Raw genomic sequence first — 55265 nt, 5'->3', positions numbered from 1 at the left:
CGATTTCGCCGCCTCCGCGATGCCGGTCATCGCGTTGGTCAGCCCGCAGCCCTGATGCACCGAGACCACGCCGGCCCGGCCGCTGACCCGGGCGTAGGCGTCGGCGGCGGTCGCCGCGCCCGCCTCGTGCCGGGTGGCGACGAACCTGGCGCCGTGCGCGACCAGCGCGTTCGTGACGTGGAAGTTCCCGCTGCCGACCACCCCGAAGACGTGGTCGGCACCGAGCGCGGCCAGGGTGGCGCCGACCAGCTCCGCGACGTTCGTCGCCGTCAACGCTCGACCAGGGCCAGCACCCGCGCCGGGCTGCCGGAGCCGCCGACGATCGGCAGCGGCGCGGCCACCACGACCGCGCCGGTCGGCGGCAGCTCCCGCAGGTTCCGCAGCTGCGTGAGCCCGTACTTGTCCGCACCGAGCAGGTAGGAGTGGCACGGGAACGCCGGGTCGAAGGAGTGCGCGGCGCCCGCGTCGGTGCCGACCGTCTCCACCCCGAGGCCGATCACCGGCGCCTCCTCGGCCAGCCACTTCGCCGCCTCGGCCGAGACGCCCGGGGTGTGCGGGCCGGTCTCGTCCGCGTTGAGGAACGCCGCCTGGTCCTGCGCCCGGGCGTCCCAGCCGGTCCGCAGCAGCAGCCAGCCGCCCGCGGGCAGCGGCCCGTGCGCCTGCTCCCACTCGCGGATGTGCTCGACCTCCAGCAGGAAGTCCGGGTCGGCGGCGGCGCGGTCGGTCACGTCGATGACGGCGGCCGGTGCGATCAGCCGCCGCAGCGGCACCTGCGACACGTCGTCGCCGTCCCGGCCGGTCACCCAGTGCACCGGCGCATCGAAGTGGGTGCCGGTGTGCTCGCCGGTGTGAATGTTGTTCCAGTACCAGCCGGGACCCCGGTCGTCGTACCGGCTGATCTCCTCGAGGCCGAAGTTGATCGTGTTGGCGAACGGCGGGGGCAGCTGGAGGATCGGCGTTTCGCTGGACAGCGGCGCGGTCAGTTCGACGACCTCGATCGCGCCGTCACCGATTCCGGCGACCAGGGCCTGCAGGATGCTCATGCCGCCGTAGCGTAAAGCAGATCACTCCGGGACGGCGGTCTCCCGCCTGCGCGACAACACCATCTCCAACCACGACACCGACGTCATCGCGACCACGGCCACCACGAGACTGACCCACAGGTCCAGCCGGACCGAGAAACTCAGCACGGCCAGGAACAGCAGGACGACGAAGTACGCAATCCGCCCCGGCATCGTCACGTGGCCAGCCTAGGCCCTGTTTCGTAGAGGGGGCAGGAGCGAGGCGAGGTCCAGGTGTCGTCTGGCCGCACGTCGCGAACACCCAGATACAACCCCGGTATCTGGGCGCCCGCGCCGCACACCCAGACGGCGGCTGGGCCACGCCGCAGCCCAGCCATCCTCTACGAAACAGGGCCTAGTTATCCGGTGCCACTCACGGCAGCAACGCCGCGACGTCCGGTTGTTCCTTCAGCAGCCCGTCCGCCACCGCCAGCTGCCCGAGCGTCTCGATCGACGCCTGGTTCACCTCGGCCGGCCACCGGGGCAGGATCAGCGCGTCCCGTGTCTCCGGCGGGATCTTGGTGTATGTGCCGAGCGACTCGCGCACCTCGTCGGGCTGCCCGTCCGCGTAGGCCAGCGATTCCTTCATCGCCTCGGTGAACCGGGTGACCAGGTCGGGATCGCCGGTCAGCAGCTGCTGCGAGGTGAAGTACATCGCGACGGTCAGGTTCGGCGCCGCGTCCACGTACGGCGAGGCGATCCGGCGGGCGCCGGCCGCGATCGCGGTCTGCTGGAACGGCTCGACGACGAAGATCGCGTCCACCCGGCCGGCCTCCAGCGCCGGCACCTGGTCGGGGAACGGCAGCTCGGTGAACTTGACCGCGGCCGCGTCACCGCCGTCCTTCTTCACCGAGGCCTTCACCGTCGTCTCGACGATGTTCTTCAGCGTGTTCGCCGCCACTGTCCGGCCGGCCAGGTCCTTCGGCGACTTGATCGGGCTGTCCGCCTTGACGTACAGCGCGCCGAAGTCGGCGCCGTCCACCCCGGTCGAGTTGTTGCCGTTGACCACGGCCTTGATCGGCACTTTCTGCCCCTGCGCCAGCATCAGCGAGATCGCGTTGCTGAATCCGAACTGGAACTGCCCGCTCAGCACGCCCGGCACGATGGCCGCGCCACCCTGCGCGGTGGTGAGCGTCAGATCGATCCCACGATTACGGAAGAAACCCTTCGCCTGACCAAGATAGATCGGGGCGACGTCGACGATGGCGATGACGCCGACGTTCACCCTGTCGAGCTGCCCGGATGCGCCGGGCGCGGGGTCGTCCGCGCCGTCGTCCCCGCAGGCGGCCAGCACCAGCACGGCCGCGGCGAGCGCCGCCACGATGGATCGTCGTCGCATCGAAACCCCATCCATCAAGATCGATTCACAGTCTCCCCCGAAACCTAAGTACGCGAGCTGTCCACGGTCAACCCCGCGTCGTGCTCGTAGAGCCAGCCGAGCGCGTTGAACGACCACGCCTGCGACCCGGCCGCCATCTGCGCGTCGCGTTCCCGCTGCGCAGGCCCGTCCGGCAGGTGGAACCGGGTCTTGTTGCCCGCCGACATCTCCTGCAGCCGGGCGGTACGCGGCAGGCGTACCTCCTCGTAACGGCGCAGCGCCGCAACCGGCGGCAGCTGCCCCAGCACCGCGCTCAGCGCCGCCCCGTCCTCGACCGCCTGCGCCGCGCCCTGCGCCATGAACGGCAGCATCGCGTGCGCCGCGTCGCCGAGCAGCGTCACCCGCCCCGCCGACCAGCGCGGCAGCGGCGGCCGGTCGAACAACGCCCAGGTGTACGTCTCGTCCGCCGCCCCGATGATCTCCCGTACCTGCGGATGCCAGTCCGCATAGGCGGCCACCGCGTCCCCGACCTCACCGCGATCGGTCCACGACTCCCGGGTCCACCGGTCCCGCTGGATCACCGCGACGAAGTTGACCAGCCGCCGCCCCCTGATGAAGTAGTGCACGAAATGCCGCCCCGGCCCCAGCCAGATCTGCGCGGTCACCTCCAGCCCGAGATGCTCCAGCCGCTCCGCCGGCACCACGCCGCGATAGGCGACACACCCGGTGAACCGCGCCTGATCCGCCCCGAACACCGCCTGCCGCACCGCCGAATGGATGCCGTCCGCACCGACCAGCACATCGGCCCGCACCCGCTGCCCACCCGCGAACCGGGCCTCCACCCACTCCGCGTCCTGCTCGATCCCGACCAGGCGATGTCCGAGATGGATCCGCTCCGGCGGCAGCGCCGCGACCAGCGCCCCGAGCAGATCAGCCCGGTGCATCTGGTAGTGCGGGAACCCGTACGTCGCCTCCAAGGCCTCCGCCAGCGGCGCCCGCAACAGCGTCCGCCCGTCGTCCCACCTGCGCTGATGCCACGCGAGCGACTTGACCCCGGTCGCCGCGAGCGGCTCTGCCAGCCCCAGCCGGTGCAGGATCCGCGACGCGTTCGGGCTGACCTGCACGCCCGCGCCCACCTCGGAGAGCCGCGCCGCCTGCTCGAAGACGCGCACCTCGAAACCCGCGCGAAGCAGGCACAGCGCGGCACTGAGACCGCCGATTCCCGCACCGATCACCGCGACCTCGGTCATGGCCCGATGCTGCCCGCCGCGCCGCCGGCTCGCTGCCGGGTCTTTGACACCCCGCAGGCAGAGGTACGAGCAATGCCGCCGTTTGCCTGATTCGGGCCCCGCGCGGGCGTCACCGCGGGCACGATCAGGACAATGGGGGTACGAACTATGAAAGCAATGTCCGGCCTGCTCGCCGAGGCAGCGACCGTTGCAGCCGTGACCGGCCGAGCTCAGGCTGTTCGAGCCGCAGTCGTCCGAGCCGTGGCTGTCCGGGCGGTGGCCGTCGCGGGAGTTCTGGCCGGTGCCGTCGCCGGTGCGACGGCGGGTGCACCGGCGCAGGCCGCTGACACGTGCAGCGCGCCGCAGCGTGTCGAATACGAGACGCCGGGCTTCAACACGGTTCTCCAGGTGCGGCTCTGCATCTCGCACGGTTCACCGTCCCGCAGCGCGTACGCCCACGTCGCTTGGATCGACGGCGGCGACAGCGCCGTCGACGGCAACCGTAAGTTCGATCAGCTCGACGTCCACTACGCGCTCCGCAAGGACGGCCTGCCCGAGGCCGACGAGGTCTGCGACCTGGCAGCTCAGGTCAACACCACCGAGAGCGGCACTTTCACCTGCAGTCGCACCGCCTCCCGCCTGTCCCGGCAGACAGGCGGCTGGAGCGCGGGCGGCCACATCTCTTACAACCTGGACCGCGACGGCGTCGGCAGCCTCCGCACCGGCCTGCACAGTTCTCCAGTGGTCCCCACCTGACCACCCCTGCCCACGCACCCATTCCGCGTGGGGCTGACGAACATTCCGATGCCACAGCGCTGGTCAGGTGGGGCGTCCGCGGCGGGCCGGAAGATCGGCCAGCAGGGCGTCAAGCGTGTCGGCATCGGCCCAGCCGTTGACGGAGACGGTGCCGGAGGCAGAGACCAGCACCTCCAGGCGGTCCGGATCGACGGCCACGTCGTAGGGACCCGCGGCGATGCGATCGCTCAAGTGGAGGAATCGCTGATTCGTCGAACCCACCCACGGCCGCTCATGGTCGAGAAGGTCCTGACGGTACGGCCCGGCCACCAGCAGATCGGTGCCGTCGAGCAGAGCAGCGATGTCGTCCCGGCCGGAGTCGGCAAGGTGCCGCAGATGCTCGTACTCGTAGCCGGTGAACGTCATCACCGAAAGTCCGGCCCGCCGCACCCCGGCGGCCACCGCGGCGAGGCCGGCCGCCTGCTCGAAGGGTTCACCTCCGAGCAGGGTCAGACCCGGAGTGCCGCCGGCCAGCACACGGTCGACCAACTCCGCGGGCGGGAGCAGGGTGCCACCACGCACGCCGAACAGGTGTGGGTTGAAGCAGCCCGCACACCGGATCGTGCAGCCCTGCACCCAGACGGCGGTCCGTTCGCCCGGCCCCTCAGCGGTCGTCCGCTCCAGGAACCGAGCCACCCGCACAGCCCCCGGCTCACCCCGGGGAATCGCAGCCCCGCGCAGCCCGGCCCGCAGCGGCCCATCAGCCGGCACCATCTCCAGACGCGGCATCGCTCCGCCACCAGGCACCACTTCAACAGCGGACGCCGCTCCACCAGCCGGCACCGCTCCGACGGCCGGCACCGCTCCGACGGCCGGCACCGCTCCGACGGCCGCACCGCCCGCCGGCGGCGGCCCTCCGGTCGGCGCCGCGCCGTCCGGTGGGGACGGGTCACGCGACAGCGCCGAGCCATCGGGTGGAAGCGGCTCAGACATCGACTATCCGGCCGAAGGGTGAGGGCTCGCCCGCGTCGGGTGGTGGCGGCGGCTCGCACGTCAGCCGATCGCGAACCGCGACGAACTCGTGCGGCGCGAGTCCGGCCACCGCGGCGACCTCGCTCAGACCGTGGAATCCACTTCGGGAATGCCGGGCCGCCACGATCCGGGCGGCTCGTTCCGGGCCGAGGCCGGGGACCGCGGCCAGTTCCTGCTCCGTGGCGGTGTTGACGTCGATCAGGCCGGAAGTCGACGCCGCAGCGGAAGGCTGGGGCGACGGCAACGGCGACGGTGTCCAGGTGGAGGCCCGCTCCGGAAACGGGTCCGGCGCCGGAACCGGAGGCGGCGAAGGCGGCCCCACCGGTGATGCGGATGCTGCACCAGGCCCGGACGAGTGGTCGGCAGGGCTGGGCGCGGGACCTCCAAAGGCCGGGTCGTAAGCGGGGCTCGGCGGCGGACCATCAAAGGTGCGGCTCGGCTGCGGACCATCAGCGGTGGAGCCGGGCGCAACACCGCCGTAGAACTGGTGTGGAGGCGGGACCACGTCCTGCAGCTGGGGCGGCAGCGGCGTGGCGACGGGAGCCGCCGGGCCGGTCCAGGGCACCGGCTGACCCTGCGAATACCAGGGCACGTGGGCGGCACGCCAGCGCAGCCACGAGCCGTTGATGATGAAGGCGTGGACCACGCTGATCGGCCACAGCAGGAACATGATCGTGTAGCAGATGTTCTGCAGGGCGGAGCCCTCCGCGCCCTCCGCGCCGAAGAAGAAGCAGACGTTGGTCACGACGCTGTAGAGCACCCCGGCGATCGCCCAGGCGGGACGGCGGGCGCGCACGCCGACATAGAGGAAGCCGGTCGCGGACAGGCACCCGAAAGGCAGCAGAGGGGCGACCAGCCACGCGCTGTGAGCCACACGCCATGACAACCGCGCGGGACCGGTCGGTGTGGACTGGAGGCCCGCCTGCGAGTGCGGCGGCTGAGGGTAGGGCGGCTGGCCGCCGGGCGGCACCGGGCTGGGAAACGGGGGCAGCGCCTGCTCCGGCGCCAGGTAGGCCTGGCCGTGCGCCTGATAGCCCTGCACCGGCGGCCGGCCGCCCTGCTGCACCGGCGGCTGATAGTTGTGCGTGGGCGGCTGATAACCCTTGCCGGGCGGGTGATCGTGCCCCGGCGTCGGCTGGCCGTGACCCGACGGGTGACCGTGACCCGGCGGCGGGTAGGCCGGCTCGGTGCGGTGGCCGGCCGGGTCAGGCGGGGTCCACGTCACGATTCACGTCCTGTTCCCGCGCGCGCTGGACCTCACGTGTGTAGTCGGCGGTGTAGGCGCTGTCGTGCACCCGGCCGTCGATGAGGTCCTCCAGCACCGCGATGTAATCAAGGCAGCGCTCGCCGGCGATGTCGACGGTCTCCGCACGCACCTGGCCGTCGGCGCCGACGGTCACCACGATCCGGGGCCTGTCGGTCATGCCCGCTCCCGCTCCACCTCGAAGACCAGGCGCACGGCGGCGTCCTGCTCGACCGACTCGGACTCCAGCCGCAGCCCGGCGGCGGGCGCCTGGGTGCGCAGCCGCTCCAGGACGGCCTGCTGGACCCGTCGCCCGTAGGCCTCGTCGACCGTGGTCATCAACTGCACGGCACCGGCCTGGTCGGCGCCGGTGACGTGCGCGGCCCAGATGCCGTCGGCGTCGCGGGTGAAGGTCGCGGCGGCCTCCGCCCAGGTCGCGGTCAACGAGTCGCCGCCGGCGGAGCCCGCGGCGGGGCCCGTGGTGACGGCTGCGCCGGTGTCGGCCAGGGCGGCCTGGAGCAGGGTCACATCACGCATCCGGGTCTGCACCTGACAGATCTGCCGGCCGTCGGCCTTGCGGGCCGCCACGGCCTGGACGGTGGCCGCCCCGGCCATCGCCAACGGCACCAGCAACAGTGAAACGCTCATCCCCACACCCCGCTCGCTCGCAGTGGCCACACCTTATCGGGAGGGTGCGACAACGGGGGTGCGAGAACCGGGCCGGCGAGCGACCCCGGTGGCCGGCCCGATCCCCCGCCCGGCACAACCGGGTGGGCCGAGCGACCCCGGTGGCCGGCCCGATCCCCTCGAACGGCGCCTACGCGCCCCCGGGCCGGTTGGTCAGGTCCCAGTCGTCGGTGGCGCGAGCCGACACGGCCCGGTTCCGGGCCCACCCCCGCAGGGCGTCGAGCCGCTCAGCCTGCGTCACGCTGAGCGGCACGATGCTCATCACCGCCCGGACCAGGTCGTCGCGCCGCAGCGGCCGGCGTTCCGAGAAGGCGTCGAACAGGCCGGCGACGACGGCCTGCTCGATCTCGGCACCGGAGTACCCCTCGGTCAGACCGGCCAGCTCGGTGAACAGCTCCTCGCTCACCGGGAGCTCCCCCGCGGCGAGGCGGTGCCGCATCGCGCGGCCGAGGTGTACCCGCCACACCGCGATCCGCTCGGAGCGGCTCGGCAGGTCGACGAAGAACGTCTCGTCGAAGCGGCCCTTGCGCAGGAACTCCGGTGGCAGGCCGTCGAAGTCGTTGGCGGTGGCGATGACGAACACCGGGCTGCGCTTCTCCTGCATCCAGGTGAGGAAGGTGCCGAAGACGCGCGCGCCGGTGCCGGAGTCGCCCGCCGCGCCACCGGCGAACCCCTTCTCGATCTCGTCGACCCAGAGCACGCACGGGGCGACGGCCTCGGCGGTGCGCAGCGCGGTGCGCATGTTGTGCTCGCTGGAGCCGACGAGCCCGGCGAAGACCCGCCCGACGTCGAGTCGCAGCAACGGCAGGTTCCACGCGCTGGACACCGCCTTGGCGGTGAGCGACTTGCCGCAGCCGGGCACGCCGGTGATCAGCACCCCGCGCGGTGCGGGCAGGCCGTACTCGGCGGCCTCGTCGAGCCACGCGCCGTTGCGCTTGACCAGCCAGGCCTTGAGGTTCTCCAGGCCACCGACATCGTCGAGCACGGTGTCGCCGGCCAGAAATTCCAGAACACCTGACTTGCGTACGGTCTGGCGCTTCTCGTCGTGGACGATCTCCAGGTCGGCCAGGTCCAGCACGGCGTCGTTGACCATCGCCCGGGCGTACGCGTTCTCCGCCTCCTGCATGGTCAGGCCGGCCGCCGCGGTGGCGAACCGTTCCCGCCCGGCCTCGTCGAGCGCCACCCGCAGGCGCCCGGAGGCGGTGTTGCCGCGGACCATGGCGTCGAGCAGGCCGCGCAGTTCGAGCGGCCCGGGCAGCGGGAAGTCGACGACCGTGACGTCCTTGGTGAGTTCGGCCGGCAGGTCCAGCACCGGGGAGAGCAGCACCAGGGTCCGCGGGCTGCGACCGGCCCGGAACGCCTGGACGATGTCGCGGATCAGCCGGACCACTTCGGCGTTCTGCGCGAAGAGCGGGTGCAGGTCGCGGAAGACGAAGACGGCCGGCTCGTCGATGCGCTGCACCGCCTTGAGCGCGTCGGTGGCCCGCTGCGCACCGGCGCGCACGCCGCCGTCGGGCTGGATCAGGCCGCCGGTCAGCGTCCACGACCAGACGGCGCGCGGCACCCGGACGGCGGCGGCGTCGCCGGCGATGCCCACGAGGTGGTGCATGGCCCGCTGTTCCTCGTAGGTCTCCAGGTAGAGCACGGGGAACCGGGCCTTCAACAGCTGCGCGAACGTCTCCGCGAACGACCTCTCCACCCGCGCATGGTACGGGCCGGGCGGTGGTCAGCGCTGTTCCCCCGGGTCCGGGCCACGCGGTTCCGCGGTGGGGAGATTTGTGGCCGCTGGTGTCACCGTGGACCCGGCACGCCTGCGCCGCGGTATGCCACCCGGCGGCGTCCCGGTCTTGCCGATCACCCGGTCGGTGCCGGCCTTGAGCCACTGCAGCGCCTCGCGTACCTGGTCCTCGATCCGGTAGGCGGAGATGGCGCCCGAGTCGACGAGCCGGCTGACGAAGTCGATGGTTTCCTTGCGGTGGGTCGCCGCCTCGGCACGAATGGCGTCCATCACCGCCGACGCCTCGTCCGGGTTCTGCGCGACCTGCAGCACGAAGGTGTCGATCTCGCCGCTTTCGATGATCGTCCGGTAGAACCTGATCCGGGCGGCCGTCAGCTCCTGCTTCACGGTCTCCTTGTCGGCCCGCAGGGCGACCCGCGCGGTGAGCAGGACGCCGTAGGCGACTCCGGGGAGGTGCTCCGCCTCGGCAGCCGCGTCGGTGAGGGCGTCGCTCTCCAGGAAGACCCGGGCCTTCGCCGAACGCATCTGCAGGTGGCTGTTCAGCTCTGCCTCGGCGGCGGCCGGGTCGCCGATCGGGTACTGATTGGAGACGCACCGCAGCTCATGAATGATTGACAGGGTGAGGTCAGCAGCGGGATCCGCGACGTTCTGGCGCACCGCCTCGACCGGGCGAATCACCTGCCAGTTGAGCAGGACGTCCGCGCTGAACTCGAACTTGTTGCCGAGGCTGGGCAGCTTCGCGGCCACCGCCCTGCGGTGCCGGCCCGTGTCGACCAGGTACATAGTCTGGGCCGACGACCAGAACAACTCGCCGTAGGTCGGCTGACGGCCGGCGGCGAAGTACAACAGATCACCCGTCCGGGTGGCGAAAACGAGCGCCGTCGCGGCGCGGGCGCGCGGCCGGTTTCGCAACAGATACCAGCGGCTCACCGGGTACTCCCACCACAGGCGACGCGACCACGCGGGCCGGGCCGGCTTGGCCGGGCGGGTTCGCGCCTCCGCGCTGTCGCGCCCGTTCTGCTGCACGGACGAGGCCTTGTTCTTCGGTTGATCGTCTCGGTCGGGCCGGGAATCGGACGGCTGCATGCCGGCGCTCCTTCTCTCAGATCCGGTTGATGGCCTTCTCGATCCGGTCCGCGGTCCCTGGGTCGAGCGGATCGACCCACTCGACGCGCATACCGCGGACGAGGTAGGAGAGCCGCTCGCGGGCGTGGACCGAGTCGACGAGCAACGGCAGGAAGGCCTCCAGGGCGGACAGGCACGCCGGATCCCTCTCCGCCACCCGGATCCAGCGCTTCAGCAGCCAGAGGGCCGTGATCTCGGACGGGCTGCCGAGCAAGGTCTGCCACACCATGTCGGCCAGGTCCTCGGCCAGGTCCGGTTCCTGCTCGATCAGGGTGAGGATCAGCGGCCAGCGTCCCTGCGCCTCGGGGACACCGCTGCCGACCGGGGTCCAGACGTTGTAGGAGCGCACCCACATTATTTGAAGCACGCACCACAGGGCCAGGTCACGCAACCCGTACCGCGGCTCGTCGAGCCAGGCCCGCAGATGGGTGAGCACCGGGCGGACGGCCCCGTTCGTGAACAGCAGGGCGACGCTCCATCTAGCAACCTGGGCGAGTTCGTCCGAGTCGCCGCCACGCTCGCCGTGTGCGGCCGCCCAGGTGCCGACGATGCGGAGGTTGTCGAGGGTTTCATCGACGGGGAGCAGCCGCAGTTCCCGGCTCTGCGCCAGAGCCGCCGTCCAGCGGAGGCGGTCGTTGTCGCCGCGCACCCATCGACGGAGCTGCGCCACCACAGCCGGGCGGATCCGCTCGTCGCTCGCCGCCAGGGCCAGCACCAAGGCTCCGGCCATCCGGTCGTTCCGGTCGGTGGCGTCCGCCCAGGGCAGCACCAGCTTCCGCAGCACGTACCCGTAGTCGAGCGGGCAGAGCACGCCCAGAGCCTGGGAGGCGCGCACCCAGACGACGGTGCGCAGATCCTCGGCCAGCTCCTTCAACCAGGCGATCAGGGCCGGGCGGTGGTGGTGCTGGTGTTTCCACAGGTACGTCAAGATCGCGTACGGGTATCTGTCATCCTCGAACAGCACGTGGGGCGACGGCACCCCGACGCCGTCCACCAGGGTCACGCCCTCCACCTGACGGCATCGCAACTCCGCGAGCAGGCTGCCACGGTCGGCGGCGAAGGTCGGTCGCCGACGCTGACGGAGCGAGGAGGTGGCCTCGAGAAGCTGATCGGCGAGTTTGTCCGCGGCCTCCACCACCACGTCGTACGGCGCGTCGCTGTAAACCGCGAGGGCGATGCGAAGGCTGCTGATCCGCACCTCGCGTTCATAGGTGGTGCCGGGACCGGCGTCCGGGACGCGAAGACAGGTGAACCATTTCACCACCTGCCGTTCGATCACCTGCCCGGCGCGCAGCAGCACCTCGTCGTAGGTGATCTTGTCTCGACCGTGTGACGCCAGCGCCTCGGCGAGTTCCACCGCTTCCGAGGTGTACGGCTTCGGTCCGAGCGTCCGCAGGATCTCCGGCTGCTCCGCCAGGCCCTGAATCCGGGCGATGAGCTCCGGGTCGCCGGTGTCGCGCAGCGCCTCCCGGATGTGGGCGGCGATCGTCTGCCGGATGTCGGGCGGTGTGTGGTCGCGGGCGTAACCGCCCAGGGTGTCGGACCGGAGTGGGTCCAGCTCGACGATCACGACGCAGTAGGCGCTCTTGTCGCGCAGTATGGTGGCGAGCCGGTCCAGGTGCATCTCGCGGAGAGCCTCGCCATCGGCCTCCATGAGGTATCCCCAGGAATTCTTGATGTCGCCCTCGCTGACCTGCTCCACTGTCCGGTCGTCGGGGAGCCGCGCGACTTGACCATCGACGACGGCGTCCAGCAGGTGCAGGCCGGTGGTCGAGCACCCCGCACCCGGCCGCCCACGCAGCACGATGACGTGCAGGTCGCTGAGAAGGTTCAGCAACTCGTCGTACTCGTCCACCCGGACGTACGTGGCGCGGGTCCACGCCATGACGCCGTCCCGGACCGGTCCAGCGCCGAGGCGACCGCCGCCGGTCGGGAAGTTGTTGACGATGCGGGTGCCGATCTGCAGGTCGGCGATGCGGCTACCGTCGACGAAGGCGGTGTTCCCCACGCCGAGGTACCGGAGACCGGTCTGGTACATCTCGTTCTGGTCGAGCAACGGATTCTCGCCGAGCGAAGCGGTGGCGTCGCCGGTGGGACGGTCCGCGGACGAGGGCTCGGGGGCACCCGGCGGGCCGCTCGCGGGTGCCGGCTCCGCGGCGGCGGGTCCCGGGCCGGCAGCGACCGGCTCTTCACCGGCGGTCATCGGCCGTCCGATCCGAAGGAGGGGCCGATGTGCATGTCGCGGTGCGTGGTGTTCTTGAAAGTGGTGACGTAAGAGTCGCCCTGCTGCTGGGGCGTCTTCGCTTTCTCCTTCGTCTTCTTCCTCGCCTCGGGTGCGACCGGCTGCCGCCGCGCCGGGGGCGTGCTGTAGCCGGGCACGTAGAGCCATGCCGTCCGGTTCGTCTCCTTGACGCGGACAGTGACCTGCGTGAACTGCTCCGGAAAGAGATAGGGGCCGCCGTGCCGGACGACCGAGTCGAAGATCGGCTCGGAGACCAGGACGGCGAGCCGGGCCCTCGGCGCGGCCGCCAGCACCTCGCGCGCCGCCTCGGCGTCGGCCAGCCGGCAGGGCAGCTCCACGTCTGACCCGGCGATGCCCCAGGCGTCCCGGTGCACCTCACCACCGTGGATGCCCATCCGCAGCCGGATACCGGACCGATCACCGCCCAGCGCCTGGAACAGTCCTTCCACTCCCCGGCCCACCAGCCGGGCCTTCGGGACGTCGGCGGTGAGCGTCCCGAGAACGCCGTCGCCACGGTCCTCGAGCCGGACACCCTCCGTGATGCCGGCGACGGCCAGCGCCTCATCGAGCACCGACCGCAGTGCCGCGCGCATCCGAAGTTTCCCCGGGTTGGGAAGCGATCCGGAATTCTGCACATCGATCATGAAAGTGGTGTGATGAACAGCTTCGTCGTCCATGTCACCTCGCCCTGTCGTGCGGTCTTCACGACGGTTCCACACCACTGTCCCGGCCGATGTGAACCCGTTTACAGTTGGCCGATCGACTTCAGCAGTTCGCGATCGGCGATCACTATCCGGCGCGGTTTCGTGATCACAATTTCTTGCTCCCGGAGAACGCGGAGCGCTTTCGCCGCCCCCTCGCGGGTGGCGCCGATCAAGGCGGCCAGGTCATGCTGCGGCAACGGGATGTCGATCTCCGTGCCCTCAGGGCACGACCGGCCGGCCTGGTCAGCCAGTTCGATGAGCGTCTGCGCGACCCGCTGCAGCAGCGACGCCGAAGCCAGCACGCTCCGCTGCGAGTCGGAGTCCCGCAGCCGGCCGGTGATCGAGCGCATGATCACCTGGACCATCCGCGGCCGCCTGGCCAGGATCTCGTTGAACCGGTCGACCGGCACCAGCACCACCGAGGTCCGGACCAGTGCGGTCACCCCCGCACCGTGGCAGCCGCCGTCGACCGCCGAGAGCTCACCAAGCATGTCACCGGGCCCCCGCAGGGCGAGCACCAGCCGGCTGCCTTCCTTCGACATGACGGCGACCATCACCCGGCCAGTGCGCAGGATCATCACGAACTTGGCGGTCTCGCCCTCGGACATCAGCACGTCACCGGCAGCGTAGACCCGTGCCGCTCCGGCTTCGAGAAGCGCGGCGGCATCGTTGGGTTCCAGCAGTTCCAGAACCGGGCGATCCCGGCCGAGCAGACTCATATCCTGGGTCCGTCCGAACATTGGGTAATGGGGATACGTCACCCTACTCGGGCGCCGGCGAACTCCTCCATAGCCTTCTCGGACTGTCCGATGTGCAATTGATCAGATCACACTGATTCCCACCAGGGCCGCCGCGCCGACCGCGCAGATCACGGCGGCACGGATCAATCGAAATTTCGCCATCGCGATCTGACTGCTGGCACAGAGCTGAGTGACCGTGCCGATCAGGTCACCGGGCGCGGCGGCCTCGATCCGCTCCAGCACCCGGGCGGGCTGCCCGAGCCGGACCACATGCCCGAAGTAGGTGATCGCCCCGGCCGGCTCGCCGCCGCGCAGCCGCGGCGCGATGGCACCCGCCAGGCAGAGCAGCGCGATCGCCCACACCGCGGCGCCGGCCCACCAGAGCCGGTCACTCGCCTCTGAACCGGACGTCAGCAGCAACACCGCGAAGCCGCCGCCACCGATGGCCTGCAGGCAGCTCATCGCCTTGGCGTCGGCGCGTCTGACCTCCTCGCGGGTTTCGGTAAGAAGCTTTTCAGCCAGTTCCAGTGCCCTGTCAACCGACATGCTCGCCTCCGTGTCCGGCTCCTGAAGTCAGAATTGCCCAGACACGGAGGATCGGCTGTGGACGTGTTCACAGCCGATGCCGGAGAGCCCGCCGACGCGGTGCTCGCCGAGGATGCCGCCGTGTTCCACGCGCGGGAACCGTACGGTGTTGTCGCCGGTGTCCACCAGAAGGTCCGCGACGGTGCCGACCTCGTCGCCGTCGATGACGGTGCGGCCCCTGATGTCCTGACTGGGTCCTTCCATCATCTGGCCGGTCTCGCTGAGCGGCGCGAGCGTGCCGGCTGGTTTCGTCATGACCGCCACCTCCTCACCGTCCGGCCAACCCGGGCCGGCGTAGATCATGCCCCGGCGACGCCAACGGGAATTTCCCGCCAGTGTTTCTTGCGCGTTAATCGACACGGCTCTATCGTCATCACGAGGAAAGCGCTTTCCTGCTGGTAGCGAAGGAAGCGGCCTGGGGCTGCCGCGCGCCCATCGCTGGTTCGAAGCACGAGAACCCACAACGAACCATGACGAGAACAAGTGAGGCGAGATGAGACGATCAGTCGCGCTGCGACTCTCGGCGGCACTGGGCACGGCCGCCACGGCCGGCGTCATCGCGATTGCCCTGCCGTCACCCCAGGCATCGGCGGCAGTGGGCAGTGCCACCGGTTTCGCGACACAGAACGGCGGCACGAGGGGCGGCGCCGGCGGAGCGACCGTCCAGGCCAGCACCGGCACCCAGATCCACGCGGCGCTGTGCAACCGGGCCAGCAGCAGCACCCCGATCACCATTCAGGTGTCCGGCACGATCAACCACGGCAACACCACGAAGGTCTCCGGCGAGAGCTGCAACACCGCGGCCGGGGTGATCGAGCTCAAGGACATCAGCAACGTCACGATCCTGGGCGTCGGCAGTGGGGCGACGTTCGACCAGATCGGCATCCACATCCGCAACTCCAGCAACATCATCATCCAGAACGTCACCGTGCGGAACGTGAAGAAGTCGGGCTCGCCGACGTCCAACGGGGGCGACGCGATCGGCATGGAGAGCACGGTCCGCAACGTCTGGGTGGACCACGTCACGCTGGAGGCGTCCGGCGGCGAGTCGGAGGGCTTCGACGGCCTGTTCGACATGAAGGACGACGTCGAGTACGTGACGCTGTCGTACGCGATTCTGCGCAACTCCGGCCGCGGCGGCCTGATCGGGTCGAGCGAGAGCGACACCGGCAACAACTTCATCACGTTCCACCACAACAAGTACGAGAACATCGACTCTCGTACGCCGCTGCTGCGCGGCGGTGTGGCGCACATGTACAACAACCACTACTTCCAGCTCAACGAGTCGGGCATCAACTCGCGGGCCGGCGCGCGGGCCAAGGTGGACAACAACTACTTCCAGAACTCGAAGGACGTGCTCGGCACGTTCTACACCGACCAGGCCGGGACGTGGCAAACCAGCGGGAACATCCTGGACAACGTGACGTGGTCGGCGAAGAGCAGCGACCACAACCCGGCCGGCCCGAGCATGCCGTCGACCACGACGGTGAGCGTGCCGTACCCGTTCACGCTGGACAGCGCCTCCTGCGTGCCGAACATCGTGAGCCAGACCGCCGGTGCGAACAAGGGGATCAGGACGTCGACCGGTAGCTGCTCGGTGACCTCGTCGCCGTCCCAGCCGCCGACCTCGCCGTCCCAGCCGCCGACCTCGCCCTCGCAGCCGCCCACCTCGCCGTCCCAGCCGCCCACCTCGCCCTCGCAGCCGCCGTCCGGGACGAACCTGAGCATCGGTGCGGGCGCCGACGGGTCCAGCAAGGCCGGCGGGACCAGTTACGGCAATGTGGTCGACGGCAACCTGAGCACGTACTGGTCGCCGAACGGTGCCACCGGCGACATCAACGTCAAGTGGGGCTCGGCCCGGACCGTCTCGAGGATCAACATCCGTGAGGCGTCCGGCGCGACCGGCGTGATCGGCAACTGGCAGGTGCTCAACGGCAGCACGGTGCTCGCCTCGGGCACCGGTGCGAAGGTCATCAGCTTCACGCCGACCTCGCTTTCCAAGGTCACCTTCCGGATCACCAGCGCATCGGGGACGCCGCGGGTGGCCGAGTTCGAGACGTACGCATCCTGACCGCCGTCTCCTGACCACCTGCTCCGTGCCCTCCCGCCGTCGTGGCGGGAGGGCACAACCATGGGGAAGTCGAATAGCCGTCGCCCGTGCCGGCGCCGGCCTGTTGCTGCCGGTCCACGTCTCCCCTGATCCGGGGCCGAGCCACAATGAAGAACGTGTCTGACATCGGTGCGATGTCGGCCTCGCTCTCGCCGGGCACCGGCGATGCTGCTCTCCACGCCGGACCCGCGCGTGGCCCGGCTGCTGCGCCGGAGCCCGGCTGGCCCCGGTCTCGCGTAACCGGCACCGGGCCGGGCCTCCCTGTGCAGAATGGGAGCGGGCCGTTTCACCGGAGGGAACCACGATGACGGGGCCGTTCACGGTCCGCAAGCACGCCGAGGGCGGCGGAGTTCTACGCCTGGCGGTGCACGGAGAAGTCGACAGCGACACCAGCGCCGCGCTCAGTCTGATCATCGCGAACGCGGCCGGGCAGCCCGGCGCCGAGGTGCTGCTGATCGACCTCGACGGGGTCACCTTCCTCGCCGCGGCCGGCATCCGCAGCCTGCTGGAGGGCCGGACAGCGGCGTTGCGCAGCGGATGCTCCTATCTCGTGGTGAACGCTCAGGGCGTCGTCGCCGAGACCCTGAGCGCGGCGGGGGTCACCGCGCCGGTGGCCGCGCTCCCCGCACACCCGGCCGCGCGGCACAGCCTCTTGGCCACGCCGCATTGACCGGGCGTGGTGATAGGAATAGGTCATGGCCGTCACCGAGATCGATCTGGTCCATCTGCGCCGCTGTGTCGAGCTGGCGCGGGAGGCCCTCTCCGTAGGTGACGAGCCGTTCGGTTCGGTGCTGGTGGCCGGTGACGGCGAGGTGCTGTTCGCCGACCGCAACCGGGTGAAGGACGGCGACGAGACCCGGCATCCGGAATTCGCGATCTCCCGATGGGCGGTCTCGCATCTGAGCCCGGCGGAACGTTCCCGCGCGACGGTCTACACCTCCGGCGAGCACTGCCCGATGTGCGCGGCAAGTCATGGGTGGGTCGGCCTGGGCCGCATCGTCTATGCGGTGTCGAGCGCGCAGCTGGGCGCGTGGCTGGCCGAGTGGGGGGTTCCGGCCGGGCCGGTGGCGCCGCTGCCGATCAGCGTGGTGGTGCCGAACGCCGTGGTGGACGGCCCGGCCGCCGCGCTGGAGAGCGAGATGCGCGAGCTGCATCGGGCCCGCTTCAGCTGAGCCGCGCCCGGCGAGGGCGGTGTTCTCCGGCAGGCTGCCCGGCGACGATCTCCAGGACGGTCGTGACCAGGCGGTCCCGCTCGGTGGCGTCGCGCAGCACCCGTTCGAGCCGGTCGTCGTACGCGCGCCCCGCCGGTGTCGACAGGTCCCCACCGAAGACAGCGTCCAAAACGGTGGTGACGACGGTGCGGGCGGGCTCGCCCCGGGCCAGCCGGGTCTGGATGAGCCGCATCGCGCCGTGGGCCAGCGCGGTGAGGAGGCGATCCGTCTCGGTCGGGGCGTCGGCCGGCACGACGGGTGCCGCCGCCTCCCGGCCGTCGAGGTGCGGTGTGCCCACCACCGGCGCCTGTTTGTGGCCGAGCGGGCCCTCGACGTACCGGGCGTACCAGTTCGGCCGGCTGCTCATCGCGGCCAGCACGGCGCGGATGTCCGCCTGGACCTGCGGTTCGCCGTACCCCGCCCAGTCGCCGTGCCGTTCGCAGTGCCGGACCACCCAGGTCTCCGTCGGCCACAGCTCCAGCCCGGCCGTGCTCGGGGTGCCCACCCACACCAGCATCTGGGTGGCCAGGTCGAGCAGCCACGGGTCGTTGCCGAGCCGTTCGGCCAGCCAGCCGGGCACCCGCGGGCGTTGCAGGGCGCCGTGCTCGCCGCGGCGCCGCCGGTGCCCGTCGATGGTGGCCGGCATGAGCCGGCTGCTGACCCAGCCTTCCAAATTCTCGATGGGTGCGCCGGCTCGGCGGGCGACGTCGTCGATCACCGCCTCGACGTCGTTCTCGAACCGGTCCAGGCAGTCCGCGGCGAGGTGGCGCACCGACGCCGCACAGCCGCGGTGCCCGCGCCTCATCTCGATCCCGCGGGTGAGCCGCTGGTACACCACCGGCCAGACGATCGCGTACGTCGCACCGGTCAGGCGCAGCCGGTCCGGGCCGGAGGCGCCGGTGATCGTGGTGGCCAGCAGTCCCCGGCGGGCCAGGTCCCGGACCTCGTCGACGCCGTCGGTGGTGATCGATCCCAGCACCGCGCCTCCTCACATCGGCCCCGGACGAAGCACATCGCCCCGAACGAAGCACATCGCCCCAACGAAGTCGATCCACCTTGACGCACCGGCGCCGGTGCTGGGAACCGCCGGTCAGGCACGGTCTGAGCGCCTCAGGGAGCAGGTCGCAGCGACATGGTCCACAGCGGAAGGTCGTTAGGCCGACGGGAGCAGTCGAACGCTCTAGCTCGAACGGGTGAGGGCGTCAGCCGCGGCTGAGCTGGTCGCCCGCGGGCTCGGCGGCCGGGGAACGCCAACGGATCGCGAGGGCGCACGGGACGGTCAGCCAGGCGGTGACCACGACCGCGGCCAGTCCCCAGGTCAGGGTGGTGGCATCGGCGAGGAAGCCGATCACCGGCGGGCCGGCCAGCAGGCCGGTGGTGCTCATCGACGCGGCCGCGGTCAGCGCCGCCGAGCCGTGCCGGGCGGCGGCAACGTACAGGCAGGGGCTGACGGCGGCCATGCCGAGGCCGACGCAGGCGAAGCCGGCCAGCGCCGGGTAGGCGCCGCCGGCCAGCAGGCCCCCGGCAAGGCCGGCGCCGGCGAGGGCGCTGCCGGCCAGCACCACGGTGCGGTCGCCCCACCGGTCGCGCCAGCCGTCGGCGAACAGGCGGGCGAGCAGCATCATGCCGGAGGTGACCGCGATGCCCAGCGGCAGCAGGTGGTCGGCGGCGTGAGCGACCTCCTGGAGGTAGAGCGCCGACCAGTCGGTCACCGCGCCCTCGGTGACGGTGGCCAGCAGCATGGCCGGGCCGAGCCAGAGCACGGCGCCGGTGGGGCGGGGCCATCCGCGGCCGGCCGGCTTCGGCGCCGACGGCAGATCCTCGCGCAGCAGCGCGGGACGGGCCGCCAGCACCGCGGCGAGCAGCACGGCGCCGGCAACGGTGAAGTGCACCGTGACTGAACCGGTGAGCGGGGAGAGCGCGGAGGCCAGCAGGGCGGCGCTGAAGATGCCGCCGCTGAACGTGGCGTGCAGCCTGGCCATCGTGGTCCGGCCGGACCGGCTCTCCAGGGCCGCGCCCTGCGCGTTCATGGCGACGTTGAGGCAGCCCACCGCGATGCCGTCGACCAGCAGCACGGCGAGCATCGCCGGGTAGTTCGGGGCGGCGGCGAGGCCGGCCAGCGCCGCGATCAGGACCAGCACCGCGGCCGGGGCGAGGCGCCGGGAGCCGAGCCCGGCCATCAGCCCGGGGACCAGCGGGGCCGACACGAGGGCGCCGGCCCCGGCGGCGAGCAGCAGCACGCCGACCTCGGCCGCGGACAGGTCCAGGCGGTCGGTGAGGGCGGGGATGCGCGCCGCCCACGTGGAGTACTGGAAACCGAGCGCGCCGAACAGGGCGGCGATCGACAGCTGCGAGCGGCGGAACGAGATCACTGCGCGGTCTCCCGGGACATGTAGACGGCCCGCGGCCCGTAACAGGCGGGCGGGGTGACCCCCGGGTGCGGGCGGAACCCACGGGCCGCCCAGAAGCCCGCCGTGCCGCCGACCGAGACGAGCGATATCTGGTCGTACCCCAGCGATCTCGCCGTCTCGGTGAGGTGCCGCACCAGCCGTCTCCCCCACCCCCGGCCGCGCAGCTCCGGGTCGATCACGATGTCGTGCAGGTGCAGGTTGGTGGAGCGGTGCGTCCCGGTCTCCGGCCGCGAGAGATCAGGAAAAACCTGGCGGGGGTACGGGAGAGCGAGCACGTACCCACCGATGCGGCCGTCCAGGTCGAGCACGAACGAGGTGGCCGGATGGGCCCGGGACCGGAGCGCCTCCACGCCCTCCGCCAGGCCACCGGGCCCGTAGGTGCCGGCTTCCAGCAGACCGATCGCGGGCCAGTCGGGTGCCTCGACGGGGCGCAGCAGGGCGGTCCGGACGTCGAGCCGGTCAGACATGCGGCAGCGGGGTCTCGCGGGCGGCCGCCACCAGGCCGGCCCACGCGTCGATCAGCACCGCGTGGTCCTCGATGTCGCGCCGGGCCTCGAGAAGCAGCTCGTCGCGCCGTTCCCGGATCAGGTCGGCGACGCCGGTGAACCGCCCGCCGAGCCGCCGGTACGCCTTCTCCATCCGGTCCACCTGGGCCTCGTTGGCCTCGCGCGGCTGCCAGGTGCTCGCGCGCACGATCGCGGCGATGTCGGCCGGATCGGCGGTGGTCATCCGCTGGTAGATGAAGTGGAAGTAGTACATCGACAGGATGAACTTGGCGAACCGCATCTGGTACGCCAGGAAGCCCGCGTCGCTCTTGCGCTCGGCGGTGTGGAAGTTGACGATGTGCCGGTTGTGCAGCAGGCCGGGCAGACCGGCCTTGTCGGCCACGTGGATGAGGAAGTAATCGCTGCCGATCGTGTCGGTGGCCGGCGGCAGCGGCACCCGCTCGTGCAGCCCGTGGAAGCTGATGTTGTGCATGTCGACGCGCATCGGGTCGACCACCGACAGCACGGTGTGGTCGCCGTCGAACGGCGCGCTGCCGGTGAACGACTCCTCGACGAGCGCGCGTTTCTCGTCCTCGGTGCTGCCCGGCGCGGCCCAGAGGCTGACCAGGTCGTGATAGCCGTCGTGGCCGCGGACGTCCTCGATGTCGACCGACATGTCGCCGACGAACGACGCGCCGGCCATCGCGACGGTCAGGTCGCGGCGGTCCGCGGGGAGCCGGTCCTCGGTGGCCACGACGTCGCGGGCGGGCCGGCCGAGCGCGGACAGCTCGGCATGGATCGGAAACACTTTCTCCTCGGCGTACGTCTGGAAGTAGAGGTCGGAGTCGCGCCGGTGCACCGACTCGCAGCCCAGGGCGGCCGCGATCAGGAAGGCCCGGTTGGTGCAGGCGCCGTACGACAGCCGGCCCGGCAGCAGCAGGTCGAGCAGCAGGCCGGGCTCGGCGGGGGCGGCCCGGTCGACGACCCGGCGGAGGAATTCGCGCTGGGCCGGCTCGTCGAGGTGCCGGACACCGGGGACCGGGGCCAGGACCTTGGCGTGCGTGTCGAAGTCGGCCGAGGAGTCCAGGACCAGCAGCCGCACCTCGGCGCCGAAGTGCCGGGCGGCGTACTCCGCTTCGGCGACCACTTCGGTCAGCGTGGCGGCGCACTCCCGGTTGGTCGGCACCACCAGGCAGATCCGCCGACCCTCGATCGAGGCCTTCACGTCGTTTCCACTCCCGGCGAGGATCCGGTGACAACGGGTATTCATCGTCACCAATCGGACAGACCGCGAGGAAACCTAATAGGTCAACTGTGCTGTCACAACCCCAAATCCGGACGAGAGCCGGAAATCGCTGGTGGCCGCCGGTTCCGGAACTGATCGGTCTCGGACAGCTCGGCTAGGACAGTGTGTGAAGTTCGGGTCCGATACGGACCCGAACTTCACACGCACTGACTGTCAGAAGCGCCCGCCGCCGCCGCGCCGTGCCCGGGAGCCGCTGCCGCCGAAGCCACCGCCCGTGAAGCCGCCGCCGCCGAAGCCGCCGCCGCGGCCGCCGCCGTAACCACCTCCGCCGTAGCCGCTCCCCCAGCCGCCGCCGGACCGCATGCCACCGGCCAGGATGCCGCCGAGGACCGCGCCGGCGAACGAACCCGCGTCGATGCCGCCGGAACCGGCCGAGCTCCAGGCCCGCACGTCGGCCTGCGCGGCGTGCCCGGCGGCGGCCGCGAACTGCCGCGCCTGCTCGGCCTCGCGCAGCGCGGTGACCGGGTCGGCGGTTGCCGCCTGCTCGGCCAGCGCCAGGTGCCGGTGCGCCTCGGACAACCGGGACCGGGCGTCCGGGCCGACCGCCCCGCGGCGCGTCGCGATGAAGTCACCGGTCGCGGTGATCTCGGCCCGCGCCACCGGCAGGGTCTGCGCCAGCAGGGCCCGTGCGTGCGCGTCGCGTTCGGCCTGGTCCTGGACCTCCGCGAGCGCGCTGTCGAGGGCCGCGTCGGCAGCCTGGAGCCGCGCGACGACCGCGACCGGGTCGGGCCGGGGTGTGCCCAGAGCCGCTCGGGCCTCGGCGATCGCCTGCTCCCCGGCGGTGACCGCGGCGGCGAGCCCGGCCGGCGGCGTCACGTCCGCGCTCAGGGCCGCCCGGCCGGCGGTCAGCTCGCCGGTCACCTCGGTCAGCAGCGCGTCCGCGGCGGTCCGCGCGGCCGGCAGGTCGGTGGCCGCCTGATCGATCGCCGCGATCAACTGGCCGGCCTGGTCGACGGCCTGCTCGGCGCCGCGGACGGCCAGCGCTGCCTGGGCGCGGCCGGCCGGCGCGGCCTGGGCGGGGCCGGAAGGGGCCGCCTGCGCGGGGCCGGTGTCGCCCCCGGTCAGCGCCGCTCGCGCCCGGCCGACGGCGTCCGCGGCGAAGGCGAGCCGCTCCCGGGCCTGATCCACGTTGCCGGCGACCGCGGTGACCGTGGCGCCGCTGTACCGGGTGAGCAGCTCCTCGACGCGGGCCGCCGCCGCGGGCAGAGCCGACTCCAGGGTGGTGCGCTGCCGGTCCAGTCCGTCGGCGACCTCGGCGGCCCGGCCCTCCAGGTCCCGCAGCCGGTCGAACGCCTCGGACTCGGCGTCCAGCCGGGCGTCCGCGCCCCGGCACAACTCGATGATCCGGGCGAGCGTGCGCCGCCGGGTGGCCTCGTCCGGCTCGGGCACCTCTTCCAGGGTCATCCGCAGCCGGAACGCCTCGGCGACGTCGGCACGCGCGGAGGCGAGAGCGGCCTGGAACGGGGTGGTCGTCTCGGCGCCGTACTGCGCGGTCGCCAGATCGACTTCACGTTCGCCGGCCCGTAGGTCGTCGTCGAGCTCCAGCAGCAGGGTGTTGGCCTCGCCGGTCAGGTCCTCCAGCGGCGGTTCCGCCCGGACAGGCGCCTGCTCCGTGGTCTCCTTGCGCCGCCGTCGGCGCAGCACCACCCAGGCCAGGGCGGCCACCAGCACCAGGCCGAGCACCAGCACCGCGCCGCCGAGCCCGCCGCCACCCCCACCGAGCCCGCCGCCACCGCCACCGGCGGCCTCCTGATAGCCGCGCGCCGCGCCGACCACGGCGCCCGGCCAGTCCCCGCGCGCGAGGGCGGGCTCGATGTCGCTTGCGGCGACGTCGGTCAGCTCGCGGTCGCTGAACCGGGAGTCGCCGGGGAACGAATAGGCGTACGCCCGATCGGTTGTCGCTACCGCCAGCAGCGCGTCCCGGTCGCCCAGATCGCTGAGCCGGGCCGTCTCGTCGGTCCACTGCTGGGCCGGGATCCCGTCGAAGGAGCGCACGAAGACCACGAACAGCTGCATGCCGGTCTCGGTCTGCAACTCACGCAGCGCGGTGTCCACCTCGGTCCGGTCGCCCAGCGCGCCCGCCTCGTCGGTTATCTGGGTGGCGAGCCGGGCCGGCTCGTCGGCCCGGGCGGCACCCGGCAGGGCGAGCAGGCCGGCCAGCAGGAGCAGGAGTGGCGCCGCCACGGTTCGCACAGTCACTGATCCAACGTAGTCAGCCCACGTCGAGAGCGCCGAGTGAATCGATCGGCCCGGACACCCGGCCGGTGTACTCGCAGTTCCCACAGGTGAACATCGTCTCGGCACTGCGCCCGCAGCCGAGGTGCCCGCAGGCTCCACACCGCACATAGGCGTCACCGCCGCACCCGGGACAGCCCCGATATTCCGGCGCGAACCCGAAGCGGCCGGCCACCGGGAACCCGCCGCCTGCGCCACCCGCTTCCTCCGGCGGGCCCACCGTGGCCAGCTGCCACTCCTCTCCGGACAGCCGGAACGTGGCCACCCTGGCCTGCCGGTCACGCGAGCAGTACATCCACACCCAGGCGGTCCTGGCACGATCGGTCATGGATAGACCTTGACAGGTGTCACTGTGCGGCCGGACCGTAAGGCGGTGAGTTCCTGGCTACGCAGGCGCGATCACAACGTCTTCGTCAACGCGTTCGTCCTCCTGACCTGCGGACTGATCACCGGCATCGTCGTGGCCGCGGCCGCCTTCCCCTATCTGGCCATGTCCGGTCTGGCCGCGAGGGCCGGGGAGCAGGCGTTCGCGAGCCTGCCCAGCGAGCTCAAGGCGTTCAAGTCGCCGCAGGTCTCCCGGGTCTACGCGGCCGACAACAAGACCCAGATCACCCAGTTCCACGACGAGTTCCGCAGCGACGTCCCGCTCAAGCAGATCTCGCAGCCGATGCGCGCCGCGATGGTCGCGACCGAGGACCAGGACTTCTACAACCACCACGGCGTCGACCTCAAGGGCGTGGCGCGGGCGCTGGTGAACAACAAGAACGGTGGCCCGAAACAGGGCGCCTCGACGATCACCATGCAGTGGGTGCGGATGTCGCTGGCGTACTCCGCGACCAGCCCGCAGGACGTCATCGAGGCCACCCAGGACACCCCGCGCCGCAAGATCACTGAGATGAAGTACGCGATCGAGCTCGAGAAGCAGATGGGCAAGGACCAGATCCTGGAGCGCTATCTGAACATCGTGCCGTTCGGCAAGCAGACCTACGGGGTCTTCGCCGCCAGCCGGGTCTACTTCAACAAGCAGCCCAAGGACCTGACGATCGGCGAGGCCGCCCTGCTGGCCGGGATCGTGCGCGCGCCGTCCGGTTACGACCCGACCACCCCGGACGGGTACGAGCGGATCAAGGAGCGGCGCGACACCTACGTCATCCCGGCCATGGTGGAGACGGGGGCGATCACGCCGGCCGAGGCCGCCGCGGCGATCAAGGAGCCGATCCCGCGCAAGGTCCGGCCGGTCAGCAACGGGTGCGTCGCGGTGCCGAAGAACAACTGGGGCTTCTTCTGCGACTACTTCTACCGGTGGTGGATGGGCCGGCAGGAGTTCGGCCCGACACCGTACGACCGGGAGCGCCGGCTCAAGAGCGGCGGCTACCGGATCACCACGACGCTCGACGTCAAGGCGCAGAACAAGGCCCGCGGCCGGATCGGCGATCTGATCTCGGAGAAGAACAAGAACGCGCTGCTGGTGGCCGCGGTCCAGCCCGGCACCGGCAAGGTGCGGCTGCTCGCCGCCAACCGCAAATACAAACTGGACAATCCGGCCGACCCGGCGAACCCGCTCTCCTCCGATCCGAAGAAGGCGCGCAAGGGTGTTCGCGGTTCGTACCCGAACACGACGAACCCGCTGCTCACCGGCGGTGGCGACATCACCGGTTACCAGGCCGGCTCGGTGATGAAGATCTTCACGATCGTGGCGGCGCTGGAACGGGACTTCCCGCTCGCCTACACGATCAAGACGGACAGCCCGTACCGGTCGAAGTACATCGTCCAGCGCAGCAGCGACTCCGCCTGCCCCGGCACGCACTTCTGGTGCCCGCAGAACTCCGGCGGCGGCGGCAAGGGCGTCTTCGACATGTGGACCGGCCTCGGCTCTTCGATCAACACGTACTTCGTGCCGCTCGAGGAACGCGTCGGGGCGGAGAACGTGGTCGGGGTCGCGAAACGCTTCGGTATCCAGTTCCGGGAGCCGGACGACGCCAAGCTCGCCTCGCCGGGGTACTCGCACCAGTGGGGCGCGTTCACCCTCGGCGTGTCCGCGACCACCCCGCTCGACATGGCCAACGCCTATGCCACGCTCGCTGCCGACGGCATGTACTGCGAGCCCACGCCGATCGAGCAGATCGCCACCCGCGACGGCGAGAAGCTCGACGTCGGCGGGACCCGCTGCAACCGGGCCACCAGCGCGAGCGTGGCCCGCGCCGCGATCGACGCGGCCCGCTGCCCGGTGGGTGACTCGGCCCGGCTCGGCCGGTGCGAGGGCGCCACCGCCCGCGCCACCCGCGCGGTGGTCGGCCATCCGGTGTTCGGCAAGACCGGCACCACCGACCGGGACCGGACAGCCTCGCTGATCGCCGGCACCACCTCGCTGGTGGTGGCCGGCTACCTGGTGAACCCCGACTACCAGGCACACCGCGACCGGCTGCGCCACGACCAGGTCAACCCGGCCGTCTACCACACCCTCGCCGATTACATGAAGGGCAAGGAGCGGGTGCAGTTCCCCCGGCCGTCGGACCGGAAGATCGCGTACGGCGACCAGCGGTCCATCCCCGACGTCGAGTGCGAACCGCTGGACACCGCCCGCAGCCGGGTGGCGCGCGCCGGTTTCGACGTGTCGATCGGCCGTGAGGTCGACTCGGACTGCCCGGCCGGCACCGCGGCCGGCACGAACCCGAGCGGCCGGACCGTCAAGGACGGCGTGGTGATCATCGAGGTCAGCAAAGGCAAGCCGGACGAACCGCCGGCGCGGCCGACACCGCCGCCGATCATCACGCCGACCGAGCCACCCCGGTGATGTCCGCCCTGCACGAAGCGGTCACCGACGTCTACGGGGATCTGCGGCTGGCGCCGGTGCTGTGGCGGCTGCTCCGGCACACCGGCCGGCTGACCGGTTCGGAGGCCGGCAGCGTGTCGCTGATCGACGCCGGTCGCGGCTGTTACGTCAAGGCCGCCGAGTACGGCGCGCACTGCCAGCTCGGCCGGGCGTTCCCGCTGGACGAGGGCGCCACCGGGCGTGCGTTCGGCAGCCGCCGGCCCGTGGTGATCCCCGATTACGGCCGGATCCGGGCCGGCCATCTCGCCGCCGCGCATCCGGCCGGCCGTCGCCCCGCCGCCGCGGTGCCGATCTGGTGGCGCGGGGACGTGATCGCCGTCAACGTCGTCTTCGCGCCCTCGATGGAGGCCCTGTCCCCGGGCGGCGTCGACGACCTGGAGGCGCTCTCCCAATCGGTCGCCGCGGCGATAGTCAAGGCCGGCGGCATGGTGGCCGTGCCCGGCCCGAGCCCGGTGCCGTTCACCCCGCGCGAGGCCGAGGTGCTGGAGTTGCTGCGCCGCGGCCTGACCTATCACGGGATCGCCGGGCGGCTCGGCCTGTCGGCGAAGACCGTGGAGAAGCACGTCGGCGCGATCCTGCGCAAGACCGGGGCCACCAACCGGACGGCGGCGGTCGTCACCGCCCTGGACAACGGCTGGGTGGGGAGTTTCCCCCATACCGCGGGGCGTGCGCGTGGGTCTTGACTGGCGTCATGCCCGTCGTCGCCCTGAAGGACATCCTCGACCGTGCCCTCGCCGAGCGGTACGGGGTGGCGGCGTTCAACGTCGTCAATGACCTGACCACCGAGGCCGTGCTGGCGGCCGCGGTCGAGGAGCACGCCCCGGTGATCCTGCAGACCTCGGTGAAGACCGTCCGGATGTACGGCCGGGCGCAGCTGTTCGCCGTCGTCCGCGCCTTCGCCGACCGGGCGCCCGTCCCGGTGACCCTGCACCTGGATCACTGCCCGGACCGCTCGGTCATCTCCGACTGCCTCCGCGGCGGCTGGAACTCGGTGCTGTTCGACGCGCACGAGCTCGACGTCGCCGAGAACCTGCGCCAGACCATCGAGGTGGTCGCCGAGGCCCGCCGCGCCGGCGCCCACGTCGAGGGCGAGATCGAGGGCATTCAGGGCGTCGAGGACGACATCGGCAACGACTACGCCCCGATGGTGCAGAGCCTGGAGGTGGCGGCCGACTTCATCAAGCGCACCGGCGTCGACTGCTTCGCCCCGGCCATCGGCAACGCGCACGGCCGCTATCAGCGGGCCCCGGTCCTGAACGCGCGCCGGGTCAGCGACCTGGTCGCCGCCACCGGCGTCCCGATGGCCCTGCACGGCGGCACCGGACTCGCCGACGAGCAGTTCACCGATCTGATCGCCCGCGGCTGCGCCAAGGTCAACATCTCCACCGCGCTGAAGGAGTCCTATCTCGGCGCGAGTCGCGCGTTCCTCTCCGCGAACGGCACCTCGGACCCGCCGTCGCTGTTCCGGCACCAGCGGGCGGCGGTCGTCGAGATGGCGCGCCGGCACATCCGCCTGTTCGGCGGCTCGGGACGTGCCTGGTGACCGCGCTCGTGTTCGACTGCGACGGCGTGCTCGCCGACACCGAACGGCACGGCCACCTGCCGGCGTTCAACGCCACGTTCCAGCAGTTCGGGCTCCCGGTCCGGTGGAGCGAGGACGATTACGCGCGGCTGCTGCGGATCGGCGGCGGCAAGGAGCGGATGGCGTCGCTGTTCGCCGATCCCGCTGTCGCGGCGGCGGCCGGTGACGCCGACCGTACCGATCTGCTGCGGACCTGGCACCACGCGAAGACCGCCGCGTTCACCAGGCTGGTCAGCGAGGGCCGGCTTCCGGCCCGGCCGGGCGTCGCCCGGATCATCCAGGCGGCACGCGAGGCGGGATGGACTGTCGCGGTCAGTTCCACGTCCCAGGAAGCTTCGGTACGCGCTGTGCTCGTCAACGCCGTCGGCGGTGCGGCCGCCGACGGCATCCCGGTGTTCGCCGGCGACATCGTGCCGGCCAAGAAACCCGACCCGGCGATCTATCAGCTGACCGTCGACCGGCTCGGTCTCGACCCCGCCGACACGCTGGTGGTGGAGGACTCCCGCAACGGTCTGCTCGCCGCCACCGGCGCCGGGCTCGGCTGCCTGATCACCGTCAACGGCTACACCCGCGACGAGGACTTCGGCGAGGCGCTGCTGGTCGTCTCCGAACTCGGCGACCCGGACCGCCCACCGATCGAGGTGCTGGCCGACCGCGGCGGGGTGCGCCCGGGACCGTTCCTGACCCTCGACGACCTGCGAGCCTGCCTGGAGGCGCGGCGATGACCGGCACCGCGCTGGCGAACACCGAGCTGGTGGTCCGCACGATCGCCGAGACGGCGATCGAGAACGAGAAGTACTTCGGCGACCTCGACGCCGTGGTCGGCGACGGCGACCTCGGTTATTCGCTGGCCCGCGGCTTCGAGAAGCTGCTGGACGGCTGGGACGGCATCGACCGCACCGACGCCGGGACGTTCCTCAAACGCAGCGGCATGATCATCGCGTCCCGGGTCGGCGGCACGTCCGGCCCGCTGTGGGGCACGGCGTTCCTGCGCGCCGGAGCCACCGCCGGCGACGCCGCGGACCTCTCCGGCGACCGGGTGGTGGCGATGCTGCGCGCGGCGATCGAGGGCATCAAGGCGCGCGGCCGTTCGGACGTCGGCGACAAGACGCTGCTGGACGCGCTGGTGCCGATGACCGACTGCCTGGAACGGGAGTTCGCCGACGGCGCGGACGGCGAGAAGGCCCTGCGGGCGGCCGCCGTGGTCACCCGCCAGGCGGCCGAGGCGACCCGCGGCATGCTCGCCAGGCGCGGACGGGCGTCCTACACGGGCGAACGCAGCAGGGATTCGGCGGACGCCGGCGCGGTCGCCGTGGCGGTCATCGTCGAGCGGATCAGTGCGGTTCTGAGAGGGGCTCCGTCATGAAGAAGTTCATCAACGACCCGAAGAACTACGTGGCCGAGATGCTGGAGGGCGTCGCGCTGGCCAACCCCGGCAAGCTGAAGTACATCCCCGCCCACAACCTGATCATGCGAGCCGACGCGCCCCGCGACAACAAGGTCTCGATCGTCCAGGGTTCCGGCTCCGGGCACGAGCCGGCCCACGTGATGGCCGTCGGCCGCGGCATGCTCGACGCCGCGTGCCCGGGTGACGTGTTCGCCGCGCCGCCGATGGACTACGTCTACGAGACCGCGAGGCTGCTCAACTCGCCGAAGGGCGTCCTGCTGCTGGTCAACAACTACACCGGCGACCGGATGGCGTTCGACATGGGCAAGGAGATGGCCGAGGCGGACGGCATCCGCGCCGAGATCCTCACCATCGACGACGACGTAGCGGTCCGGGACTCGACGTACACGGTCGGCCGGCGCGGCGTGGCCGGCAACTTCTTCGTCATCAAGGCCGTCGGCGCCGCCTCCGAACAGGGCGCCGACCTGGACGAGCTGCTGCGCATCGGCCGCCGGGTCAACGACGTCACCCGCACGATCGGCGTCGCGCTGACCGCCTGCACCCCACCCGCCAAGGGCTCCCCGCTGTTCGACCTGGGCCCCGACGAGATCGAGTTCGGCGTCGGCATCCACGGCGAACCCGGCCGCGAACGGCGGAAGATCAAGAACGCCGACGCCCTCGTCGACGACATGCTGGAGGCCGTGGCCGACGACCTCCCCTACCGCTCCGGCGACCGTGTCGCCCTGATGATCAACGGCCTGGGCGGGACGCCCGTCAGCGAGCTGTACATCCTCTTCCGGCGGGCCCAGCAGCAACTGGCCGGCCGCGGGATCACGGTCTCCCGCAGCTACGTCAACGAGTACTGCACCTCACTCGACATGGCCGGCGCCTCCCTCACACTGGTCCGCCTGGACGACGAGATCGAGAGCCTTCTCGAAGCCCCCGCCGAGGCCGCCATCCGCATCTTCTGACCGTTCGCCACCCACCGCGATCGTGGACGATTGACTACCGCTTCCGGTAGTCAATCGCCCAATGTCCACAAGCGCCCGACTGTCGCGCTGTCAGCCGGCCGCGCAGGTCACCGTCGGTGGGGTGTTGCTGCCGGTCCAGGAGCCGAGCAGCCCGAACGTCGTGCTCGCCGCCGCGCCGAGAACTCCGTTGTAGCTCTCGTTGCGCGCCGTCACCGCCGGACCGTTGCTGGTCACCACCGCGTTCCACCCCTGATTGACCCGCTGCCCGTTCGCGAAGGTCAGGGTGACCGTCCACCCGGCGATGGGCGCTGCCCCCGCGGTGACCCGCACCTCCCCCTGGAAGCCACCGCTCCACTGACCCGTCTGGCTGTAGGCCGCCGTGCATCCGCCAACGGGCGGCGGCGTGGTCGGCGGCGTGCTGCCCGCGCCCCACGCTGCCGGGCCGTCGAGCCAAGCCGCGCGCTGGGTCATCCAGGTGCGCATGACCTGCACCTGACCGCTCCAGGTGGGGGCGGTGTCGGTGATGAACGGCCCGATCATCCGGCTGCCCAGGTTCGGCCAGCGCTGGAAGTTGCGCTGGGCGGCCGCGGTCAGCGGTGCGGTCAGCGCGTCGACCCGGGTGTTGAGGGCCGCGGTGGACAGCGGGCCGCGGCGCAACTCCTGCCAGCGGGCCTTGAGGTCGTTCTGGAAGGAGGGGTCGGTGAGCAGGATCTGGAACCAGTCGTTGGCCTGGGGCGTACGGGTCTGCTGGTGCTGCCATCCGGCGGTCTGCTCGTTGCCGAAGAAGCCGCCGGTGCCGAAGGTCAGGTCGTAATCCCACAGCGGCCCGGCCGTGATCGGGCCTTCCCGGTCCTTGTAGAAGTAGGTGCTGCGCAGGTAGGAGTCCATCTCGCGGGTGAACTCGTTGAGGATGATCAGGTCGATCCAGGAGCCGGCGTCGATCCAGGAGCGATATCCGGTCTGCGGGTCGGTGAGGCGTGGGCTGTGCAGCATGTCGTGGAACTGCTGGAGGTGCTGGGTCAGCCAGGCCCGCTGCGGGGCGTTCAGCGGGGACGGATCCTCGACCTCGAGGTAGTTCCAGCAGGTCGCGGCCGGTCCTGTACAGGTGAGGGTGGGTTCCTCGGCGGCCAGCCACTCGAACTTGAAGATGTATCCGCCGGTGATCTTCGGCAGCGTGGTGTCGTCCTCGTCGAGCTGTTTGAGGTCGAGCCGGTCCTTACTGTTCTTGATGGTCTCCACGATCATGTAGACGCCCTGGTAGTCGGCGGCCGCGACCGGCGCCGCGTCGGTGTTGAGGTAGAGCTCGACGAAGCGGTAGCGCGGCGTGACCAGGCCCATCTCCCGGCCGAGGTCGTAGGCGAGGGCTTCCCGGATCAGTGACTTGTCGCTGAACGGCCCGCGCAGCACCCAGTCGGAGTCGGCGGGCATGCCGAGGACCGGGTGGTCGGCGTCGTCATCGTTGTCGTCGCGGAACTCGAGCCGGTACGGCGCCTTGTCGAACATGGCGGACGACTGGCCGCGCAGGTGGATACCGGTGCGGGTGGCCAGGCTGGGCGCCGACGACAGCGAGGTGCGCCCGGCCGTGGTGTCGAAGACCATCGCGGCGGCGTCGACGTAGTCGCGTCCGGGTTTGCCCTTGCCGTAGACGTCGATCAGCATCAGCGGCAGGTCGTGCGGGGTGTCCACCGCTCGCGCGACGTACAGGGCGGTGCCGGGCGCGCCGGTGGCCGCGCCGTTCACGTACGCCTGGGCCCGCAGCTGGGTCGTCCCGGTCAGGGTCAGCGGCCGGCCGGGATAGGTGGCCGAGGTCGCGGCCGGCGGGGTGCCGTTCGTGGTGTACCGGATCTCGGCGCCGGTGATCGCGGTGCTCAGCGAGACCGTCACCGAGCCTTGGAACGTGCCGCTGGGCACCGAGAACGTGATGTCGCCGGCCGCTGCGGCCGCGGCTGGGGTGCGCACCGGGGTCAGGAGCATCCCGATGATGCTCAGCACGATGATCGCTTGTCGCATGCGTCAGCCATCCTCTCCGGCGGCGGTGAAGGTCGTGGTGAAAGCGGCGGTGAAATGACGTCTGAGCACCCGGCGCCAGGGCGCGGCCGGCAGTTCGGTGCGGAGCGCGGCGAGCCCGGTGCCGTATTTGGAGAGGGCGACGGGACGATGGCCCCGGTTCCACAGCAGGCGGTCGGCGTACGAGGCGGTCGAGCCGGTCTTGGTCTCGACGATGGCGAACGTGGGCAGCCGCAGCTCCCGGCCGTCGGCGGCCCACCGCAGGTCGGTGTCGACGGTGACCCGGCTGTCGGCGGCGGGCAGCAGCAGGGCGAACCGCAGGTACGCGGTGCGCAGGGTGGGTGCCAGGCCGGCGCGGTCGGCGGGTGTCAGGCCGTGGCGGGCGAAGACGTCGTCGAGGAAGGCGAGCCCGGCGCCGGCGAGTCGCTCCCCGGGCTCGTGCGGCGCCCGGTACTTGACCGTGCTGCCGCGCGGTCCCGGCACCTTGACCTCCAGCCGGCAGACACCGGAGTCGACGTACGTCCTGGTCCTGATCTTGAAGCGGCGGCGGTGCCGGTACGCCGTGCGCAGATAGCTGGCCAGATCGGGGGTGTCGAGGTAGAACGACTCGTAGGTGAAGTGCCGCAGGCCGTCGATCTCGAGGACCCGCGCGTCCGGCGCCAGCGCGTCCAGCAGCCACTGCGCCTCGCTGACCGGCACGATGTACTTACGGTCGAACCGGCTCTGCAGGGCGGCGCGCTCCTCCATCTCGGCCAGCCCGACCGGGGCGAGCCCGGCCAGCGCCGCCCTCATCGCTGCGCCGCGTACGTCGCCGGGCTGACCGGGGCGACCGACTTCCCGGACGGCCCGGAATACCGCACGTCGACCAGCGTGGAGTCGTTGATCAGGTCGACCCGCAGCAGGCGGGCCGAGTGCACCTTGGCCCCCAGCAGCTCCTCCAGCCGGCGGACCAACTGGTCCTCGCCGGTCACGACGGAGTCGAGGACGACGATCTGCTGCCTGTACCGGCCGAGCAGCCACCGGTTGTCGACGAGCGCCAGGACAAGAAGGATCAGGCCCATCAGCGCGACGTTGCGCCAGACGGACGCGGTCTCCAGGGCGCCCAGCAGGCCCAGCGCGAGGGCCGAGAAGAAGTACGCGACCTCGTGCTGGTCCAGCTCGGTGGAGCGCAACCGGATGATGGAGAGCACGCCGAACAGCGCGAACCCCAGCCCGAGACCCGCACCGGCGTCACTGGTGCGCAGCGCGGCGGCCACCGCCAGCACGCCGACGTTGACGGCGAAGTAGGCGACCACCAGATCGCGGCGCCGGTGCCGTGGGAAGTACAGCCCGAACACCAGCGCGGTGATGGCCACCAGGTCGGCCCCGAGCAGGGCGAATTCGGACATGATCCGGTCTCCTCCGAGCACGTGAACGTCTTCGGAAGTTTCGGTTAACAACCGGAACTTCGCTCGAAGGCTAGGTCGGAGGTTGATGGCTGTCAATGTCTGGTCAGGGCTGAAAGGTATACGTGGCGGCTAAAACTTCCGGAATCCCTTGATCCGTCCCACTGTCCGGAAGCCGTCGGCCACCCATCCACCGCGCACCCGTGGCCGAACCCCCCGCACGACGGCACAACCGGTGGACAAGGGGGACCGCAGGTGCTCGACGTGCAAATTCTCGGACGTATCCGGGTGTGGCGGGACGGGACCGAGGCCGAGGTCGGCCCACCCGGCCAGCGGGCGCTGTTCGGCCTGCTGGCGCTGATGGCCGGTCAGCCACTGACCCGGCAGGCCCTGGTCGACGCGCTGTGGCCGGCTGACGCGCCCCGGGCCGCGGCCAACGTGCTCCAGACATATGCCAAGCGGCTGCGCCGGTTGCTGGAACCGGACCGTCCGGCCCGGGCGAAGAGCCTCGCCCTGCCGGCTGTCGCCGACGGTTACGCCTTTCTCGCGGACACCGCGACCGTCGACGCGATCCAGTTCCGGCGTACGGTCCGCGCCGCCCGCCGAGCTGAACGCGCCCGCGACAGCGGGGCGGCGATCGCCGCTTTCGCACGGGCGCTCGATCTGTGGCACGGCCCGCCGCTCGCCGACGTGCCGCTGCTGGCCACCCATCCGGAAGTCACCGCACTGACCGTGGAACACCGCCAGGTGGTAGCTCGGTACGGCGAGCTGATGACCGATTCCGGCCAGGCGACCGACGTGCTGGCCATGCTCGCCGAGGATGCCGTGCGGCACCCGCTCGACGAGTCCGCGCAGGCCCGTCTCGTCCGCGCCTGGCACGCCTCCGGGCAGCGTGCCCGGGGCTTCGAGGTCTATCGCTCGACCTGTCTGCGGCTGGCCGAGGAACTGGGTGTCGATCCGGCTCCCGAGCTGGTCTCGGCGTATCGGCAACTGCTGCACGGCGACGCGTCCGGCCACCGTCCAGCGCCCGTCCAACGCGGCCCGCGAGGCTGAGCCGGTCCATATCGTTCAGTTTGGGGAGGAAGAGATGACCCGTACCGTCCGCTCGGCCCTGCTGGCTCTGTTCGGCACCGCCGTCGCTCTGCTGGCCGCCGCATTCCTGGCCGTCCCGGCCCAGGCCGCTCCGGCCCACGACGCCGTTCCGGCGGCCACCGGCTCCGCGCTGCCCCGGGTGGCGCCCACCGTCGCGAAGAAGGCTCAGAAGGCCGACGTCAAGCGGGCCGGAGCCGTTCCGGCCGGCGCTACCGCGCGCGGTCCGCTGCCCGGCTTCTGCACCTTCGACGGCTACGACGGCGTCACGTCGACCATCGGCTGCTCCGTCGCCATCCCGGCGACGATCTACGTCTACTGCTCCAACGGCAACATCTTCTACGGGTACCTGCCCTACGCCGGGGTGTACTCACTGACCGCAAGCCCGTGCTACGCCACCGGCTACAGCCTGGTGTGACCGGCGCCCGGCGGGGCGGCTGACGGCTCCTGTCAGCTGTCCCGTTCGGCGACCGGCGAAGGACGGCCCCGGCACCCGGGGAGGACGGGTGTCCTACATGGCGTGCTGGGTCTCGGCCGTCCCGGGCGACCGGTCGGCGAGGACCGCGAACGGGTGGCGCAGCCGGCGCATCGCCGCGGCGCTGCCGTCGACGGCTGATCCCGGCCGGCCCGGGGTGCCGACCGCGGACGGCGCGGACGGCGCCCGGAACAGGTCGGCGTGGTCGTGAATCGGTGTCATACAAGATCCTTCAAGGGTTGTTCGTCGATTGGTGCCTGCGGGAGACCATCGGCGCGCTGCACGCCTGTACGGTTGCCCGGTGATGGTTCAGCGGCACTGGTGGAACGGCAGCAGCACAACGCGCTCCCGGCGCGATGTCTACATTCGCAGCGACGGCTCCCGGTGGGACGTCCTGGTCCAGATCGGCGGGGCGGCGGGGCGTTATCGCGTGCAGGAGTGCCCGGGGCGCGGGTCCGCACTGATCGTCGCCGATGCGTGGCGCGGTTCGAGCAGTGGCTGGCGGGAGCTGGAGCCCGTGACGCAGGCTGCTGCGCCGGCCTGAGCCGGCCGGGCGTGGCCGCGGCGGGCATGCCGCCGCGATAGGCGCCGGCCGGGTGGCCCACCACATCGGTGGGCCGCCCGGCCGGAACGAGTCAGAGCGGGCGGATGTTCGAGGCCTGCGGCCCCTTGGCACCCTGGGTGATCTCGAACTCGACCCGCTGGTTCTCCTCGAGGCTGCGGTACCCGCTCGTCTCGATGGCCGAGAAGTGGGCGAACACGTCAGCGCCACCACCGTCCTGGGCGATGAAGCCGAAGCCCTTGTCGCTGTTGAACCATTTCACGGTGCCTGTCGTCATAGTGCTCCTCAATCGGATGGAAAAGACAGCGCGGCAATCGCTTCCGCCCCGCACCGGCGGGACATGACAAAAGGCGCCTGATCTGGGATTGGATACCCATCAGGCGCCGGTAACGTCAACGGAATCACAACTGCAACTCGTCGACCGTAGCACGCCCCCGCCGGCGACGCTCAGCCCCGCGCCGCCCGCTCGTCGCCCACGGTCAGCGCGATCACCGCGACGTCGTCGTCGACCTCGGCAAACGTCGTGAGCAGGCCGGCGATGGCGTCGACGACGGCCGGGGCGCCGATCGGGCCGAGCCCGCGCGCGAACTCCAGCAGCGCCTGGTCGCCGTAACGCCCGCCGGTGCGGGTCCGGGCCTCGGTCAGCCCGTCGCTGTAGAGGATCAGGGTGTCGCCCACCTCCAGCGAGATCGTCCGGGCGACCAGGCGCGGCTCGGCCAGGATGCCGATGAGCGTGCCGCCGTCCGTGGTGTGGTACCCGGCGGAGCCGTCGGCCCGGATCACCAGGGCCGGTGGGTGACCACCGGAGGCAACCGTCGCGGTCCAGCCACCGCCCCGCCGCTCCAGGACGCCGAAGACGACGGTGCAGTGCCGGTGCCCCGGCGTGGCGTAGTCCTGGTACACGACGGTGTTGAGGTTGCGCAGCACGGCGACGGGTTCGGAGTCGTAGACGGCGGCCGCCCGCAGGGTGTATCGGGCGGCGGCGGTCACCGCGGCCGCGGCCACCCCCTTTCCCCGCACGTCGCCGAGGAAGAAGCCCCACCGGTCGCCGGACAGCGGGAACAGGTCGTAGAAGTCGCCGCCGACCTCGTCGGCGGACGCCATGTGATACAGCGACGCCGTGGTCATGCCGGGCGGAACCGCCAGCGACGCGGGCAGCAGGCTGCGCTGCAGGCCGCCGGCGAGCAGGCGGAGCCGGTCCCGTTCCCGGTCGGCGGTGCGGCGGGCCGCCAACAGCTCGTTCTCGTACGCGCGCCGCTCGCGGGCGTCGAAGACGGTGGTGCGGATCAGCTGCGACGTGCCGTCGGGGCCGACCTTGACGGTGGAGGTGATCAGGACCGGCAGCACGGTGCCGTCGGCGGCCCGCAGCTCCACCGCCACGCCTTTGACGTCTTTCCCCAGCCAGAGCAGCGGCGCGCAGTGCGTCTCGTGGTAGAGACGGCTGCCCGGGGTGAAAAGATCAACGAACCGCCGCTGACCGATCAGGTCGGCGGCCGGGTGACCCAGCCAGGTGAGCAGGGTCACGTTGACCTTGACGATCGTGCCGTCCGGCAGCGTCGAGACGAAGCCGCACGGAGCGTTGTCGTAGAAGTCGTCGAGGTCGTCCTCCAGCAGCGCCGGGAACGGGACCTTCGCCGTCGACGGCCGGTCCACCGTCCGGCTCCCCCGGCGGGACCGGCGGACCCGCGGCCACACTAGGCGCCGACGCAATCGGCAAATCGCCGTGGTGATCGCTTCACCTGCCGAGTGTCCCACCCGAGCAACCGAACGTCACCCGGGAGGTGGGCCCCGGGGGCGTGCCAACCGGGACCGCGCAGCCGATCGGGAACCGGCGAAGCGTTTCGCGCCACCAGCCACGGGCACCATTGGGTGAGCACCGCCGCTCAGCGAGACGTCGTCAGCCGACGAGGTCCGTGCGCGGGCGCGGGAGAGGATCGTCATGGGACTCGACGACAAGATCGAGAACAAGACCCAGGAAGTTGCGGGCAAGGCCAAGCAGGGCGTCGGCGAGGCCACCGATGACAAGGACCTCAAGGCCGAGGGCAAGGCGGACGAGACGTCGTCGAACGTCAAGCAGGCCGGCGAGAAGATCAAGGACGCCTTCAAGAGCTGAGCAGGGTACGACCTGCGAACGGGGCCGGCATCCACTGACGGAGCCGGCCCCGGCGCCGTGCCCGCGCCCGGACGTGGCGGCCGAGAGATGGCCGCCCGGGTGGCGTAGTGTCACGTGTACAGGCAAAAATGTCGGACATGCTGCTGCCCTGGCCCTCGGCGGTTCCCCGTGTCAGGGAGAGGTGCAGCCGTGCGGAGTTGCTATCGGCTCGAAGCAGTGTGGCCCCGGCGCGCGGGACCGCCCGGTGACTGCCGTGGATGAGCGCATCGTCCGGGTGGCCCGCCTGATCGGGGACGAGCCGGCACGGCCCGGTGACCGCGCCGGCGCCGCCGGGATCCTGCGCCGCTTGTGCAAGGCCGCGGAACGCGCCCTGTCCGCCTCGGGCGTGGGGGTGAGTGTGGTCGCGGGACAAGGGATGCGAGGTGTGGCGGCGGTGTCCGAGCCGGCCTATGGACCGCTCGAGGAGCTGCAGTTCACGCTGGGTGAGGGTCCGTGTCTGGACGCGTTCACCACCCGTCTGCCGGTGCTGGTGCCCGACCTCGCCGACGGTGCGATGCGGCGCTGGCCGGGCTACGCGTCCGAGTTGCACGGCCGCGGCATGCGAGCGGTATTCGCGTTCCCGTTGCAGGTCGGCGCCGCACGCCTCGGCGCTCTCGACGTGTTCCGGGTCGAGCCGGGCTCCCTGACGACCGGCCAGTTCCGCGACGCGCTGACGTTCGCCGACGTGGCAGTCACGACGCTGCTCGACGGGCAGGCGGAGGCCGCCCCGGGCACGGTGGCCGACGGGCTGGACGAGGTGATGGGCCAGCGTGCGGAGCTGTTCCAGGCGCAGGGGATGGTGGCGGTGCAGTTGGGAACCTCGCTGACCGACGCGCTGGCGCAACTGCGGGCCTTTGCGTACGCCCATGACCGGCCGCTGGGCGATGTGGCGCGCGACGTCGTCGCGCGTAGGCTTTCGTTCGACAGCGACCAGTCGTGACCGCCGTCGGAACCGTAACCGGAGAGGGGCGGTAAACCGCTGTGACCACTGTTTCCGCCGAACGGCTCGCGACATTGTTCGTCAAGGTCGCCGACACGCTCGTCGACGAGTTCGACGTCGTCGAGTTCCTCCAGATGCTCACCCGGCAGGTGGCCGGGTTGTTCGACACCGGCGAGGTCGGGCTGATGCTCGCCGACCACCGCGGCCGGCTGACCTTCATGGCGGCGTCCGACGAGAGCGCCCGGCTCCTGGAGCTGTTCCAGCTGCAGCACGATGACGGCCCGTGCCTGGACGCGTTCCGCAGCGCCCGGCCGGTCACCAACGTGAACCTGGCCGCGGCGACGGACAAGTGGCCCCAGTTCGCACCCCGAGCCGCGCGGAGCGGCTTCGAGTCGGTGCACGCGTTCCCGTTGCGCCTGCGCCGGGAGGTGATCGGGGCGATGGGCGTGTTCGGCAGCGCCACCGAGCTGGACGACGCGGACACCTCCATCGTGCAGTCGCTGGCCGACGTCGCCGTGATCGGGCTGCTGCAGGAGCGCGCCATCCGGCGCGGCGAGGTGCTCACCGAGCAACTCCAGGGCGCGCTGAACAGCCGGATCGTCATCGAGCAGGCCAAAGGCATCGTCGCCCAGGCCCGTGGGCTGACCCCGGACGAGGCGTTCACGCTGATCCGGCACCACGCCCGCACGAACAACCGCCGCCTCAGCAACGTCGCCAACGCCATCGTCACCGAGCTTCCCACCCTGCCGGATCTGACAGCCTGAGCGTGTGAAGTTCGGGCGCGCAGCGCACCCGAACTTCACACAACGGTTCTCGCGGCGGCGGGGCCGGGTTGCCCGTCGGCCCGGCGCGGGCCTACCTCGATCGCGCCTCGCGCAGCGGGGCGCCGACCTCGTGCAGATAGCGCAGCGCCTGCCGGTACGACTCGACGAGGCTCGTCTCCACGTACGGCACGCCGACCCGCTCGCAGTACGCCCGGACGATGGGCTGTGCCTTGCGCAGGTTCGGCGTGGGCATCGCCGGGAACAGGTGGTGCTCGATCTGATAGTTCAGGCCGCCCAGCGCCATGTCGATCAGCGGTCCGCCGGTGACGTTGCGCGAGGTGACGACCTGCTTGCGCAGGTAGTCCTCGTCGCCGGTCGGGTGCGGCATGCCCTTGTGGTTCGGCGCGAACGTCATCCCGAGGTACACCCCGAACACCGCCTGGTGCACGAGGAAGAACACCAGGGCCTGCGCCGGCGACAGCACCAGGAGCAGCGCGGACGCGTAGCCGACGAAGTGCAGGGCCATCAGCCCCGCCTCCAGGCCGCGGTGCTTGATGCCGGGGTGCCGCAGCGCCTTGATGCTGGAGATGCGTAGGTCGATGCTGAGCAGCGTCAGCAGCGGGAAGAACAGCCCGGCCTGGTGACGGCTGATGAACCCCTTCACCCCGCGGCGGCCCCAGGCCGACTCGGTGGCCCAGATCAGCACCTCGGGTCGGACATCCGGGTCGAGATCGTCGTGGTTGGGGTTGTTGTGGTGGCGGGTGTGCTTGTCCATCCACCAGCCGTAACTCATGCCGATCCCGACGTTGGCCGCGAGCCGGCCGACCAGGGCGCTGGGCCGCTTCGTCCGGAACACCTGCCGGTGCGCCACGTCGTGCGCCAGCAGGCCCGCCTGCGAGAACGTCACCCCCAGCACGGCGGCCACCGCGACGGTCCACCAGGAGGAGCCGACCAGGAAGAAGGCCGCCCATCCGCCGAGGAACAAGGCGGTCACGACGCTCATCCGCACCGCGTAATAGGCGGGTCGCCGCTCGAGCAACCCGGCGTCGACGATCTGACGGTTCAGGGCGGCGAAATCGCTGCCGGCCGGTCTCGGCCGCTGCGTGACAGGTGCGCTCATGGCGCGACTCCTAAAAATCTGCTTGCCTCGCACGGGATGGCCGGACGGGCGAACGGGGCGTGCGGACGAGGCCGCGGAGTCTGGACGGCCGCCGCGTCACCGTGGGGCGGAGACTGCGGCAGGCACAGAGTTACCCGGTCGGCGGAACGGCAACCAGATTCGTCGAGGATGGCACAACGGCGGTGGGCGCGTCCCCCGTTCGAGGCAGCCCGGCAGATTGTCACTTCCGCGCGCTCTCGGCATCCGCCGACGGGAGTAACTTGAAAGCGAATCCGCCGGGAGGCGGAGGAGCCCTGTCTCGCCTCCAGCCATGGCCGCCCCTGAGACGCCGATCGCAGCGGAGCCCCGACGATGAACACCCGACACGACAGCGATCCTTTCGTCGACGAGATCGAACAACGCCTCACCGTCACCGAGGTGGGCGGCCACGATGGCGTCGTCCTGGTCGCGGTCACCGGTGACCTGGACATCGCCACCGCGCCCGCGTTCCGCCGGCGGCTGTCCGCGATCCTCGACGGCCACCCCGGCCGGCGGGTGGACCTGGACCTGTCCGCGCTGGATTTCTGCGACCTCACCGGCCTGCGCGCGTTGTACGCTCTCGGCTCGGCCGACGGTCACGAGCGGGGGCTGGTGCGGATCAGCACGGCCGGGCCGTCGCTCGACCTGCTGCTGAACCTGTGCCAGGCGCCGGTGCTGCTGGATTACGCCCCGCACCGGGATCAGCGCGCCGCCGGGTGAGTGCTCAGGTCGTACACCAGAAGGGTTGATCGTCGTTTGGTCCCGGTTTCCGAGTCGGCTCTGCTGGTGGCGGCGCGGGCGGGGGACGCGGACGCGTTCGCTGCCGTCGTCGGCCCGTTCCGCGGTGAGTTGCACGCGCACTGCTATCGCATGCTGGGTTCCTTCCACGATGCCGAGGACGCTGTCCAGGAGACTCTCGTCCGGGCGTGGCGGGCGCTCGACCGGTTCGAGGACCGCGGATCCGTCCGGCCGTGGCTGTTCCGGATCGCCACCAACCGGTGCCTCTCGATGCTGGACGGGCGGGGCCGGCGGGAGCTTCCCGTTGATCTCGACGACGCCGCCGGCACCGAGGTGGCCTGGTTGCAGCCCTACCCGGACGACCGCCTGGGCCCGGAGCCGCGGGCCCTGGCGCGGGAGAGCGTCGAGCTGTCGTTCGTCACCGCGCTGCAGCGCCTGTCCGGCCGGCAACTCGCGGTGCTGCTGTTGCGGGAGGTGCTGGGTTTCAGCGCACGCGAGGTGGCGGGCCAGCTCGACACGAGCGTGGCCGCTGTCAACAGCGCGATGCAGCGGGCCCGTGCGGTCCTCGACCCGGCGCTGCCCGCCGTGACCCAGCAGGCGACGCTGCGCCGGCTCGGCGACGAGGCCGTGCGGGACCTGGCCCGGCGGTACGCGCGGGCGTGGGAGTCAGGCGACGTCGGCACCATCGTCTCGCTGCTCACCGAAGACGCGCGGTACTCGATGCCGCCGGTGCCCACCTGGTTCGCCGGCCGGGCGGCGGTCCGCGAGTTCCTGCTGGCCGGCCCGCTGACCTACCGGTGGCGTTTCGTGCACACGACCGCTAACGGTCAGCCGGCCTTCGGCACCTATCGCTGGGACGAGCAGCGGGGCGCCTACCTTCCCGGAGGTCTCGACGTCCTGGCGCTGCGTGACGGGGCCGTCGAGGAGGTCGTGTCGTTCCTGGACGCCGATCTCGTGGTGTTCGGTCTGCCACCGATGCTGCCGGCCGGACCCTGACCGGATCTTCGGTGCGGCGATGGATTCCGCGCGCGCGCCGGGTTGTACCGGTGAAAGGAGGCACACATGGTTGTGCACCAGAACCGGGACGACGAGAAAGTCATCACCGAGCTGATCGAGCGCTGGGCGGCCGCCGTCCGGGCGGGTGACCTGCCGGGCGTCGTGGCCGATCACGCCCGCGACATCGTGATGTTCGACGTGCCGCCGCCGCAGGACGGGGTCCGCGGCATCGGCGCGTACCGGGAGACCTGGCCGCCGTTCTTCCGCTGGCTGGCCGTCGGCGCCGTCTTCGAGATCGTCACCACCGAGGTGACCGCCGGAGCCGACGTCGCCTTCGCCCACCTGCTGTTGCGGTGCGGTATGCCGGACGAGCTCGCCCGCGATCCCGGTCATCGGCTGCGGATCACGCTGGGGCTCCGCAAGGAGGCGGGCCGGTGGATCGTCGCCCACGAACATCACTCGTTCCCGCTGACCGAACCCGCCGGCCGGGCAGCCGCGGAACAGGAGATCAGGACTCTGCACGAGCAGTGGTCCGGGCAGACGGCGGCGAAGGACCTGGACGGCTTGATGGCCGGCATCGCCGACGACGTCGTCTCGTACGAGCACGTGGCGCCCCTGGCGCACGTCGGCCGGGCCCAGGTCCGGGAGGTCTGCCGGGACGGGCTGGACGCCGACGGCGCGGTGAGCTGGCAGGTACCGGACCTCACCGTCGTCACCGCGGACGACCTCGCGGTCGCGTGGGGCCTCGACCGGGTGCGGGTCGAAGCGGCGGACGGACAGGTGACCGAGACGTGGTCCCGGGGCACCCGCGTGTTCCGGCGCACCGATTCGGGATGGTCGATGGTGCACCAGCATCTGTCGTACCCCGTGGATCCCGGGACTGAGACCGTTCGTACCGACCTGCGGCCCTGACCGGCGTCGGCATCGCCCGTGGCGGCGCCGATGCCGACGCACCGGCGGCCGGCGCCGTGACTGGCGTAGTCTGGGGCCTGTCGCTCCAGAATCCGGCGGCTCCGTCCATCGCCGACAACTGATTCCAGAGAGCTGACACCATCATGACCATCGCCAAGGCCGCCGTCCTCGCCGCTCTGCGCGAGCGCGGCCAGCACGACCGGGCCAAGTTCGTCGACCGCGAGCTGCCGGAGGACATCGAACTCGACCGGCACGGCGGGCTGCTGGCCATGCTCCGCCTCGATCCCGCCCGGTTGGCCGAAGAAAAGACCTCGTGACAGGCCTCAGGTACGGCCTGCTCAGCACCCATCCGCCCACCCGCTGCGGGCTGGCGACCTTCAACGCCGCGCTCGCCGCCCACCTGCACGAGGCCGGCCACCCCAGCGGGGTCGTCCGGGTCACGGCGACCGGCGACGACCTCACACCCACGCCCGCGGTGGTGCACACCTGGGCGGGCGCGTCACCGGCCGGCTGGCGCGACAGCGCCGAGGTGCTGAACACCTTCGACGTCGCCGTGGTCCAGCACGAGTACGGCATCTATCCCGGTCGTGACGGCGGCGAGGTCCTGTCCGTCCTGCGCCGGCTCACCGTGCCCAGCATCGTCGTCCTGCACACCGTGCTGGCCCGGCCCACCCCGAGACAGAAGTCGCTGCTCGAACAGATCGCCGCGGCCGCCGGCGCGGTCGTGACCATCACCGTGGCCGCGCACGACCGGCTGGTCACCGGCTACGCCGTCGACCCCGCGAAGGTCTCGGTGATCCCGCACGGCGCCTCCGACTTCGCCGGGCCGCCGACCCGCCGGCACCCCGGGCCGCACCTGCTCACCTGGGGCCTGCTGGGCCCGGGCAAGGGCATCGAGTGGGCGCTGCGGAGCCTGGCCCGCCTGAAGAGCCTCGATCCGGCGCCGGTCTACACCGTGGCCGGCCGGACCCATCCCAAGGTCGTCGAGCAGCACGGCGAGGCGTACCGGGCGAGCCTGCACCAGCTCGGCGCGGCCCTCGGCGTCGCGCACAACGTCCGCTACGAGTCGTCCTATCTGGACGAGGCGGCGCTCGGCGCCCTGATCCGGTCCGCCGATGTCGTGGTGCTGCCGTACGACTCCACCGAGCAGGTCACCTCGGGCGTCCTCGTCGAGGCGGTGGCGGCGCGGATCCCGGTCGTCGCCACGGCCTTCCCGCACGCGGTGGAGCTGCTCACCGACGGGCCCGGCCTGGTCGTGCCGCACAAGAACCCGGCCGCCCTGGCGACCGCCATCCGGAAGATCCTCACCAAGCCCGCGGTCGCCGCCGCCCTGCGCGAGCGCGACGATCAGGCCGAACCGACCCTGCGGTGGCCCGCCGTCGCCCGGCGTTATCACGATCTGGCCGCGACCCTCGTCGCCGCCGGCGCCAGCCCGGTCGCGGCGGCCGGGACATGACCGCCGGTGCCACCGCCACGGCGGCGAGACCGGGCCGGGCCGTTCCCGCGCCCCCCTTCGCCCACCTGGCACGGCTTACCGACGACACCGGCCTGTTCGAGCACGCCCGGCACGCCACCGTCCGGCGCGAACACGGGTACTGCACCGACGACGTGGCCCGCGGCCTGATCGTCACCAGCCGCGAGGCCGACCCGTCCGCCGAGGTGGTGCGCCTCGCGGAGTGTTATCTGGCCTTCCTCAGCCACGCGCAGGACGCCCACGGCGCGTTCCACAACCGGCTGTCCTTCACCCGCTCCTGGACCGATCAGCCGGCACTGGGCGACTGGTGGGGACGAGCCCTGTGGGGCCTCGGCACCGCCGCCGCCCGATCCCCGATCCCGTGGATCCGCCGGGAAGCCCTGCTCGTCTTCACCCGGGGAGCTGCCTGCCGGGCCGCCGACCCGCGGGCCATGGCCTTCGCCGCGCTGGGCGCCGCCGAGCTGCTCCGGGTGGATCCCGGCAACGAGCCGGCCGCCGCCCTGCTGACCGACGCGGCGGCCGCCATCGGGCGTCCGGACCCCGATCCGCGCTGGCCGTGGCCGCAGGACCGGCTCACCTATGCCAATGCCGCCCTCGCCGAAGCCCTCATCGCGGCCGGTGACCTGCTCGACGACCCACCCGTGCTGATCGCCGGCCTGCGGATGCTGACGTGGCTGCTGGACATCCAGCTCAGCGACGGCCACCTGTCCGTCCTGCCGGCGGCGGGCTGGCAGCGTGGCGGCCCCCGGCTGCGGCACGACCAGCAACCGATCGAGGTGGCCGCGCTGGCGGACGCCTGCGCCACCGCCGCCGCCATCACCGCCGACCAGATCTGGTACGAGGCGGTGCGCAGGTGCATCGCCTGGTTCCTCGGTGACAACGACGTCGGCCAGATCATGTGGGACCCGGCCACCGGCGGTGGTTACGACGGGCTGACGCTGCACGGGGTCAACCTCAACCAGGGTGCCGAGTCGACGCTCGCCCTCGTCTCCACCCTCCAGCACCACATCGCCGCATAGGACACTGCTAACCGCGACGCGGGATCACGTCACCGTGGCCCACACCACCTTGCCCCCGCGTGTCGGCATCGCGCCCCAAGCCGCGGCGATCATGTTCACCAGCCGCAGGCCCCGCCCCCGTTCGTCGAGCGGGGCCTGCGGACTGACGAGCTTCGGCACGCTCAGGCGCGGGTAGCCGGCGGCGCAGTCATGGATGGCGACGTGCAGCCCGGTGCCGCCGCGTGCCACGGTGACGATGAAGTCGGTGCCGGCGTGCTCCACCGCGTTGGCAGCCAGCTCGGGGACGATCAGGCGGCTGTGCTGGATCAGGTCCGGGAGACGCCACGCCTCACACGCCTGGTCGACGAGCGCGCGGGCGTCTCGCACGGATGCCGGCCGGGGCTTCAGACGGACCTGTGGACGGTCGGCACGGGACATCCGCTCGGCGATCGCCGCGCGAGCCTCCGGCACGGTGGCGAACACCGTGGGCTGCGGCCCTTGGAGACGCCGGATGCGCCGGCTCAACACTGCCGTGACGGGCAGGCAGAACGTCACGCGCACCGGTGTGGTCGCGAACCGGGCCCGTTGCCACAGCGCCATCCAGAACGGCAGGCTCGCCCCGTCGGGATCTTCAAGACCGTGCAGGTCGACGATGACCGAGGCGGACGGCCCGGCCAGGCACAGGTCCAGCGCGGCGGACACGCGCTCGCCCAGGTGAGCGGACCAGGTGCCGTGTGCCGTCAGTTCGGCCACCGCCATGCCGGGGTCAGTGGTGACGGCCACGCCCACGCCGACACCGCCGGTGACGAGGACGAGCGGGGCCGGCGCGTACGCCGGCCGAGCCCGCGGGCGCCGGTCGGCAGCGGTCACAGTGCAACGTCCGTGCGCCTGAGGCGGTGGTCCGGTCGGACCAGAAAGGGCGTCCTGGCCGGACAGTGGGCAAGGTTCACAGCTACTCCCGGGCACCTTCTCAGAACGGGTGCGCCCACCAGGGGCTGGGGTAGCGGGCCGGCGACGAGGCGTCGTTCCCGGCCTCGTAACCGTATATCAACCCGTCAGAGTTCGGCGATCACCCTCAGTACTGAATCGGAACGGCGGGGCCCTCGGGCCTGAACGGCGACGCCATCGCCCTCGCTTGTCAGGCGCAGGGCACGCGGATGGAACGATCGCTCGCCGAGCTGGGCCGGGGCACCGGGCACCGGGCACCCCGACTTCGACGCCGATTTCGCGGTCGTTCCCGACGGGCTGCTCGACCATGCCACGGGGCAGGAGAGGGACGAGTTTCCCGCTGCTGCGACGCGAGGTGTCCGCGCAACGGCTGCACATGATGGCCCGTGCGATGCCCGACATCCAAGTGATGGCCCTCGACTGAGAGCTCTGGTGGAGCCCGGCGCCGCTGTACGACTCACGTCGTACCCCCGGCAGATCGCGGAGCCCGGATCAGGCGCGTCGGATGATCTGTTCGACGGGCAGGCGCGGCGCGTGCGGCGGTTGGCCGGCCGCGGCATCCTGCCGGCCGAGGCGCAGAAGCAGGTACGGGTGTCCCACGCTCGCGATGATCGCCCGCATGGCTTGACGGCTGGCGATCACCTCGATCGGGGCGCTGTACGGCACCACGCCGACGCCGTGTGCGGTAGCGGTGAGCCAACCGGCGGACAGCGCCTCACCGGCACGCAGCCAGTCGATCGGGGCGTCGCCACGACCGTAGAGCATGACGAACACCGCCGACTCGTCGTGTCCGGCCCCGACCGGCAGTTCACCGTGATGACCGAAGTCGCGGCCCGGCACCGTGGTCGGTGCGGCCCGGACCGGGATCGCCGCGTCGGGGACACCCGACCCGGATGATCGGATGCCGCCGCTCCACATCGCGAGCTCCGCCCGCCAGGCGGGGTCCACTGCCTCGCTGCGCTGCGCATGACCGACCGCCGCGGCCAGCTCGCCGACCTGATCGGGTCGCAGCGTGTGCAGCTCGGTGTCCCCGGTGTGCAAGGCCGCCATGATGTCGGCGAGGGCAGCCGGGGCGATCGGCTCACCGCTGATCGGGCGCCGGTCGGTGTGCCGCAGCGGAATGGCCCGCAGACATTCGATCGACACCGGGTCGGCGGGCTCCCGGCCGGCCACGCGGAGCCGGGCGAGCACGCCGGGATCGCCGTCGAGCGGTGTCCGCGTCACCGTGGCCTGCCAGCCCTGGGCCCGTAACGCCACGTACGCATGGTGCAGGGCCGCACCGCAGCTCAAGGTCGCCAGGCGCGCTTCGGGGTCGGTCACCCCCATGATCCGCTCGGAGGCGAGACGCAGTTCGAGCGTGTCAGCGGTGAGCCGCCACTGCCAGGGCTGGGTGTTGCAGATGGACGGGGCGTACCCGCCGATGGCGGCGGCCTCGGCAAGAGCGTGGGCGGCGACCTGAGTGTCGGTCGGATGGGTCAGGGCGTCACTGAACATCACAGATTCCTTCGAGCCACACCATCGGTGAACACGGGACCGACACCCCGGTCGAGGTGCCGGACGTCGGTCGTTCCCGCGAGGTCCAGGCGGCAGAAATACGCATCAGTGGCAGGACGCGGGCGACAATGCCGCATAGGCCGCGTCTCACCGCAAGCCTACGCCGATCCGGCATCCGCGGGTGGAGCGTCGGCACGGTCGAATCCTGCGCCGCCCTGGCGGCTCGTGCGGAACGCAGCCCCAGAGGCGATCCGGCCCGTCGGGGCCTCGTCGTGCCGGGCGGGCCGGGGCGGGTTGACCTATCGTTGAGTGCAGCGGTGGTGCCACTTCATCGCCGCTCGCTGCTCCAGACTTCGGTAGCGCACCCTTTCCTGCCAGGTGCCTGGAGCTCCCTTGACCACCGGACATCACCTCGTCCACATGCCCTCGAACCCCTCGCGGGGCAACGCCGTGCGCCACGGCAGGCGACAGGTCCGGCGCCCGGCCGTCGACCCACCGACGGCCTGAACCGCGGCGAGCCCGACCGGGCCGGTCGACGGTGACCACCGTCGACCACGTGGAGCGGTCACGCTGTGCGCAACCTCCCTATCTGGTGACCACCGGGACCGACCGCCGAGCGGTGTCGGTGCACGTCACGGCCGACGCGAGCACCACCGTGGTGGAGATGACGGTGCACGGCCAGTGGTCGCAGGACCTCGCCAGGCGGGTGGAGACCACTCTGCGACTGTGCCTGGCCGGCCCGGCCTCGGCGGTCGTCATCGACGTGCACGACGTGCGCGATCTCCATGGCGTGAGCCGGACGTTCTGGACGGCGGCGGTGCGACGGGCCCGGCTCGGCGCGGTTCCCGTCCAGTTGGCGTTGTGCCTGCCCGCGGGGACGATGCTGGACCACCACCTGCGGCACAGCGACGGAGACCGGCCGTTGCTGTTCGCCACCATGCCGCAGGCACGCCGGGCGATCGCCGAAGGCCTGCCGCGCCGGCCCCGGGTGCAGGTCCGTCTGCGCCCCGACCCGAGTTCGGTCACGGCCGCGAGAGATCTCGTCGCGCAGGTCTGTCAGCGCTGGCAGCTGCCTCAGCTGCGGCACGACGCCGCGCTGATCGTGTCGGAGCTGACCGCCAACGCCGTGCGGCACGCTCGCACCGATCTGGTGCTCACTGTGTCGCTCCTCGGCTCCCGCCTGCACGCGGCCGTCCGGGACGGCGACACCCGGTATCCACGCCTCGGCGAAACAGTCGTCCCGCTCGCCGAAGGCGGCCGCGGGCTGCGCCTGATTCATGCTGTCGCCCAAGCTTGGGGCACCATGCCCGCTCGTGGCGGCAAGGTCGTCTGGGCCACGATGTGCACGGATGGCCCCGGGCGCTGCTGCGCGACCGCGCCGACCTGCTGATCCTGGACGAGCCGAACGCCGGCCTGGACGCCGAGGCGGAACACGAGGTGCACCGGCAGCTCGGCGCGCTCCGGGCCGGCCGCACCAGCCTGCTGATCTCGCGCCGGCTCAGCACGGTCCGCGACGCGGACACCATCGTCGTGCTGGCCGACGGCCGGGTGGCCGAGCAGGGCACGCACGACCAGCTGATGGCCACCGAAGGGCGGTATGCCCACCTGTTCCGCCTCCAGGCTGCGGGCTACCAGACCGACGCCGTGTCACAGGCCGGCAGCCGCGCAGGTGGCCCGAAACCGGTGTGTGAAGTTCGGGTGCGAATCGCACCCCAACTTCACACAGCGCCGGCTGGTCGTGGGGCTGTCTCGATCGGTGCTCGGTGTCGATGATGGAAGCCGCGGTCAGCAGCCGGAGTGGACGAAACCGGCCCACGACGTCAGCGGGAACGGGTCGCCGGGGCGGTAACCGGCGAGCAGGTCCGGCGGGATGCCGGCGGTGGACCGCTGCGGGTCGAGCATCCACAGCTGGGCGGCGTGCAGCGCCTCCGCCGGGGTGCGCCCCACAACCCGCAGGTGGTGGTGGGCCATGAACATCAGCAGGCACGTGTCGCGGTCCGGCACCGGCCACAGCGAGCCGATGACGGTCCGTGCACCGGCCGCCAGGAAGGAGGTGGCCAGGCTCAGCACCTCGTCGTGGTCGTCGCCGCCCACGCTGGTGGTGCAGGCGGCGAGGAAGACGTCCTGGACGTCCAGCGCCGCGCGCTGCGAGGCCTCCAGGAGGGTTCGGACGGAGAGTTCGGCGGGACCGGCCAGCAGCAGGTGCGCGTCGGCGGGGGTGCGCGGGTCGACGGAGCCGTGGCAGGCGAGGTGCAGGGCGGCCGGTCCGGCGGGCCGGTCGGTGATCCAGCGCAGCACGTCGTCCGGGGTGCCGGCGGCGTCCGCCTGCTCGGCCGGCTGCCCGTAGTAGGTCGCTCCGGGGTGGAACGCCTCGCGGATCGCGAGCGCCTCCCGGCCGGCGTAGTGCAGGTCGCCGGTCGGGTTGCCGACCACCAGTGCCGAGGTGATCAGCGGGGAGCGGCCGGTGGCGGCGGTGGTGCAGAAGGAGCGGGCCGACGGGCTGTACGAGATGATCGCGTCGTGCAGGGCGTACCGTCGCGGGGTCTGCTTCTTGTCGAAGGCGGCGTGCCAGGGAATCAGTCCGAGCGTGCCCAGCGGGATCAGCACGATCCGCGCCGGCCGGGACGGCAGGGTTTGCAGCACCGGGCCCATCGCGGCCTCCCACGCCCACACGCACAGCGTCTCCAGTCCCGCCTCGGGCCGGGTGACGCCGACGGCGCCGAGGTCCCGGCCGCCACGGGTCTGCTCGCCGCGGTACGCCGCGAGTGGCGAGCCCGGCCCGGGCCGCAGATCGGGCAGGGGCAGCACGATCGGATCACCGGCGGCCGGTACGACCACCGCGCTCCCGTGCCGGTCACCCTCCCCGCCGACCAGGTAGACCAGTGCGTGCGTGCCGGTGGCCCGCAGCGCGGCGCGGATCTCGGCCGTGCCGACCGGCTCGAAGCCGGCCACCCGGTCGCCGCCGAGCGCCCGCAGCACCCGCAGGCGCAGGTCGTCGGGAACCTCGGTGCCCGGCGATCCGCCGGCGGGCATGGCCAGCCCACTGATCAGGTCGTGGCCGAGCCCCGCGGTGTCCCGCCACTGTTTCGCCAGCTCCGGGTGGCCTTCGCGGTCCAGCCGGTCGGCCATCGACCGGGACGTGCCGGCGGCGCGCAGGACCAGCCCGCGTCCCGCGTCCAGGGCGGCGACCAGTTGCTCGACGGCTGCCGGATCCTGGTGCCGGTCGGCGAGGCACCAGTCCGCGACCTGGCGGGCGTCGGCGGCGGCAGCCCGGGCGGACAGGATCGAGTGGTCGGTGCCGGCCTGGGCGAAGACCTGCCAGGCGTGGCCCTGCAGAGCCGACATCCCGAGGTCGCGGGTGGCCCGCGGGCCGGGTGTCCCGCTCAGCCGCAGCGCCTGCGCCCGGCCCATGGCCAGGCGTGGCCAGAGCGGGAAGCCGACCCCGCCGGCCCGGTCCATGCTGTCGGCGAACCAGTGGGCGGCGCGGGACGCGTGCGCGAGGTTGCCGGGCCAGCGCCGGGCCAGTTCGAGGTGGGTCTGGGCGGCGAGCATGGCACCGCCGAGAAGGGACCGCCGGTCGTCCGGGGCCGTCCGGACGAGCAGGTCCTCGATCCGGGCGGCCAGCTTGCGCATCAGGACCAGGTCGTTGCGGGCGCCGGCCTGGCCCAGCGCCGCGGAGGCGGCGGTCATGGCAGCGGCCGTCCACAGGGCGGGCGGAACACCGTCGCCCGGCTCGGGCGTCGGGATCGTGACCGGTGGGGAGCCCAGCGGGTCGCCGACGGCAACGACCGCGCGCAGCATCGTCAGCAGTGCCAGATCAGCGCCGGAGAGGTCGAGCTTCTCCAGGACCGGCAGCACCTCGGCGGCGGCCCGCCCGGCCCCGGCGGCGTCGTTGCCCTGCATCAGCCCCATCACCCGCGAGTAGGCGCCGATCACCTGGCGGTCGGTGTCGCCGATCGGGACGCTGCGCGAGATCTGGTCGTCCGCGGGCTCCGGCCGGGGCTCGAACCCGTGCCGGCGCGCTGCGTCGGCGGCACGCCGGTAACCGGTCGAGCTGGAGGTGCCGTGACCGGCCAGCGCCAGCGTCAGGCGCAGCCGCAGGGAGAGGTCGGTTGCCGGATCACCCGCGCCGCCGTAGGCCCGGGCGAAGTCGCGCATCCCGCCCTCGGCACCGGCCGCCGGTTCGAGGTTGCCCAGATGGTGCGCGATCTGGCCGCGGCCGGCGTCGATCAGGGACCGCCAGGCCGGGTCGTCGTCCGGGTGGGCCGCCGCCTGGTCCAGCAGGCGGCCGGCCCGTCGGGTGTCCAGCGTGCCGGTCTCGTCCGCGGCGGCCGCGATCGAGCCCAGGGCCAGGGTGAGCGCGACCGCGGCCCGCCGGCCGGGTTCGCCGGGACCGGCGGAGTCCAGGGCCCGGACTCCGGCCTCCACCGCGTCTCTGAGCCGCACCGAGCCCGGTGGCGGCCCGTGCCGGCCGTGCTGGGCCAGGGACTGTCCGGTCATCACCCGCTCGGCGTGCAACTGGAGCCGGTCGTCGGCGGAGATCGCGTCGTAGCGCAGCGCCCGGTCGAGCTGGACGGCGGCCGCTTCCAAGGCCTGCGGGTCACGGGCGAGGAGCCGGTTCGCCCGGGCCGCCGACTGCCACAGCGCCCACCCGCCGGGGTCGTCCCGCGCCTGGCGTGCCGCCTGGTCCAGCAGCCGGGCCGCGGTCCGTGCGTGTTCGGCCCGCCCGGTGTCCTCGGCGAGCAGGATCAGCAGTTCGCCCTGCATGCCCAGCACCCAGGGGTCCCCCTCGTCGCGGACCGCGTCGCACACCGCCACCCCGGCCTCGAGATCGGCGGTGGCGGCGACGCGGTTCCCGGCGCCGACCCGGGCCTGCCAGCGCTGCTGCAACCGGATCGCCAGCGCCGACGCGAGCCAGATCCGGATCTCCGGCTCGGAACTGTAGAGCCGGGTGGCGCGCCGCAGCACGCTGACGGCGCGGTCCAGATCTTCCAGGGCCGCGCGGCGGCCCAGCGCCTGCGCGAGCGTGACGGCGCCCAGCACCAGCCGGTGGTCGCTGATCCAGTCGCCGGCGACCGGGTCGTCGGCCAGCTCGTCCACCACCGGATCCAGCAGGGCGATGCCCTGATCCACGTCAGCGGCGCCCTCGATCAGCGCGACACCGCGCAACAGCCGCAGATAGCGGGCCACCGTCCGGTTCGCGGGGCGGCCGGCCAGCGCGACGAGTGTTCCGGCGAGCACGTCCCATGCGGCGGCGTCGTCGGCTGTCGCGGATCGGCGGTCCACGCACTGGTCCCAGGCCAGGTCGGCGAGGCGGACGACCTCGCGGTCCGGGTCGGTTTCCCTCATCTTCGCGACTCCTGACGACGGGTGCGGGCGTCAGGTACTGACGGACGGCCCATGCACACGGGTTTCGTAACTTTCGGGATCGGCCAGATCAGGGATGGTTCGGTATTTGCCTCTAGGGACATGCCGCCAGCACATCAATGGAGCAGCGGGCCATTTCACCTGGAAATACACGCTGAACGGTCGCACGAAGATCAGATGCGGTATTTCCGTGCCGTTTCCGAAAGTTGTTGACAAGCCCACACCCGGCACGCCACGATCTCGCAATGACGAGCCTCGATGGTCGTCATCCCCGCCACGAGGCACGACACCGGCTCACGGCTCCTTCCCCAGGTGATTCGTCGTGCCCGTGAGGCTGTTCCCCGCCGGCCCCTCCAGGAGGAGACATCCACATGACCGCAGATCTCACCCACCCCCCGAAGCACCACCGGCGTGGCCGGCTGCGTGTGCTGCTCGGTGCCGCGTTCGCCGCGGTGCTCGCGGTCACGGGCACAGCGCTGGCGCCCAGCGCGTTCGCCGAGGCCGACCGCACGGTCAGCTCGAACACCACCGGCACCCACAACGGCTACTACTTCTCGTTCTGGAAAGACAGCGGCAACGCCAGCATGACCCTGCGCGCCGACGGCCGGTACACCAGCAGCTGGGACCGCAGCACCAACAACTGGGTCGGCGGCAAGGGCTGGGCCACCGGCAGCCGCCGCACCGTCACCTACTCCGGCACCTACAACCCGGGCAACAACAACACCTACCTCGCCCTGTACGGCTGGACCCGCAACCCGCTGATCGAGTACTACGTCGTAGAAAACTTCGGCAGCTACAACCCCAGCAGCGGCGCCACCCGGATGGGCACCGTCACCACCGACGGCGGCACCTACGA

The 55265-nt window shown here is 71.7% G+C and carries 57 protein-coding genes (1 of these 57 running past the window's edge); 25 read left to right on the top strand and 32 right to left on the bottom strand.

The window, feature by feature from the left end:
* From AC0NH5_RS05010 to AC0NH5_RS04990, 5 genes are all read right to left on the bottom strand, one after another.
* Positions 1-273: the 5' portion of a thiamine pyrophosphate-binding protein gene (locus tag AC0NH5_RS05010; RefSeq protein ID WP_474400467.1), read on the bottom strand. 1368 nt of this gene lie to the left of the window's left edge; only the first 273 of its 1641 coding nucleotides appear in the window; it begins with the start codon at positions 271-273; its stop codon lies off the left edge, out of view.
* On the bottom strand, positions 270-1043 hold the full coding sequence (locus tag AC0NH5_RS05005; RefSeq protein WP_474400466.1) for a cyclase family protein: 774 nt from the start codon (positions 1041-1043) through the stop codon (positions 270-272). The genes AC0NH5_RS05010 and AC0NH5_RS05005 overlap by 4 nt, the downstream gene beginning before the upstream one ends.
* Before the next feature lie 21 nt (positions 1044-1064).
* Positions 1065-1241: a hypothetical protein gene (locus AC0NH5_RS05000; RefSeq protein ID WP_474400465.1), complete on the bottom strand. Its 177-nt coding sequence runs from the start codon at positions 1239-1241 to the stop codon at positions 1065-1067.
* Between the two features lie 193 nt (positions 1242-1434).
* Entirely contained in the window at positions 1435-2400 is a 966-nt protein-coding gene (locus tag AC0NH5_RS04995; RefSeq protein WP_474400463.1) for an ABC transporter substrate-binding protein, read from the bottom strand.
* A 44-nt stretch (positions 2401-2444) separates the two neighbouring features.
* A complete protein-coding gene (locus AC0NH5_RS04990) occupies positions 2445-3629 on the bottom strand; it encodes an FAD-dependent monooxygenase (RefSeq protein ID WP_474400461.1) in 1185 nt (394 codons plus the stop codon).
* Between the two features lie 147 nt (positions 3630-3776).
* On the opposite strand from AC0NH5_RS04990, the gene AC0NH5_RS04985 reads away from it, so the two are divergent.
* Positions 3777-4364 (top strand): hypothetical protein, encoded by a 588-nt coding sequence (locus AC0NH5_RS04985; RefSeq protein ID WP_474400459.1) that lies wholly within the window; start codon positions 3777-3779, stop codon positions 4362-4364.
* 63 nt (positions 4365-4427) lie between these two features.
* Here AC0NH5_RS04985 and AC0NH5_RS04980 read toward each other — a convergent pair whose 3' ends face one another.
* From AC0NH5_RS04980 to AC0NH5_RS04930, 11 genes are all read right to left on the bottom strand, one after another.
* A complete protein-coding gene (locus AC0NH5_RS04980; RefSeq protein ID WP_474400457.1) occupies positions 4428-5132 on the bottom strand; it encodes a 4Fe-4S single cluster domain-containing protein in 705 nt (234 codons plus the stop codon).
* A gap of 196 nt (positions 5133-5328) precedes the next feature.
* Entirely contained in the window at positions 5329-6600 is a 1272-nt protein-coding gene (locus AC0NH5_RS04975) for a ComEA family DNA-binding protein (protein WP_474400456.1), read from the bottom strand.
* Positions 6581-6799: a DUF2997 domain-containing protein gene (locus AC0NH5_RS04970; RefSeq protein WP_474400454.1), complete on the bottom strand. Its 219-nt coding sequence runs from the start codon at positions 6797-6799 to the stop codon at positions 6581-6583. The genes AC0NH5_RS04975 and AC0NH5_RS04970 overlap by 20 nt, the downstream gene beginning before the upstream one ends.
* The gene (locus AC0NH5_RS04965) at positions 6796-7266 is read right to left on the bottom strand and encodes a hypothetical protein (protein WP_474400452.1); all 471 of its coding nucleotides are present in this window, start codon (positions 7264-7266) and stop codon (positions 6796-6798) included. The genes AC0NH5_RS04970 and AC0NH5_RS04965 overlap by 4 nt, the downstream gene beginning before the upstream one ends.
* A gap of 169 nt (positions 7267-7435) precedes the next feature.
* Entirely contained in the window at positions 7436-9004 is a 1569-nt protein-coding gene (locus AC0NH5_RS04960; protein ID WP_474400450.1) for an AAA family ATPase, read from the bottom strand.
* Positions 9005-9031: 27 nt separating this feature from the next.
* Positions 9032-10129, bottom strand: coding sequence for a hypothetical protein (locus tag AC0NH5_RS04955; RefSeq protein WP_474400448.1), 1098 nt, complete (start codon positions 10127-10129; stop codon positions 9032-9034).
* 16 nt (positions 10130-10145) lie between these two features.
* Positions 10146-12371: a hypothetical protein gene (locus tag AC0NH5_RS04950; protein ID WP_474400446.1), complete on the bottom strand. Its 2226-nt coding sequence runs from the start codon at positions 12369-12371 to the stop codon at positions 10146-10148.
* Positions 12368-13003 (bottom strand): hypothetical protein, encoded by a 636-nt coding sequence (locus AC0NH5_RS04945; protein ID WP_474400445.1) that lies wholly within the window; start codon positions 13001-13003, stop codon positions 12368-12370. Before AC0NH5_RS04945 ends, AC0NH5_RS04950 begins: the two co-directional genes overlap by 4 nt.
* 152 nt (positions 13004-13155) lie before the next feature.
* Positions 13156-13833: a Crp/Fnr family transcriptional regulator gene (locus AC0NH5_RS04940; protein WP_474400444.1), complete on the bottom strand. Its 678-nt coding sequence runs from the start codon at positions 13831-13833 to the stop codon at positions 13156-13158.
* 102 nt (positions 13834-13935) lie between these two features.
* Entirely contained in the window at positions 13936-14400 is a 465-nt protein-coding gene (locus tag AC0NH5_RS04935) for a Pycsar system effector family protein (RefSeq protein ID WP_474400442.1), read from the bottom strand.
* A gap of 27 nt (positions 14401-14427) precedes the next feature.
* Positions 14428-14799, bottom strand: a complete 372-nt coding sequence (locus tag AC0NH5_RS04930; protein WP_474400440.1) for a PRC-barrel domain-containing protein — start codon at positions 14797-14799, stop codon at positions 14428-14430.
* 133 nt (positions 14800-14932) lie between these two features.
* Between AC0NH5_RS04930 and AC0NH5_RS04925 the strand changes: the two genes are divergently transcribed.
* From AC0NH5_RS04925 to AC0NH5_RS04915, 3 genes are all read left to right on the top strand, one after another.
* A complete protein-coding gene (locus AC0NH5_RS04925; protein WP_474400438.1) occupies positions 14933-16510 on the top strand; it encodes a pectate lyase family protein in 1578 nt (525 codons plus the stop codon).
* A 343-nt stretch (positions 16511-16853) separates the two neighbouring features.
* The gene (locus AC0NH5_RS04920; protein ID WP_474400437.1) at positions 16854-17219 is read left to right on the top strand and encodes an STAS domain-containing protein; all 366 of its coding nucleotides are present in this window, start codon (positions 16854-16856) and stop codon (positions 17217-17219) included.
* A gap of 25 nt (positions 17220-17244) precedes the next feature.
* On the top strand, positions 17245-17721 hold the full coding sequence (locus AC0NH5_RS04915) for a nucleoside deaminase (RefSeq protein ID WP_474400435.1): 477 nt from the start codon (positions 17245-17247) through the stop codon (positions 17719-17721).
* Here the strand turns inward: AC0NH5_RS04915 and AC0NH5_RS04910 are convergent.
* From AC0NH5_RS04910 to AC0NH5_RS04885, 6 genes are all read right to left on the bottom strand, one after another.
* Entirely contained in the window at positions 17714-18739 is a 1026-nt protein-coding gene (locus AC0NH5_RS04910) for a hypothetical protein (RefSeq protein ID WP_474400434.1), read from the bottom strand. The genes AC0NH5_RS04915 and AC0NH5_RS04910 overlap by 8 nt on opposite strands.
* A gap of 223 nt (positions 18740-18962) precedes the next feature.
* Positions 18963-20132 carry an MFS transporter gene (locus tag AC0NH5_RS04905; RefSeq protein WP_474400432.1) on the bottom strand — a complete coding sequence of 390 codons (1170 nt, stop codon included), beginning with the start codon at positions 20130-20132 and terminating at the stop codon, positions 18963-18965.
* Positions 20129-20638 (bottom strand): GNAT family N-acetyltransferase, encoded by a 510-nt coding sequence (locus AC0NH5_RS04900; protein ID WP_474400430.1) that lies wholly within the window; start codon positions 20636-20638, stop codon positions 20129-20131. The genes AC0NH5_RS04905 and AC0NH5_RS04900 overlap by 4 nt, the downstream gene beginning before the upstream one ends.
* Positions 20631-21881: a DUF6271 family protein gene (locus AC0NH5_RS04895; RefSeq protein WP_474400428.1), complete on the bottom strand. Its 1251-nt coding sequence runs from the start codon at positions 21879-21881 to the stop codon at positions 20631-20633. Before AC0NH5_RS04895 ends, AC0NH5_RS04900 begins: the two co-directional genes overlap by 8 nt.
* A gap of 234 nt (positions 21882-22115) precedes the next feature.
* Positions 22116-24161: a TPM domain-containing protein gene (locus AC0NH5_RS04890; protein WP_474400426.1), complete on the bottom strand. Its 2046-nt coding sequence runs from the start codon at positions 24159-24161 to the stop codon at positions 22116-22118.
* A gap of 13 nt (positions 24162-24174) precedes the next feature.
* Positions 24175-24525 (bottom strand): hypothetical protein, encoded by a 351-nt coding sequence (locus AC0NH5_RS04885; protein ID WP_474400424.1) that lies wholly within the window; start codon positions 24523-24525, stop codon positions 24175-24177.
* Positions 24526-24570: 45 nt separating this feature from the next.
* Between AC0NH5_RS04885 and AC0NH5_RS04880 the strand changes: the two genes are divergently transcribed.
* The 6 genes from AC0NH5_RS04880 to dhaK are packed head-to-tail and all read left to right on the top strand — an operon-like array spanning position 24571 to position 30970.
* On the top strand, positions 24571-26991 hold the full coding sequence (locus AC0NH5_RS04880) for a transglycosylase domain-containing protein (RefSeq protein WP_474400422.1): 2421 nt from the start codon (positions 24571-24573) through the stop codon (positions 26989-26991).
* A complete protein-coding gene (locus AC0NH5_RS04875) occupies positions 26991-27713 on the top strand; it encodes a helix-turn-helix transcriptional regulator (RefSeq protein WP_474400420.1) in 723 nt (240 codons plus the stop codon). The genes AC0NH5_RS04880 and AC0NH5_RS04875 overlap by 1 nt, the downstream gene beginning before the upstream one ends.
* 8 nt (positions 27714-27721) lie before the next feature.
* Entirely contained in the window at positions 27722-28573 is an 852-nt protein-coding gene (locus AC0NH5_RS04870) for a class II fructose-bisphosphate aldolase (protein ID WP_474400418.1), read from the top strand.
* A complete protein-coding gene (locus tag AC0NH5_RS04865) occupies positions 28570-29337 on the top strand; it encodes an HAD-IA family hydrolase (protein WP_474400416.1) in 768 nt (255 codons plus the stop codon). The genes AC0NH5_RS04870 and AC0NH5_RS04865 overlap by 4 nt, the downstream gene beginning before the upstream one ends.
* On the top strand, positions 29334-29978 hold the full coding sequence (dhaL, locus tag AC0NH5_RS04860; protein ID WP_474400414.1) for a dihydroxyacetone kinase subunit DhaL: 645 nt from the start codon (positions 29334-29336) through the stop codon (positions 29976-29978). Before AC0NH5_RS04865 ends, dhaL begins: the two co-directional genes overlap by 4 nt.
* Positions 29975-30970 (top strand): dihydroxyacetone kinase subunit DhaK, encoded by a 996-nt coding sequence (gene dhaK / locus AC0NH5_RS04855; RefSeq protein ID WP_474400413.1) that lies wholly within the window; start codon positions 29975-29977, stop codon positions 30968-30970. Before dhaL ends, dhaK begins: the two co-directional genes overlap by 4 nt.
* 90 nt (positions 30971-31060) lie before the next feature.
* Here dhaK and AC0NH5_RS04850 read toward each other — a convergent pair whose 3' ends face one another.
* Genes AC0NH5_RS04850 through AC0NH5_RS04840 form a run of 3 tightly spaced genes read right to left on the bottom strand, consistent with a single transcriptional unit; the run spans position 31061 to position 34365 of the window.
* Positions 31061-32980 (bottom strand): CotH kinase family protein, encoded by a 1920-nt coding sequence (locus AC0NH5_RS04850; RefSeq protein WP_474400411.1) that lies wholly within the window; start codon positions 32978-32980, stop codon positions 31061-31063.
* 3 nt (positions 32981-32983) lie between these two features.
* A complete protein-coding gene (locus AC0NH5_RS04845; protein WP_474400410.1) occupies positions 32984-33769 on the bottom strand; it encodes a polyphosphate polymerase domain-containing protein in 786 nt (261 codons plus the stop codon).
* Positions 33766-34365, bottom strand: coding sequence for a DUF4956 domain-containing protein (locus AC0NH5_RS04840; RefSeq protein ID WP_474400409.1), 600 nt, complete (start codon positions 34363-34365; stop codon positions 33766-33768). The genes AC0NH5_RS04845 and AC0NH5_RS04840 overlap by 4 nt, the downstream gene beginning before the upstream one ends.
* A 261-nt stretch (positions 34366-34626) precedes the next feature.
* Here AC0NH5_RS04840 and AC0NH5_RS04835 point away from each other — a divergent pair, with 261 nt between their 5' ends.
* Positions 34627-35415 carry an AfsR/SARP family transcriptional regulator gene (locus AC0NH5_RS04835; protein ID WP_474400408.1) on the top strand — a complete coding sequence of 263 codons (789 nt, stop codon included), beginning with the start codon at positions 34627-34629 and terminating at the stop codon, positions 35413-35415.
* 34 nt (positions 35416-35449) lie between these two features.
* A complete protein-coding gene (locus AC0NH5_RS04830; RefSeq protein WP_474400407.1) occupies positions 35450-35869 on the top strand; it encodes a hypothetical protein in 420 nt (139 codons plus the stop codon).
* Positions 35870-35962: 93 nt separating this feature from the next.
* Here AC0NH5_RS04830 and AC0NH5_RS04825 read toward each other — a convergent pair whose 3' ends face one another.
* Positions 35963-36148, bottom strand: a complete 186-nt coding sequence (locus AC0NH5_RS04825) for a hypothetical protein (protein ID WP_474400405.1) — start codon at positions 36146-36148, stop codon at positions 35963-35965.
* An 82-nt stretch (positions 36149-36230) separates the two neighbouring features.
* Here AC0NH5_RS04825 and AC0NH5_RS04820 point away from each other — a divergent pair, with 82 nt between their 5' ends.
* Positions 36231-36470, top strand: a complete 240-nt coding sequence (locus tag AC0NH5_RS04820; RefSeq protein WP_474401366.1) for a hypothetical protein — start codon at positions 36231-36233, stop codon at positions 36468-36470.
* Positions 36471-36561: 91 nt separating this feature from the next.
* Here the strand turns inward: AC0NH5_RS04820 and AC0NH5_RS04815 are convergent, their stop codons facing one another.
* Entirely contained in the window at positions 36562-36765 is a 204-nt protein-coding gene (locus tag AC0NH5_RS04815; RefSeq protein ID WP_474400403.1) for a cold-shock protein, read from the bottom strand.
* A 170-nt stretch (positions 36766-36935) separates the two neighbouring features.
* Positions 36936-38141: a SpoIIE family protein phosphatase gene (locus tag AC0NH5_RS04810; protein ID WP_474400402.1), complete on the bottom strand. Its 1206-nt coding sequence runs from the start codon at positions 38139-38141 to the stop codon at positions 36936-36938.
* 286 nt (positions 38142-38427) lie between these two features.
* Between AC0NH5_RS04810 and AC0NH5_RS04805 the strand changes: the two genes are divergently transcribed.
* The 3 genes from AC0NH5_RS04805 to AC0NH5_RS04795 all read left to right on the top strand — a co-directional run bounded on the left by AC0NH5_RS04805 (position 38428) and on the right by AC0NH5_RS04795 (position 40344).
* Positions 38428-38601, top strand: coding sequence for a CsbD family protein (locus tag AC0NH5_RS04805; protein WP_474400401.1), 174 nt, complete (start codon positions 38428-38430; stop codon positions 38599-38601).
* A 244-nt stretch (positions 38602-38845) separates the two neighbouring features.
* Positions 38846-39580, top strand: a complete 735-nt coding sequence (locus tag AC0NH5_RS04800; RefSeq protein ID WP_474400399.1) for a GAF and ANTAR domain-containing protein — start codon at positions 38846-38848, stop codon at positions 39578-39580.
* A 41-nt stretch (positions 39581-39621) separates the two neighbouring features.
* The gene (locus AC0NH5_RS04795) at positions 39622-40344 is read left to right on the top strand and encodes an ANTAR domain-containing protein (RefSeq protein WP_474400397.1); all 723 of its coding nucleotides are present in this window, start codon (positions 39622-39624) and stop codon (positions 40342-40344) included.
* A 91-nt stretch (positions 40345-40435) separates the two neighbouring features.
* Here the strand turns inward: AC0NH5_RS04795 and AC0NH5_RS04790 are convergent, their stop codons facing one another.
* Complete coding sequence (locus AC0NH5_RS04790) at positions 40436-41464, bottom strand: fatty acid desaturase family protein (RefSeq protein ID WP_474400396.1); 1029 nt, start codon at positions 41462-41464, stop codon at positions 40436-40438.
* Between the two features lie 351 nt (positions 41465-41815).
* Here AC0NH5_RS04790 and AC0NH5_RS04785 point away from each other — a divergent pair, with 351 nt between their 5' ends.
* The 6 genes from AC0NH5_RS04785 to AC0NH5_RS04760 all read left to right on the top strand — a co-directional run bounded on the left by AC0NH5_RS04785 (position 41816) and on the right by AC0NH5_RS04760 (position 46621).
* A complete protein-coding gene (locus AC0NH5_RS04785; protein ID WP_474400394.1) occupies positions 41816-42202 on the top strand; it encodes an STAS domain-containing protein in 387 nt (128 codons plus the stop codon).
* A gap of 36 nt (positions 42203-42238) precedes the next feature.
* The gene (locus AC0NH5_RS04780; protein WP_474400392.1) at positions 42239-43216 is read left to right on the top strand and encodes a sigma-70 family RNA polymerase sigma factor; all 978 of its coding nucleotides are present in this window, start codon (positions 42239-42241) and stop codon (positions 43214-43216) included.
* Positions 43217-43282: 66 nt separating this feature from the next.
* On the top strand, positions 43283-44128 hold the full coding sequence (locus AC0NH5_RS04775) for a YybH family protein (RefSeq protein WP_474400390.1): 846 nt from the start codon (positions 43283-43285) through the stop codon (positions 44126-44128).
* A gap of 143 nt (positions 44129-44271) precedes the next feature.
* Entirely contained in the window at positions 44272-44445 is a 174-nt protein-coding gene (locus tag AC0NH5_RS04770) for a hypothetical protein (protein WP_474400389.1), read from the top strand.
* The gene (locus AC0NH5_RS04765) at positions 44442-45584 is read left to right on the top strand and encodes a glycosyltransferase (protein WP_474400387.1); all 1143 of its coding nucleotides are present in this window, start codon (positions 44442-44444) and stop codon (positions 45582-45584) included. The genes AC0NH5_RS04770 and AC0NH5_RS04765 overlap by 4 nt, the downstream gene beginning before the upstream one ends.
* On the top strand, positions 45581-46621 hold the full coding sequence (locus tag AC0NH5_RS04760) for a glycosyltransferase (RefSeq protein WP_474400385.1): 1041 nt from the start codon (positions 45581-45583) through the stop codon (positions 46619-46621). The genes AC0NH5_RS04765 and AC0NH5_RS04760 overlap by 4 nt, the downstream gene beginning before the upstream one ends.
* A 24-nt stretch (positions 46622-46645) precedes the next feature.
* Here AC0NH5_RS04760 and AC0NH5_RS04755 read toward each other — a convergent pair whose 3' ends face one another.
* Both AC0NH5_RS04755 and AC0NH5_RS04750 read right to left on the bottom strand, forming a co-directional pair.
* Entirely contained in the window at positions 46646-47470 is an 825-nt protein-coding gene (locus AC0NH5_RS04755; protein ID WP_474400383.1) for an ATP-binding protein, read from the bottom strand.
* 570 nt (positions 47471-48040) lie between these two features.
* Positions 48041-49042 (bottom strand): Acg family FMN-binding oxidoreductase, encoded by a 1002-nt coding sequence (locus AC0NH5_RS04750; RefSeq protein WP_474400381.1) that lies wholly within the window; start codon positions 49040-49042, stop codon positions 48041-48043.
* Positions 49043-49598: 556 nt separating this feature from the next.
* On the opposite strand from AC0NH5_RS04750, the gene AC0NH5_RS04745 reads away from it, so the two are divergent.
* Positions 49599-50432, top strand: coding sequence for an ATP-binding protein (locus tag AC0NH5_RS04745; RefSeq protein ID WP_474400379.1), 834 nt, complete (start codon positions 49599-49601; stop codon positions 50430-50432).
* A complete protein-coding gene (locus AC0NH5_RS04740) occupies positions 50384-50815 on the top strand; it encodes a hypothetical protein (RefSeq protein WP_474400377.1) in 432 nt (143 codons plus the stop codon). The genes AC0NH5_RS04745 and AC0NH5_RS04740 overlap by 49 nt, the downstream gene beginning before the upstream one ends.
* A 12-nt stretch (positions 50816-50827) precedes the next feature.
* Here the strand turns inward: AC0NH5_RS04740 and AC0NH5_RS04735 are convergent, their stop codons facing one another.
* A complete protein-coding gene (locus AC0NH5_RS04735; protein ID WP_474400376.1) occupies positions 50828-54391 on the bottom strand; it encodes a CHAT domain-containing protein in 3564 nt (1187 codons plus the stop codon).
* A gap of 389 nt (positions 54392-54780) precedes the next feature.
* On the opposite strand from AC0NH5_RS04735, the gene AC0NH5_RS04730 reads away from it, so the two are divergent.
* A partial coding sequence (locus tag AC0NH5_RS04730; protein ID WP_474400374.1) for a glycoside hydrolase family 11 protein occupies positions 54781-55265 on the top strand: 485 nt, incomplete at its 3' end.

This window comes from Actinoplanes sp. 13, from assembly GCF_056134165.1.
This window is presented reverse-complemented; position numbering and strand designations above follow the sequence as displayed.

What these genes read in the sequence shown, in the direction of transcription:
- AC0NH5_RS04775 (WP_474400390.1), top strand. Translation starts at nt 43,283, where the DNA reads ATGGTTGTGCACCAGAACCGGGACGACGAGAAAGTCATCACCGAGCTG.
- dhaL (WP_474400414.1), top strand. Translation starts at nt 29,334, where the DNA reads ATGACCGGCACCGCGCTGGCGAACACCGAGCTGGTGGTCCGCACGATC.
- AC0NH5_RS04945 (WP_474400445.1), bottom strand. Translation starts at nt 13,003, where the DNA reads ATGCGCGCGGCACTGCGGTCGGTGCTCGATGAGGCGCTGGCCGTCGCC.
- AC0NH5_RS04785 (WP_474400394.1), top strand. Translation starts at nt 41,816, where the DNA reads ATGAACACCCGACACGACAGCGATCCTTTCGTCGACGAGATCGAACAA.
- AC0NH5_RS05005 (WP_474400466.1), bottom strand. Translation starts at nt 1,043, where the DNA reads ATGAGCATCCTGCAGGCCCTGGTCGCCGGAATCGGTGACGGCGCGATC.
- AC0NH5_RS04820 (WP_474401366.1), top strand. Translation starts at nt 36,231, where the DNA reads ATGGTTCAGCGGCACTGGTGGAACGGCAGCAGCACAACGCGCTCCCGG.
- AC0NH5_RS04995 (WP_474400463.1), bottom strand. Translation starts at nt 2,400, where the DNA reads ATGCGACGACGATCCATCGTGGCGGCGCTCGCCGCGGCCGTGCTGGTG.
- AC0NH5_RS04980 (WP_474400457.1), bottom strand. Translation starts at nt 5,132, where the DNA reads ATGCCGCGTCTGGAGATGGTGCCGGCTGATGGGCCGCTGCGGGCCGGG.
- AC0NH5_RS04985 (WP_474400459.1), top strand. Translation starts at nt 3,777, where the DNA reads ATGAAAGCAATGTCCGGCCTGCTCGCCGAGGCAGCGACCGTTGCAGCC.
- AC0NH5_RS04955 (WP_474400448.1), bottom strand. Translation starts at nt 10,129, where the DNA reads ATGCAGCCGTCCGATTCCCGGCCCGACCGAGACGATCAACCGAAGAAC.
- AC0NH5_RS04805 (WP_474400401.1), top strand. Translation starts at nt 38,428, where the DNA reads ATGGGACTCGACGACAAGATCGAGAACAAGACCCAGGAAGTTGCGGGC.
- AC0NH5_RS04870 (WP_474400418.1), top strand. Translation starts at nt 27,722, where the DNA reads ATGCCCGTCGTCGCCCTGAAGGACATCCTCGACCGTGCCCTCGCCGAG.
- AC0NH5_RS04885 (WP_474400424.1), bottom strand. Translation starts at nt 24,525, where the DNA reads ATGACCGATCGTGCCAGGACCGCCTGGGTGTGGATGTACTGCTCGCGT.
- AC0NH5_RS04830 (WP_474400407.1), top strand. Translation starts at nt 35,450, where the DNA reads ATGACCCGTACCGTCCGCTCGGCCCTGCTGGCTCTGTTCGGCACCGCC.
- AC0NH5_RS04915 (WP_474400435.1), top strand. Translation starts at nt 17,245, where the DNA reads ATGGCCGTCACCGAGATCGATCTGGTCCATCTGCGCCGCTGTGTCGAG.
- AC0NH5_RS04790 (WP_474400396.1), bottom strand. Translation starts at nt 41,464, where the DNA reads ATGAGCGCACCTGTCACGCAGCGGCCGAGACCGGCCGGCAGCGATTTC.
- AC0NH5_RS04965 (WP_474400452.1), bottom strand. Translation starts at nt 7,266, where the DNA reads ATGAGCGTTTCACTGTTGCTGGTGCCGTTGGCGATGGCCGGGGCGGCC.
- AC0NH5_RS04750 (WP_474400381.1), bottom strand. Translation starts at nt 49,042, where the DNA reads ATGTTCAGTGACGCCCTGACCCATCCGACCGACACTCAGGTCGCCGCC.
- AC0NH5_RS04970 (WP_474400454.1), bottom strand. Translation starts at nt 6,799, where the DNA reads ATGACCGACAGGCCCCGGATCGTGGTGACCGTCGGCGCCGACGGCCAG.
- AC0NH5_RS04845 (WP_474400410.1), bottom strand. Translation starts at nt 33,769, where the DNA reads ATGAGGGCGGCGCTGGCCGGGCTCGCCCCGGTCGGGCTGGCCGAGATG.
- AC0NH5_RS04760 (WP_474400385.1), top strand. Translation starts at nt 45,581, where the DNA reads ATGACCGCCGGTGCCACCGCCACGGCGGCGAGACCGGGCCGGGCCGTT.
- AC0NH5_RS04840 (WP_474400409.1), bottom strand. Translation starts at nt 34,365, where the DNA reads ATGTCCGAATTCGCCCTGCTCGGGGCCGACCTGGTGGCCATCACCGCG.
- AC0NH5_RS04935 (WP_474400442.1), bottom strand. Translation starts at nt 14,400, where the DNA reads ATGTCGGTTGACAGGGCACTGGAACTGGCTGAAAAGCTTCTTACCGAA.
- AC0NH5_RS04850 (WP_474400411.1), bottom strand. Translation starts at nt 32,980, where the DNA reads ATGCGACAAGCGATCATCGTGCTGAGCATCATCGGGATGCTCCTGACC.
- AC0NH5_RS04815 (WP_474400403.1), bottom strand. Translation starts at nt 36,765, where the DNA reads ATGACGACAGGCACCGTGAAATGGTTCAACAGCGACAAGGGCTTCGGC.
- AC0NH5_RS04875 (WP_474400420.1), top strand. Translation starts at nt 26,991, where the DNA reads ATGTCCGCCCTGCACGAAGCGGTCACCGACGTCTACGGGGATCTGCGG.
- AC0NH5_RS04770 (WP_474400389.1), top strand. Translation starts at nt 44,272, where the DNA reads ATGACCATCGCCAAGGCCGCCGTCCTCGCCGCTCTGCGCGAGCGCGGC.
- AC0NH5_RS04900 (WP_474400430.1), bottom strand. Translation starts at nt 20,638, where the DNA reads ATGTCTGACCGGCTCGACGTCCGGACCGCCCTGCTGCGCCCCGTCGAG.
- AC0NH5_RS04940 (WP_474400444.1), bottom strand. Translation starts at nt 13,833, where the DNA reads ATGAGTCTGCTCGGCCGGGATCGCCCGGTTCTGGAACTGCTGGAACCC.
- AC0NH5_RS04825 (WP_474400405.1), bottom strand. Translation starts at nt 36,148, where the DNA reads ATGACACCGATTCACGACCACGCCGACCTGTTCCGGGCGCCGTCCGCG.
- AC0NH5_RS04950 (WP_474400446.1), bottom strand. Translation starts at nt 12,371, where the DNA reads ATGACCGCCGGTGAAGAGCCGGTCGCTGCCGGCCCGGGACCCGCCGCC.
- dhaK (WP_474400413.1), top strand. Translation starts at nt 29,975, where the DNA reads ATGAAGAAGTTCATCAACGACCCGAAGAACTACGTGGCCGAGATGCTG.
- AC0NH5_RS04920 (WP_474400437.1), top strand. Translation starts at nt 16,854, where the DNA reads ATGACGGGGCCGTTCACGGTCCGCAAGCACGCCGAGGGCGGCGGAGTT.
- AC0NH5_RS04990 (WP_474400461.1), bottom strand. Translation starts at nt 3,629, where the DNA reads ATGACCGAGGTCGCGGTGATCGGTGCGGGAATCGGCGGTCTCAGTGCC.
- AC0NH5_RS04735 (WP_474400376.1), bottom strand. Translation starts at nt 54,391, where the DNA reads ATGAGGGAAACCGACCCGGACCGCGAGGTCGTCCGCCTCGCCGACCTG.
- AC0NH5_RS04925 (WP_474400438.1), top strand. Translation starts at nt 14,933, where the DNA reads ATGAGACGATCAGTCGCGCTGCGACTCTCGGCGGCACTGGGCACGGCC.